We start from the raw sequence: 57,671 nt of genomic DNA on the forward strand, positions 1-57,671 counted from the left end.
CACCGGCGAGTGGCGCGCGGCCCTGGGCGCCTACGCCCTCTTCGGCGTCGTGGCCGCCGTCCCCTGGCTGCTGGTGCTGCGCCACGAGCCCGCGCGCGGCGACGCCTCCCAGGCACTGGGCTTCGGCCAGGTGCTGCGCACCGGCCTGGGCTGGCAGTCCGTCCTCTACTTCGGCACCCAGTCCTCGGTCGCCTACATCATGTTCGGCTGGTACGCGCAGATGCTGCGCGACCAGGGCATGGACGCCCAGACCGCGGGCCTGGCGCTGTCCTACCTCACCGTCCTGGGCATCCCCATGTCCCTGGTACTGCCCACGCTGCTGACCCGGACCAGCGACCAGCGCCCCTTCGTGCTGGCCTTCTCCGCCGCCTACCTCGTGGGTCTGGTCGGGCTGTGGTTCGCCCCGCTGTCGGGGGTGTGGGCCTGGACCACACTCGTGGGGATCGGCATGGGCAGCTTCGTCTTCGCGCTGACCGCCTTCGCGCTGCGCACCCGCACCGGGGCGGGGACGGCGGCGCTCTCGGCCGTCAGCCAGAGCCTGGGCTACCTCATGGGCGGGGCGGGGCCCTTCCTGTTCGGACTGCTGCGCGAGGTCAGCGGCGGCTGGCACGCGCCCCTGCTCCTGCTGGCGGTGCTGGTCGTGGTCAACCTGGCCACGGGCCTGTTCCTGGGCCGTCCCCGCTACCTGGAGGACGCCATCGCCGCCCGCGGCCTCACGAGGGCAGCCAGTCCAGACGGCCGATGAGGTAGACCGAGCCCACGAAGGCCACGACGTCGATGACCGTGTGCGCCACCACCAGGGGCATCACGCGTCCGTAACGCAGGTAGAACCAGCCGAAGACCAGCCCCATCACCAGGTTGCCGAAGAACATCCCGACGCCCTGGTAGAGGTGGTAGAAGGCGCGCAGCACCGAGCTGGCCAGCACCGCCTTCCACGGCGTCCACCCCAGCTGCCCCAGCCGGTGCAGCAGGTAGCCGACCACGATCACCTCCTCCAGGATCCCGTTCTTGGCCGCCTGGAGCACCAGGACGGGCACGTCCCACCAGTTCCCGGCCAGGGTGCTGGGCCTGATCGTGACCGTCAGCCCCAGCTGCCAGGAGACCACGTACAGCGCGAGGCCGCTCAGGCCGATCAGCGCGGCCAGCAGGGCGCCGGTGCCCAGGTCGAAGCCGGGGCGGCGCACGTCGAAGCCGATCGTGGCCGAGGAGTCGCCCGAGCGGCGCAGGAGGTAGGCCACCAGCAGCACCGGGACCAGGGCGTTGGCCAGCGCGAACAGCTGCCACGACAGGTCCAGCCAGGGGCGCTCCCGGTCCGCCCGGGGGCGCACCAGGCTGGCGGTCTGCTCGGCCAGTGACTGGGGCTCGGTGAGCACGCCGAGGAAGGAGATGGTCGCCGAGACCGCGGCGGCGCCCAGCGACAGGGCGAGCACGCACAGGATCTCCCAGCGCAGCAGGCCGCGCTCGACGGGGGCGGCGGGGGCGGGCGGCGCCCCCGCGGGCAGTTCGGCGTCCGGGGTGTGGGTCTTGTCGGTCACGCGTTGCAATGTACGCGCTGTCGGCGGGGGCCGGTGACCTGGGGGAGCGGGGCGGACCGAGGACGCGCCGGGGCGCGGCCCGGGGGCCCGCCCCGGCGCGTGCGGCCGCTGCGCGGGGGGCGGTCAGCCGTTGTCGTTGTTCTCCATGTCGCCCTCGCCGCCGTTGTCCTCGTTCCCGCCGTCGTCGTCCTCTCCGCCGTCCTGGTTGTTCTCCTGGCCGCCGTCGTCCTCGTCGCCCTGGTCGTCGCCCGGCGTGTCCACGGTCGGGGCGTCGGCCCCCTCGGGGTCCTCACAGGCCGCGACGCCGAACACGGCCACGGCGGCGATCGCCGAGCCCGCCAGCGCCCGGCGCAGGGCGGTCAGGGTCCGGCTGCTGATGTCCTCGAAGCTCATCGCTGACTCCCTCGGGTCGCGGCTCGTGCCGGGGGTCCGCCCGGGCCTGGGCGGCGGGCACGAGCCGGGTGTTATCCGTCCGTGACCCACACTAGGGCGTGTTCCGTGTCCGTGGCCAGGAAAGCGCGGAGAGTGACAGGCCGCGGTGTGGCGGGGCCGCGCCGTCCGGCGGACGGGGGGAGGGGCCCGAACGGGCGGGGAAGAGGGCCCTGTCCGGCTGCGGGTGCGGACCCCGGCCGAGGGGCCCGAACGCGCGGAGGAGGGGGAGGCCGACCCGCGCCGCCGTCCGGGCGAGCCCGCACGGCGGCGCGGGTCAACGGAGCGCGGGCTCAGTCGTCACCGTCATCGCCGTCGTCGTCCCCGTCATCACCGCCGCCGTCTCCGCCGTCCCCGCCGTCATCTCCACCGTCGTCTCCGTCGTCGCCCTGTTCGACGTCCACGTTGGGCATGAGGTCGTCGCAGGCCGCGGTGCCCAGGACCACGACGGTGGCCAGGGCGCCCACGGCGAGCACCCGGCGCAGTGCGGCCAGGGCGGTGAGGAGCGGTTCGAACGCCTTCAACATCTTCTAGCGAGGAACCCCGGCTGTTCATGGCCGGGAGGAATCGCTTCCCTCACCCGAACGGGCGGTTAGTCTGGGCGTTTTTGCTGGTCGATGTACTCCGCGATCACCGACAGCGGCGCGTCCCCACACGAGGCGGCGAAGTAGGACGGCGACCACAAGTGGTTGCCCCACAGGAACTGTCGCACGTGGTCGGGGAACTGCTTGCGCAGGTAGTGCGCCGAGGTGCCCTTGAGCCGGTTGACCAGTGTCGAGACAGGGAGTTTGGGCGGGTAGTGCACGAGCAGGTGGACGTGGTCATCCTCGCCGTTGAACTCGCGCAACTCAGCTCCCATGGTCTCGCACACCTGGTGCATGACCTGTTCGCAGTGGTTCAGCATCTGGTCGGTGAGGACACCACGCCGGTACTTGGTGACGAAGACAAGATGAGCTTGAAGGTCGGATACGACGCTTCTTCCACGCCTGACATTGGGATCTGGTTTCCACCTTGGTGACATGGATAAGACGGTAACCTGTGGGTGTGAAGATCGTTGTGCAGGTGAAGCTGCTCCCCGACTCCGCTCAGGAGGCGACGCTGTGGGAGACGCTGAAGTTGTGCAACCAGGCGGCCAACCGGGCCTCGCGGAGTGCGCACGAGTCCGGGGTGAAGGCGAAGACACCGTTGCAGCGGCTGGTCTACGACGACCTCAAAGCGATGGGGTTGTCCGCGCAACCGGCGATCCACTGCGCACGCAAGGTCGCCGGGGCCTATGCCACGCTGAAGGCCAACCTCAAGGCCGGAAACCACGGCTGTGAGGGGTCCAAGCGGCGTACCCGGGTGGAGAACACGCCGGTTCGGTTCCGAAAAGACGCCGCGCAGCCCTTCGACGACCGGTGCCTGTCCTGGCAGATAGACGCGCGCACGGTGTCGATCTGGACCGTGCACGGCCGGGTGAAGGGCATGGCGTTCGCGTGTTCACCGGACCAGGCCAAGGTGCTCACCGAGTTCCGCAAGGGCGAATCCGACCTGGTCAAGCGCGGCGACAACTGGTACCTGTACGCCACCTGCGAGGTTCCCGAGGCCGACGAGTACACCCCCGAAGGTTTCGTGGGTGTGGACCTCGGCATCGCGAACATCGCCACCACCAGCGACGGCACCGTTCACTCGGGCAAACAGGTCAACCAGGTCCGCCACCGCAACCGCCACCTCAGGCGCCGTCTCCAGAAGAAGGGAACCAAGTCCGCCAAGCGTGTCCTGCGCCGCCTCTCGGGCCGCGAGGCGCGGTTCGCGGCCGATACCAACCACCGCATCGCCAAGCAGATCGTGACCGAGGCTCAACGCACCTCACGGGGTGTCGCCCTGGAAGACCTGGGCGGCATCCGCAAGAGGGTACGGCTACGCAAGCCCCAGCGGGTCACGCTGCACTCCTGGTCCTTCGCTCAACTGGGCGCTTACATCGCCTACAAGGCGAAACGGGTCGGAGTGCCGGTGGTGTACGTGGACCCGGCCTACACCTCCCAGGGGTGTAGCGCGTGTGGCCACGTCGACAAGAGGAACCGGCCGAGCCAGGCCACTTTCCGATGCACGTCGTGCGGTTTCGCTGGGCACGCCGATGTGAACGCGGCCCGCAACATCTCCTCCAGGGGTGTGGCGGGCTGGGCAGTGAGTCACGCTGCCGACGACGCGGCCTGAAGCACACCTGCCAGGTGTGTGGAAGAGCTGCAAGCTCGGTCCTTCAAGGCCGAGAAGCTGACGCCAGACCTCCGGATCTGCGGGCGGGCCGCGGGGGCGCGGCCCCGTGCAGCGGCCAGCCTAGGACCTGGTCGCGCGGGTGGTCGGGGCGCCCCCGTCCCTGCGGGGGCCGGGCCCGCGCCCGGGGAGGCCGGCAACGGACACGGCGGACGCCGCGCACAGGACGAGCCGCCGGCCATGCGCGTGTGACACGGAGCGCGCATGGCCGACGGCTAGGGGGCGGAGGCCGCCCGCCCCGCCCCAGCCACGAAAGCGGGGAGGGACGGCCTCCTGGGAACGAAGACCAGTGTCAGTGAGCCGCTGAGAACTGGTCTTCCTCGGTGGAGCCGGTGAGAGCCGTGGTGCTGGCCTCGGGGGAGATGGTCGTGCTGATGGAGTCGAAGTAGCCGGTGCCGACCTCGCGCTGGTGGCGGGTGGCGGTGTAGCCCTGCGACTCGGCCGCGAACTCGGCCTCCTGGAGCTCGACGTACGAGGTCATCCCGTTCTGGGCGTAGCCCTTGGCCAGGTTGAACATCGAGTAGTTGAGCGAGTGGAAGCCCGCCAGGGTGATGAACTGGAACTTGTAGCCCATGTGGCCCAGCTCGCGCTGGAACTTGGCGATGGTCGCGTCGTCCAGGTGGCGCTTCCAGTTGAAGGACGGCGAGCAGTTGTAGGCCAGCATCTGGTCCGGGTACTCGGCCTTGATCCGCTCGGCGAAGTCGCGGGCCACCTCCAGGTCGGGGGTGGCGGTCTCCATCCACAGCAGGTCCGAGTGCGGGGCGTAGGCCAGGCCGCGCGCCACGCAGGCCTCGACGCCGTTGCGGAAGCGGTAGAAGCCCTCGGCGGTGCGCTCGCCCGTGATGAAGGGCTGGTCGCGCTCGTCGACGTCGCTGGTGATCAGGGTCGCGGCCTGGGCGTCGGTCCGCGCGATGACCAGGGACGGGACACCGGCGACGTCCGCGGCCAGGCGGGCGGCGTTGAGCGTCTTGACGTGCTGCCCGGTGGGGATGAGGACCTTGCCGCCCAGGTGGCCGCACTTCTTCTCGGAGGCCAGCTGGTCCTCCCAGTGCACGCCCGCCGCGCCGGAGGCGATCATGCCCCGCATCAGCTCGTAGGCGTTGAGGACGCCGCCGAACCCGGCCTCGGCGTCGGCCACGATCGGGGCGAGCCACTCGGGCGCGCTGTCGTCGCCCTCGGCCCAGGTGATCTGGTCGGCGCGCATCAGCGCGTTGTTGATGCGGCGGACCACGGCCGGGACCGAGTTGGCCGGGTACAGGCTCTGGTCGGGGTAGGTGTTGCCCGAGAGGTTGGCGTCGGCCGCGACCTGCCAGCCGGAGAGGTAGATGGCCTTCAGTCCGGCACGGACCTGCTGGACCGCCTGGTTGCCGGTGAGGGCGCCGAGGGTGTTGACGTAGTCCTCGGTGCGGAGCAGGTCCCACAGGCGCTCCGCGCCGCGGCGGGCCAGGGTGTGCTCCTCGGTGACCGAACCGCGGAGCTTGACCACGTCGTCGGCGGAGTAGGTGCGCTCGATACCGGCCCACCGGGGGTTGGTCTCCCAGTCGCGCTGGAGTGCGGCGCTGGCTTCCTGTCGTCGAGCGCTGGTGCCCATGTTCGATCCCGCCTTACGTGTAGTCCCCAAGTGTTCGCACCGGTCGAGAAGGCCGGGTCAGAGCCAGGGGGTGAGCCCTGAGCGGTAAGTTCCCCGCCGGTAACTAGATTCTTGGGCAACTTCCGAGGCTTTTCCATGGGAAATCTTGCGAAGATCGACGTTTCTTTCCGTACTATGAAGCCATGGCGTACTTTGGTGCTGAAGAAATACCGTCTTTGACAGGTGACCTGGATCTCGTCACCTTTGGTCAGCGGCTCCGCCACCTACGGCGGGCGCGCGGCCTCACCCTCTCCGACCTGGGCGAACGCGTCGGCCGGGCCCCCTCCCAGCTCTCCCTGCTGGAGAACGGCAAGCGCGAGCCCAAGCTCTCCCTCCTCACCTCCCTGGCCTCGGCACTGGGCGTCTCGGTGGAGGAGCTGCTGTCCAAGCAGCCCCCGAGCCGCCGCGCGCAGCTGGAGATCGCGGTCGAGGAGGCCCAGCGCGACACGCTCTACCAGGACCTGAACCTGCCGCACCTGAGGATCGGCAAGCGGGTCCCCAACGACGTGCTCGAACACATCGTGGGCCTGTACGGGGAGCTCCGGCGGCGCAGCGCCAAGCCGACGGCCACCCCCGAGGAGGCCCGCCGGGCCAACGCCGACCTGCGCCGCCAGATGCGCGAGCGCGGCAACTACTTCGAGCACATCGAGAAGGCGGCGGCCCAGACCCTCGACGCCGTCAACTACACCGCGGGGGCCCTGTCACAGGGGCAGATCCTCGCCATCGCCACCCACCACGGGTTCTCCCTCAAGTACGTGCAGGACCTGCCCCGCTCGGTGCGCTCCCTCACCGACCACGTCAACCGGCGCATCTACCTCAAGCGCGAGACCACGCTGGGCATGCACAGCCCGCGCACGATCCTGCTCCAGACCCTGGGCCACGTCGTGCTGGGCCACGGCAGGCCGCGCGACTTCGGCGACTTCCTGCGCCAGCGGGTGGAGGCCAACTACTTCGCCGCCGCGGTCCTCATCCCCGAGTCCACCGCCGTGCGCTACCTCCAGGAGGCCAAGCAGGCCCGCGACCTGTCGGTGGAGGACCTGCGCGACGTGTACTCGGTCTCCTACGAGATGGCCGCGCACCGGTTCACCAACCTGGCCCACCGCCACCTGGACCTGGTCTGCCACTTCATCCGCAACGACGAGACCGGCATCATCTACAAGGCCTACGAGAACGACGGCCTCGTCTTCCCCACCGACGACACCGGGGCCATCGAGGGCCAGCGCATGTGCCGCCAGTGGTCAGGGCGCCAGGTCTTCGCCTCGCCGGACCGCTACTCGATCTACTACCAGTACACGGACAAGCCCAACGGCACCCACTGGTGCGTGGCGCACGTGGACCCCAGCCGCGAGCGCAACTTCGCCATCACCCTGGGCGTGCCCTACAAGGAGTCGCGCTGGTTCCGCGGTCGCGAGACCACCAACCGCACCAAGTCCAACTGCCCCAGCGGCGAGTGCTGCGTGCACCCGCCCGCGGACCTGGCCGCGCGCTGGGAGGGCAACGTGTGGCCGTCGGCCCGCGCGCACTCCCACGTGCTCTCGGCGCTGCCCTCGGGGACCTTCCCTGGCGTGGACGAGCACGACGTCTACACCTTCCTGGAGAAGCACAGCGCCGACTGAGCGACGGGCCCGGCGGGGGACGCGGAGAGGGGGGTCGGCGCGCGCCGACCCCCCTTTTTTCCGCGCGTGCCGCCGCGCGGCGGACCGCCGGGGCCTCAGCGCACCGGCAGGCCCGTGACGGCGCGGCCGATGATGAGCTTCTGGATCTCGCTGGCCCCCTCGAAGATGGTGAAGATCGTGGCGTCGCGGTGCCAACGCTCCACAGGGTAATCACGCGTGTACCCGTTGCCACCGAGGATGCGCACCGCGTTCTGGGTGACGAACGTGGCGGTCTCGCTGGCGTAGAGCTTGCTCATCGAGCCCTGCGCGCTGTCGAAGTCCTTGTCGTTGCGCGCCATCCACGCCGCGCGCCACACCAGCAGGCGGGCCGCGTCGATGCGGGTGGCCATCTCGGCCAGGGTGAAGGCCACGCCCTGGTTCTCGCCGATCGGACGGCCGAACTGCTCGCGCTGGGTGGAGTAGTCGCGGGCGTACTCGTAGGCGGCGCGGGCGCAGCCCACCGCCATCGCGCCGACCGTCGGGCGGGAGGCCTCGAAGGTCTTCATGGCGGCCTGGCCCTTGGACCCCCTGCCCTCGCGGGCGCGGGCCAGGCGCTCGTCGAGCTTGTCCTTGCCGCCCAGCAGGCACGAGCCGGGCACGCGCACGTCGTCCAGGACCACCTCGGCGGTGTGCGAGGCGCGGATGCCGTGCTTGGCGAACTTCTGCCCCTGGCTGAGCCCGGGCGTGTTGGGCGGCACGATGAACGTGGCCTGCCCGCGCGAGCCGAGCTCGGGCTCCACCGAGGCGACCACGACGTGGATGTCGGCGATACCGCCGTTGGTCGCCCAGGTCTTGGTGCCGTTGAGCACCCACTCGTCCTTGACCTGGTCGTAGACGGCGCGGGTCCGGATGGCCGAGACGTCGCTGCCCGCGTCGGGCTCGGAGGAGCAGAACGCGGCGAGCCGGATGTCGTCGGGGGTGCCGAACATCTGCGGCGTCCACTCGAAGAGCTGTTCCTGGGTGCCGTTGGCGGCGACGGACACCGCGGCCAGGCCGGTGCCGGTGATGGCCAGGGCGATGCCCGGGTCGCCCCAGTACAGCTCCTCGAAGGCCACGGGGATGCCGACGCCGCTGGGCTCCAGCCACTGGTTGGCGAAGAAGTCGAGGGAGTACAGGCCGATCTTGGCGGCCTCCTGGATGATCGGCCAGGGGGTCTCCTCCCGTTCGTCCCACTCGGCGGCGGCGGGGCGGATGACGTCGGCGGCGAACCCGTGGGTCCAGTCCCGGACCTCGCGGACGTCCTCGCTCAGTTCCAGGCTGAAGCCGGGCGCGGTGGCCTCACTCATGCGCTCACATCCTTTGTCGGGGGCCCTCCGGGGGAGGGGGTCAGTATGTGTTACCAACGGTAACAGTTGACTTCGCCTGCCACAACGCCGTGCCCGAGCGTGGGGCGCCCCGGGCTCCTTTGGGCCCTGACGGCGTTCGGTGGCGGAGCGTCCCTTCCGGCCCGGGTGCCCTGCGGTGCGCTCCGGAGCGTGACCGGGCGGTCGAGCGTCCCGGAGGCCGGGGCCGAGGCGGGAGGCGGACCGCCGATCCCCACCTCCACGGCACACGCCGACCGGGAGGGGTGGCGGGGGCGGACCGGGACGCCTGGCCGGTCCGGACATCCGACCTCTAATCTGGCTCGCATGAACGCCACCGCGGGCAACGGCGCCCCCACCCTCACCATCCCCATCGGATACAACGGCCCCGACGGTTCGGGCAACGGCGGCTACACCGCCGGACTGCTCGCCGCGCGGCTCACCTCCGTCGGCGGACCGGCCGTGCGGGTCACCCTGCGCACCCCGCCGCCCCTGGGCCGCCCGCTGACGGTGGAGAGCGGCCCCGAGGGCGCCCTGCACCTGACCGACCCCGGCGCCGGGGAGGACGCCCGCCTGGTGGCCGAGGCGGTGACCGCCGACCTCCCCCGTGACTCCGCCATTCCCGGCGGCCCCGTCACCGTGCCCGAGGCCCGCGAGGCCGAGGAGCGCTACGCGGGCCTGACCGACCACCCCTTCCCGCGCTGCTACAGCTGCGGCCCCGAACGCGCCGAGGGCGAGGGCCTGCGCCTGTTCGCCGGTTCCGTGCGCCCGGGCACCGGCCCCGACGGGGTCGGCAACACCGTCGCCTGCGCCTGGACCCCGCACCCGTCCCTGGACGAGGGCTCCGACGCGGTCGGCCCCGCCCAGGTGTGGGCCGCACTGGACTGCCCCGGCGGCTGGTCCAGCGCCATCTCCGGCCGCCCCGCCCTCCTGGGCCGCATCACCGTCCGCGTGGACGAGCTGCCCAGGATCGGTGAGGCCCACGTGGTGATGGGGTACCTGGAGGCGGTCGACGGCCGCAAGATCACCACCGCCAGCGCCCTCCACGACGGCGAGGGCCGCCTCCTGGCCCTGGCGAGGGCCACCTGGATCGCGCTCCGGGCCTGATCCGGGGCTCCGCGAGCCGCTACGGTGAACCCTTGTGGCACTCGAACGCGCGCGGCCGGCCGCGCTGACCGACAGCAGTGACGCCTCCGGCGCGCCCGCGCCGCAGGCCTCGGCCCCGCGCGGAGGGCGGGGCGCGCGCGGACGCGACCCCGAGCGGCGCCGCGCCATCCTGGACGCGGCCGACCGGGTGATCCAGCGCGACGGCCCGGACGCGTCGATGGTGGTCATCGCGGCCGAGGCCGGGATCAGCAAACCGATCCTGTACCGGCACTTCGGTGACAAGGGCGGCCTGTACCGGGCACTCGCCCGGCGCCACGTGGACCCGCTCATCGAGCGCATCCGCGAGGAGCTGCACCAGCACACCGAGTTCGAGGTCCGGGCCCGCGCCACGGTCGGCGCCTACCTGTCGATGATCTCCCAGAACCTCAACCTCTACCGGTTCCTGATGGACCGGGCCACCTCCGAGGACTCCCGGACCCGCGGCGACCTGGGCATGATGGTCCGCCGCCTGGGCGAGGAGCTCGCCGACCAGCTCGTCGCCGAACGGCGCGTCGGCGACCGCCCGCGCTCCCAGATCGTCGCGCACGCCGTCGTGGGCATGGTGCAGGCGGCGGGGGAGTGGTGGCTGGAGCACCCCGAGGTCGGCGAGGAGGAGATCATCGACGACCTCACCGCCGCGGTGGTCGGCGCCATCCGCGCCGGCGAGACCTAGACGGTTTTTTCGTTCCCTCCCTTGACCTGGAGTGCGCTCCAGGTCCCATGCTTTCTGTTCATGAGGGACTACTACACGCCGGGCCAGGTCGCGCAGCGCTTCGACCTCACCCTGGACACCCTGCGCTACTACGAGAAGGCGGGGCTGCTGCGCCGGGTCGAGCGCTCTCCCAGCGGGCACCGCCGCTACCGGGCCGACGACGTCGAACTGCTCGACATGATCCGGTGCCTGCGCGAGACCGACATGCCCATCGTCCGGCTGCGCGAGTTCGCCGAGCTCATCCGCGAGGGCGAGCACACCGTTCCCGACCGCCTGGACCTGCTCCAGGGCCACCAGGAGCGGCTGGACGAGCGCATGGAGGAGATGCGCCGGTGCCAGACGGTGATCCAGCACAAGATCGACTACTACCGCGGCGTGCTCGCCGCCCGCGCCCCCGAACCCCTCAAGGAGACCTCCTGATGCGCTACACCACCATCGGCGACCGCCGCGTCAGCGCCCTGTGCCTGGGCGCGATGAAGTTCGGCAGCGAGACCGACGACGCCACCTCCGCCGCGCTGCTCGACCGCTTCGTGGCGGCCGGGGGCACCTTCGTGGACACCGCGGACTGCTACCAGTACTGGGTGGAGGGCTTCGAGGGGCACGAGAGCGAGACCTTCCTGGGCCGCTGGCGGCGCGAGCGCGGCGTCACCGACGAGGTGGTCATCGCCACCAAGCTCGGCGCGCAGCCCACCGTGCCCGGCACCGGCGCGGAGACCAAGGAGGGGCTGTCGGCGCGGGCCGTGGCGACGGCCGCCGAGCGCAGCCGCGAGCGCCTGGGCATGGACCGCCTGGACGTGCTCTACGCCCACAACGAGGACCCCAGAACCCCGCTCCCGGAGACCCTGGAGGCCTTCGCCGCCCTGGTCGGCGAGGGCGCCGTCTCCCACCTGGGGCTGAGCAACCACCGCGCCTGGAAGCTGGAGAGGGCCCGCGCCGTCACCGAGGCCCGGGGGTGGCCGCGCCCCCGCGTGCTCCAGTACCGGTACAGCTACCTCCAGCCCCGCCTCGACCTGCCGCTGCGGTCCGCGGGCCACATGCACGCCACGCCCGAACTCCTGGACTTCGTCCGCGCCGAGGCCGCAGAGGGCCGCGAGTACACGCTGGTCGCCTACACCTCGCTGCTGTGGGGCGCCTACACCCGTCCGGAGAAGGCCGCCGAGCTGGACCGGGCCTACGACCACCCGGGGACCCCCGCCCGCCTGGCCGTCCTGGACGAGGTCGCCCGCGAGACCGGAGCCACCCGCAACCAGGTCGTGCTCGCCTGGCTCATGGGCAGTGACCCGAAGGTGGTGCCGCTGGTGGGGGTGAGCTCCCTGGAACAGCTGGACGAGGCGATCGAGGCCACCGACCTGGTGCTCAGCGACGAGCAGTGGAGGCGCATGGCCGAGGCGGGGTAGCCGGTGGCCGACGGAGAGGGCCGGGCCGCCGCGTCGTCCGCAGGGTGAGGGCCCGACCCGGCGGGCGGGAGGGCGGCCGGTCACACTGGAACCGGGGGCACACACGGTGCCCACAGGCGAGGCGCAGCGCCCCCGGATCAAGGTCAGGCCGTCTCCGCCGGGCGGCGCCAGCCAGCCCCTCACCCTGTGGACGACCCGGCCCCGCCTGCTGGCTGCCGTCTGTCGCCTGCCCGGAAGGACGGGCATGGCCGGGGCCGGTCACCAATCCCAGACAAACCACGTGTAACACCTCATAAGTATTCATGCGCGGTTTTCGCCATCCTTTGACCGGATACCTTCCCTAGTGGCGGCGGAGCGGCCGCGCCGCCTCGGTCCGCGAACCCGTGGGAGGGGCGACTTGCCCGACAGCACGTACCACCAGATCCACTTCGCCTGGGCCGAACCCACCCTCCTCGGCCGGTTCGGACCCGGACCGGCCGCCTCCTCCCTCCCCGAGGCCGAGCAGCCCGTCCTGCGCTCCTGGCGCGACCGCCTCGTCCCCGCGCTCACCGCCGACTACCGCTCCGCGCTGCCCGACACCGACCCGGGGGAGTACCCCGAGACCCTCTGGGCGCGCGCCTACCCCGACGGGCAGGCCGCGCTGGTCTACCGCTGGCCCGGCGACGCCCGGTCCGCGCACGCCTGGGCGATCGTGGGGCCCGCGCACGGCCTGACCCTGCCGCGGCTGCTCTCCCTGCACGAGAACCCCCACACCCGCCCGGCCCCGCGCCGCCCGCCGGAGCCGGGCTGGGCGACCATGGACACCCTGCCCACGCCCGAGCCCTGGGAGCGCACCGCCGCACCCGGGGCCGTGCGCACCCGGGACCGGCGCGCCGCCGAGACCACCGTCGGGGACGAACCCCTCCTGGTGGGCGCGGTGGCCGCCGCCCTGTACCGGCCCGAAGCACCGATCCACATCGCCCTGGCTCCCGAGCGGGCCGACCTGTGGCAGGCGGTGCAGCTGCGCTTCCTGTGGGGCATGCACCGGATGCTGCACGACGTGCTCACCCCGCCCCGCGCCATCCCCGCGGCCGGGTGGAGCTGGTCGTTCTCCACCTACGACCCGGTGCTGGGCACCCCGGACGGCCAGCACCTGGCCTTCGGCCCGCCGGTCGCCGACGCGCCCGGGCCCTTCCTGCGTCCCCCGGCCCCCGACTACCGCGCGGTCGCGGAGGGTCTCGTGTCGGTCCTGCGGGAGGAGGGCGGGGACGCGCTCGCCCGCCACCTGGCCGAACGCGGCGTCGCCGAGGCCCCGACCTTCGCCGACCGGCGCGCGCTGCTGCGCGACTGGCTCGACCCGCGGCCCCGGCGGTTCGACGACGTCCCCGTCCCCGAACGGCTGCCGGACGGGGACGCCGTGTACGGCGGTGCGCCCCTGCCCGACCTGCCCGAGGTCGAGGCCCCGGGGGAGGAGGAGACCGGTCCGTGGCCGCTCCCCGTATCCCGCGTCCCGGTGGGCCGCCCCGGCCTGGAGACGGACGCGGTTCCGGGTGTACCCGGCGGCCAGCGCTCCCTGAAGGGGATCACCGAGGAGGACGTGGAGCCCTCCTCCGCCGGGGCGGTCACCGGACGGCGCGGGGACGACCGAGCGGACCCCGCCGCGCACGGGGCCGAGGGAACCCGCGGAGGCGACGAGGCCCACCGGGAGCACGGGACGCGCGAGGGCGGTGAGCCGCACAGGGACAAGGAGGCCCACGGACAGAGCGGGAAGCGCGGGGGCGGTGAGACGGACGGGGACAACGAGGCGCTCTGGCCCGAACCCGCGTCCGAACGCCTGTCCGAGGAACCGGGGACCGACGGCCCCGGCGACGCCCCGCCGCGCCCGCACCCGCGCATCGCACCCGCCCGGGGGCAGGCGGCCGCGGCCCCGGAGGGCGTCTCCGCGCGGTCCGGCGTCTTCGGGGCGCCCGAACCCCACCGCAGGCCGCGTCTGGTCCCGGACACCGGCGGCGAACCGGTCTCCGACCGGGCCTTCGAGCCCCGTGAGCCCGCATCCGGGGCCGAGGAGGCGGAGCGGAGCGGGTCGTGGTCCGCCGGTGCGCCGATGCCGGACGGACCGGAGGAGCAAACGTCCCGGGAGGGCGGATCGCGGACCCTCCGGAGCGGCCGGGAGACCCTCCGGTTCCTCGGCCGCGGCAGACGCGCCGTTCCGGAACCGGACGAGTCCGCGATCCGGGGCGGACCGCCAGGGGACGAGGCCGCGCCCGCCCGCGGAGCGCAGGAAGGCGGGGCTGGATCCGCGCCCGGATCCCCGGACAAGGCGTTCTCGGACGCGTCCGACCCACGGACCGGAGCCCTGCGCGAGGAGACCGCGGAGCCGTCACCGGCCCCGGCCCAGGACACCTTCGGAACGGGCGGGACGGTAAGCCTGGCCCGCGAGTCCGCACCGCCCCCCGAATCCCTCCACCAGCCCCCCGCTCCCACGGACGAGTGGACCATCGCCGCCTCCCCCAGAACACGGGGGCCGTCGCCGGACCGCGGGACCGCGGATCCCGACCCGGCCCCGGGGCCCGGCCTCACGGACGGCCCCGAGGACCGCGCACCCGCCGACGCGCCGCCCCTGCCCGTGGTCCCCGACCAGGAGACCGACCCCCCGCAGTCGGCGCCGCTGGACTACGCGGCCGAGACCGAACCCGACCTGGAACACTTCCCCGACGACGAGGTCCCCGAGGACAACTGGCCCACCCAGTACGCCGACCTCCCCCTGGCCCGGCTGGAGCGCTGGCACTCCCGGCACGGACCCGAGGGCGCCCGCATCGACATCGTCGACGCCCGCGCCGCCGTCCGGGCCGAACGCGCCGAACTCCAGCGCGTCCGCGAGGAGCGCGATTACTACCACGCGGAGGTCCAGGACCTGCGCCGCGAGGTCGCCCGCCTGGACCGGCCCTGGCTGGACCGGGCGGACGAGGAGGAGGACGCCCCCGAGGCGCCCCGCCCCCGCCGCTGGCCCTCCCGCGCCTTGGCCCTGATCCTCCTGGCGGCCTTCCTGGCCACCGGCCTGGAGGCGGGAGCCCGGTTCGGCCTGGGCGCCCTGGACCTGTTCGGGCTGCTGGGCGCCGCGATCACCGGCGCCTCCTGGTGGCCCCTCTGACCGGCGGCACCGGAACCCGCCCCACCGGCCGGGCCCCCGCCTGCCCGCCACCGTGCGCGATTCCGTCCCGGCGTACCCGCCGCCGGGTGCGGACCGCCCGGTCTCACCCCTGGGCGGCCCCGGCCAGGCGTCCCAGCACCCGAGGCAGCTCCCCGGTGTGGGCCACCGCCAGCCGCCGCGTGGCCCGGGTGACCGCCACGTACAGGTCGTTGCCGCCGCGCGGCTGCGCCAGCACCGCCCCCGGTTCCACGACCACCACCGCGTCGAACTCCAGCCCCTTGGACTCGGTCGCGGTCAGCACCACCACCGCCTCCTCCAGGGGGTCGCGCACCCGCCCCGGGGCCGCCGTCCCCGGCCGCGCGGCCCCCGGCAGCGCCGCCGCCACCTCGTCCGCGTGCCGGTCCGCGGTGACCACCGCGACCCGGCCCTCACCGATCGCGGTCGCCTCCTCGGCCACCAGCGCGGGCAGCTCCGCCAGCGACGCCAGCCGCACCGCGCGCGGCGGGTCGCCCTCCTCGCGCACCGACTCCGGCACCTCCTCGCCCGGAGCGACCATCCGCAGCACGTCGGCGGCCACCGCCATGATCGGCTCCGGCGTCCGGTAGTTCACCCGCAGCCGCTCCACGTGCACCTTGCCGGGCGCGTAGGGTTCCAGCGCCTCCAGCCACGAACGCGCCCCCGCCGCGCTGCCGGTCTGCGCCACGTCCCCCACCACGGTCAACGACCGGGTCGGCACGCGCCGCATCACCGTGCGCCAGGCCATCGGCGACAGCTCCTGGGCCTCGTCCACGATCACGTGTCCGTACGTCCACTCCCGGTCCGCGCCCGCCCGGTCCGCGGTGGTGCGCGCGGCCCCGGCGTCCCGGTGGCGCGCCGCCAGCGCCGCCGCGTCCATCATCCTGTCCTCGAACAGGCCGGTGAACTCCAGCACCCCCTGCGCGTACCGCTCCTCCTCGGCCCGCTCGGCGTCCTCGCGGCGCTCCAGCGCCCGCGCGGCGCCCCCGTCCTCCCCGAGCAGCTCCGCGGCCTCGTCCAGCAGCGGCACGTCCTCCACGGTCCACGGCTCCCCGACGGAGCGCGCCAGGAGCGCGCACGCGTCCCCGCCGAACCCGGCCCGCGCACCCACCCGCTCCAGCGCGGCCGGGTCGGCGAACAGCTCCCGCAGCAGCCGCTGCGGGGTCAGGTGCGGCCACAGGGCCTCCAGAGCCTCCCGCACCGGATCCTCCGACCACAGCCGTGCGCCCGCGAACTCCAGGTCCTCCTCGTCCGCGGGCCGTCCGAGCAGGCGCGACTCGGCCCGGGCCAGCTCCGTGAGCAGGGAACCGACCACGTACTTGCGCGCGGTGTTGTGCGGCAGGCGCAGTCCCCGCGCGGTCCGCAGCACCCGTTCGCACAGCGCCCCCGGCACGGTGAGCGCACCCGCGTCGGTCTCCACGACCAGGTCCGCGCCGCCGAAAGCCTCCAGCGGCGTGCGCTGGCGGTCGGCCACGGCCGCGTGCACCAGGTCGGCCATCGCCAGGCAGCCCTTCACCGCCGCCGCGGCGTGCGCGTCGCGGCGGGAGGCCGCCACCCCCGGGAACAGCTCCCCGACCGTGCGCATCACCGCGTCGGTCTCCCCCAGGGAGGGCAGTACGTCGCCCACGTAGCGCAGGAACGCCGGGTTGGGACCCACCACCAGCACCCCGCGCCGCTCCAGCACGGCGCGGTGGGTGTAGAGCAGGTAGGCGGCGCGGTGCAGCGCCGCCACGGTCTTGCCGGTGCCGGGCCCGCCCTGGACCACCAGCACCCCGGCCAGCCGGGCGCGGATGACGCGGTCCTGCTCGGCCTGGATGGTGGCCACGATGTCGCCCATCCGCCCGGTCCGGCCCCGGCGCAGCGACGCCAGGAGCGCGGCCTCCCCGACCAGCTGGCGGCGGTCGGCGTCGGTCAGCCCGTCGGGGTCGAACACCTCGTCGTCGAGTCCGAGCACCCTGCGGCGGCGCACCCGCAGGTGGCGGCGGCGGGTGACCCCGTGCGGGTCCCCGGGGGTGGCCGCGTAGAAGGGGCGTGCGGCCGGCGCCCGCCAGTCCACCAGGATGGTCTCGTAGTCGGCGTCGCGCAGCCCGATCCGGCCCACGTACCGTGTCTCGGGTCCGCCGCCCCCGTGGGAGAGGTCGACGCGGCCGAAGCACAGACCCTCCTCGACCGCCCCCAGCTGGGCGCGGCGGCGCGCCTGCTCGTAGGAGCGGGTCTCGCGCTCCACGAGAGCCGCGTACCCCCCGCGTTCCTGGAGGTGGGCGGAGGCGAGCTGTTCGGAGGTGTGGGCGCGCAGGGCGTCCAGGCGCTCGTACATCGTGCTGATCCTGGCCTGTTCCACGGTCAGGGCCGACGAGGCGCCCTCGTCGGCGCCGGTTTGACAGAACTCCATCGGCTTGCTATGCTCCGTATATTGGGACTTTTGTGAGTGAGGTCCAAAAGCGACAGCGGGTTACGCACACTAGCACAGCGCCGCGCGTCCGCGCGAGAGCGCTTTCGTGCTCTCCCCTCGACGCTCCGCCGCACGCCCCACCCTCTGCTCCGGGCGAGTTCCCCGCACGTCGCGGCCGGAAAACCTCCGCGTCGGTCTCCCCAGCGCACACCGCACCCGCTACACTCGTGCCCATGCGACAGACGAACACCCAGGCTCAGTGGTGGCGCCGCCCCTAGGCGGTGCTCCGAGTTCGCATACCCATGCAGCGACCGCCCCGGACCGGCGGTCGTTTCGTGTTCCACGGCCCCGGACGGTGCGGCCCATCCGACCGCGCAGCCAAAAGGACCGGCCGTGAACCCCAGCGACGCACAGACCAGCACGTACCTCACCGAGGGCGGCGTCACCGTCCACCGCAGCGCCACCCCCTGCGATCCCGAGATCCTCACCGAGCTCGTCCGCTCGGTCGAGCTGCGCCGCGGCGGAGTGCTCTCCTCCGGCATGGAGTACCCGGGCCGGTACGACCGCTGGCACCTGGGCTACGTCGACCCGTGCCTGGAGATCACCACGCGCGGGCGCCGCGTCACCGCCACCGCCCTCAACGCCCGCGGCCGCGTCCTGCTGCCCGTCCTGGCCGGGGCCCTGTACTCCGTCGGCCTCCCCGACCCCGACAGCACCCTGGCCGACCTCCAACACGGCAGCGTCGCCGTCACCGTCCCCGAACCCGACCCGGGGGAGTTCTTCACCGAGGAGGAGCGCAGCCGCCGCCCCAGCGTCTTCACCGCGCTGCGCGCCGTCATGGCCGCCCTGCGCAGCCCCGAGGACGCCAACCTGGGCCTGTACGGCGCCTTCGGCTACGACCTGGCCTTCCAGTTCGAGCCCATCGAGCAGCACATCGCCCGCGACCCCGGCGACCGCGACCTGGTCCTGCACCTGCCCGACGCCGTCATCGTCCGCGACCGCAAGCGCGAGACCTGCGTGCGCTACACCTACGACTTCACCGTCCCCGCCGACGGCGACCGCGCCGAGGCCACCACGCGCGGCCTGCCGCGCGAGACCGAACCCACCCCGCCCGTGGTCGCCGCCGAGGTGCCCGAGGGCCCCGAACCCGGCTCCTACGCCCGCGTCGTGGCCGAGGCCAAGGAGAAGTTCCGGCGCGGCGACCTGTTCGAGGTCGTCCCGGGGCACCGCACCTACGCCCGCTGCTCCTCGCCCGCCCGCTTCTACGAGCTGCTGCGCGAGCGCAACCCCGCCCCCTACGAGTTCTTCTTCAACCTCGGCGAGGGCGAGTACCTGGTCGGCGCCTCCCCGGAGATGTTCGTCCGCGTCACCGGCGAGCCCGGCACCGGACAGCGCGTGGAGACCTGCCCCATCTCGGGCACCATCCGCCGCGGCGAGGACGCCCTGGGCGACGCCGAGAACATCCAGGAACTGCTCTCCTCGGTCAAGGAGAAGTCCGAGCTCACCATGTGCACGGACGTGGACCGCAACGACAAGTCGCGCGTGTGCGAGCCGGGCAGCGTCCGCGTGATCGGCCGCCGCCAGATCGAGATGTACTCGCGCCTGATCCACACCGTCGACCACATCGAGGGCACCCTGCGCCGCGACTTCGACGCCCTGGACGCCTTCCTCACCCACATGTGGGCGGTCACCGTCACCGGCGCGCCCAAGACCTGGGCGATGCGGTTCATCGAGCAGCACGAGACCAGCCCCCGACGCTGGTACGGCGGCGCCGTCGGCGTGCTCAACTTCGACGGCTCCATGAACACCGGCCTGACCCTGCGCACCGCGCACATCCGCGACGGCGTGGCCGCCGTGCGCGCGGGCGCCACCCTGCTCTACGACTCCGACCCCGAGGCCGAGGAGCGCGAGACCTTCCTCAAGGCGCGCGCCCTGCTGGAGACCCTCGCCCTGGGCGAGCGGGAGGACTCCCCGGCGCAGGAGGACAGTGGGACCGAGGCCGGGTCAGCCGAACTCCCGGGGGAGGGCATGCGGGTGCTCCTGGTCGACCACGAGGACTCCTTCGTCAACACCCTCGCCGACTACGTGCGCCGCCACGGGGCCGAGGTGACCACGGTCCGCTACGGGTTCGACCCCTCCCTGCTCGACCGGCTCGCCCCCGACCTGGTCGTGCTCTCGCCCGGCCCCGGCCTGCCCGAGGACTTCGGGATGTCGGCCCTGCTGGACGCGCTCGCCGCCCGCAGCCTGCCGGTGTTCGGGGTGTGCCTGGGGCTCCAGGGGATGGTGGAGCACGCCGGGGGAGAACTGCGCACCCTGGACGCGCCGGTGCACGGCAAGCCCGGCCGCGTGCGGGTCCACGGCGGGCGGCTCCTCACCGGCCTGGGAGGGGCGGACGCCTTCCCGGCCGCCCGCTACCACTCCACCTACACCCTCCCCGAGCTGGTCAAGCACTTCGAGGTCACCGCCGTCCTGGAGGGCGGGGCGGATGAGGAACCCGTCGTCATGGCCGTGGAGGACCCGGCCGCGCGGTGGTACGCGGTCCAGTTCCACCCCGAGTCGATCCTCACCGCGACGGTCGGCGAGGGCATCGTGGCGCGGGCCCTGCGCCTGGCCCGCGGCTGAGGGCCGCGGCGGCGCCCCGGGGAGCGTCCCCGGGGCCGCGGACCCCCGCGCGCAGGGCGTGCGCGGAGGGTCACGCGGGCGTTCCGGGGAGTGCGGCGATATCCGGTGCGGGGGCGCTCACCTGCACCAAGACGCCTTTCCCAAATCACATCCAACCGAAAAGTTTGATCAACCCGTTACGGGACAGTGGTTGTGTATGGGTATTCTACTGACAATCCTCGGAATCATTCTCATCGTCGCCGGTGTTCTCGGGGTGCTGCGCGGGCAGCTCCTGTGGGGCATCATCGCCATCGTCGTCGGGCTCTTCGTGGCCCCCGGCTACTTCTACGGCTTCTAGCGAGTTGTCCCTCCTCTCCACGACAGGACCGCACGACCAGGAAGCACGCACAGCACCGATCGCGGGCCGGGTGCCTGACCGGGAGAACCCGGCGGGCACCCGGCCCGCGCCCTGCCCCCGGCCGACCCCCGCCGACCCCGTGTACCCTCGGGGAGGGCTGGTCAGCCCCCGCCCCCGTCACGCCCTCCGCACCCCGCGCCGCCCGTCGGCCGCGGTGCTCAGGCGTGCGCACGGGGAGCCGGGAACACGAACGGGAGGCATGCTGTGAAGAGGGTCGAGCCGCAGGTCCGTCTGGTGGCGCGTCCGCAGGTGGACTACGACGCCATCGCCGACTACCTCAAGGAGGTCGGCGGGGAGGCGTGGCTGGAGCGGTTCGACCGCGGTGAGCTCGACGCCCACCTCAACGACCCCCAGAACCTCGCCGAGTTCGCCGGGCGGCTGTGCTACCGCTCCTGGGAGCCGGGCCTGAACCCCAACGTGACCCGGGTGCGCACCGACCAGGACGCCTACCTCGGCAACATCCTGGCCAGCATGCACGGCTCCGTCCTGGAGCACATCAGCTTCAGCTTCGTCCTGCACAACGTCTCGCGGGTGCTCACCCACGAGCTGATCCGGCACCGTCCGGGCGTGGCCGTCTCCCAGGAGTCCCTGCGCTTCGTGCGCCTGTCCGACCTGCCGTTCTGGTTCCCCGACTGGGCCGAGGACGACCCTGAGCTGATGGAGCGCGCCACCGCGATGCTCCGCCAGATGGAGGAGTTCCAGCTCTGGATGGCCGACCACTTCGGCCTGGACGACGAGGGCGTCAAGTTCGCGGAGAAGAAGCACAAGACCTCCTTCATGCGCCGCTTCGCCCCCGAGGGCGTGGCCACCGGCCTGGTGTGGACCGCCAACGTGCGCACCCTGCGCCACACCCTGGAGGCGCGCACCGCCCCCGGCGCGGAGGAGGAGATCCGCCTGCTGTTCGACCTCATCGGTCGGACCCTCCAGGAGGAGGCCCCTGCGCTCTTCGGCGACTACGAGGTCCGGGACGGCGCCTGGGTACCCAGGTACCGCAAGGTCTGAGCGCCCATCGGACACGGCGGCCCGCCCCTCGGGGCGGGCTTTTTTGTGCGCGCAGGAAACCGGGACTTCCTCCCTCCTGGCGGGTGCGCGGCCCGTTGCGCCCGGTGCGGGGCGGGGGAGCGTCCGGGCCGCCGGCTCCACGCGCGAGTCGCCGTCACAGGAGCTTCCCCAGCCCTTTACGCCCCCTACACGCCCCGGAAAACCCGCCCGTTTCGGGCCCCTTCCTCACGGAGAGCGCACCTTTCCGGCGATAAAGCCACCTAAGGTGCGAGCGGCGCATACCTCAGTGAAGGCATGGAAAGTATTCTTTTCTGTATTTTTCTTTCCCCGGTGCTTTCCCTCCGATTCGGCTCCGGGTAGCGGTTGCCCGGAATCCTCCGCTGAGTCACACCGGCTCTGGTCTTTGTGGTGCCGAAGGGGCAGGATGTCCGGGTCGGCTTCGCCGTATCGGTGATATGTGCGGGCCGATCCTTCGGAAAAAGTGCGGAACGAAAATGGAGGCAATCGGAATGAGGGCTCTCGTGTCCGCCGCGGCGGCACTCGCGTTCGCGGTGGGCGGATCCGTGGCGGGCGCCGCTCCGGCCCACGCCGCGACCGGTGAGGTCGTGGTCTTCACGACCGAGTTCGAGGAGCTGCGCCGCTACCCCCAACCCCCGGCGGGCACCTGCCAGCGGCTCCCCGAGACCGCGCACGTGCTGGTCAACCTCACCGACGCGGACGTGCGCATGCACGCCGGCACGACCTGCTTCGGGCCGTCGGTCCTGGTCTCGCCGAACCACGGCTGGCACGCTCCGCCCAGCGGGCTGTTCAGCTTCTCAGTGGCCTGACCCCGACCGGTCCCGCGACCTCCGCCCGGCGGTCGCGGGACCGCGCGGCGCTCCGGTGGAGGTGCGCCCGCAGGGGAGAAAACGCCACGAAAATACGCATTTCCTTCTTGCTCTACGGGTGGAAACATGTCCGTTTCCGAGTTTTCGGACGCAGGAACCCGTTCTCCGTTTTGACGCTTTCGGTGCGATGTCCGAGTGTGGTGGGGGAAGCGTGTGGCCGCTGCGTTCCGGGATCGGGCAGCGCACCGCCGTGGAAGCAGAAGGGAAAGGTGCCCGTACGTTATGCTGCACACCCTCATCGTCGGTCTGGGCAGATCGGGAGAAGGGCTGCACCTGCCGTCGCTGGCCAAAGCGCGGGCACAGGCCCCCGCCCTGTTCGCCGCGGGGCCGGTGGTGGGATTCGACCCGTTCCGGGGCCCCGTCGAGGGGGTCCTCACCGCCGACTCCCTGGAGGAGGCGGCCCGCTGCGCGCCGCCCTCGCGCACCGTGGTCCACCTGTGCACGCCGCCGCACCTGCGCTCCGGTCCGCTGGAGCACCTGGCCCGCCTCGGCTACCGCATGGTCGTCGTGGAGAAGCCGCTGGCCCTGGACCTGGTGGACCTGGCCGCCGTCGCCCGGCTGCGGCGGCGCTGGGGCCTGGACCTGACCGTCACCACCCAGTGGCTGGACAGCGCGCTCACGCGGCGACTGCGCGCCGCGGTGCGGGGCCGCGTCTTCGGCGACCTGCGCGCCGTCACGGTCGTGCAGAACAAGCCCCGCTTCACCCGCACCGCGCAGACGCCGGGCCACCCCACCGCCTTCGACGTGGAGGTCCCGCACGCGCTGGCCGTGGTGATCAGCCTGGCCGGGGGAGCGGACGTCACCGCGGCCTCCCTGGAGGACATGGTCACCGAGCAGTCCCGGCTGCCCGGACTGGGCCGCGCCCGCCTCGACCTGGCGCACCACGGCGGGGTGCGCAGCCGGATCGACTCCGACCTGACCTCCCCCGTCCGCGAGCGCCGCATCACGCTGGAGTTCGACCGCGCCGTGCTCACCGGCCACTACCCGTGCAGCGCGGCCGACCACACCGCCCAGCTGTCGGTGGACGCCACCGGGCACCGGGCCTCCCACTCGGTCTTCGCCGACGACGCCCTCCCCGCCTTCCTCCGCGCCGCCTACGCCCGCTACGCCCGCTCCTTCCGCGGCCCCGGCACGCTCCCGGTCCAGGTCGAGGCGGTCCGGCTGCTCACCGAGGCCAAGGGGCTGTGCGCGGCCCACGGCCGCAGGCAGGAGGTGGGCAGTGCCGTCGGCGCCTGAACACACCGCTCCGCCGCTCGCCGGGATCGGCGACGAGGCGGCGCCCGACCTCGACGGACAGCTCGCCGCCCTCGACGAACTCGGCTGGAACCGCCTGGAACTGCGCACCGTGGACGGGACCGCCCTGGCCGCCCTGGACGAGCGGGCCTTCGACCGCGCCGCCGGACGGATCCGCGAGGCCGGGACCGACGTGGTCGCCGTCGCCTCCCGCATCGCCGACTGGTCCAGGCCCGCCACCGGGGACTTCGCCCCCGACCTGGCCGAACTGGACGTCCTGGCCCGGCGCTGCGCGGTGCTGGGCACCCGGCTGGTCCGGGTCATGTCCTACCCCCGCGACGGGCTCCCCGAGGCCGAGTGGGGGCGGCGCGTCCGCGTCCGCCTGCGCGAACTGGCCCGCCGTGCCGAGGACGCGGGCCTGGTGCTCGTGCACGAGAACTGCGCGGGCTGGGCGGGGGACCGCGCCGACCGCGCCCTGGAACTGCTGGCCGAGGTGGACAGCCCGGCCCTGCGGCTGCTGTTCGACACCGGCAACGGCGTCGCCCACGGCTACCGCGCCCCGGAGATGCTGCGCGAGCTCCTCGACCACGTGGCGCACGTGCACGTCAAGGACGCCGTCACCGCGCCCGACGGCGGGGTCGACTACGTCCCGCCCGGCCGGGGGGAGGCCGGAACCGTCGAGTGCCTGCGGCTGCTGGCCGCGCACGGCTACACCGGAACGCTGTCCATCGAGCCCCACCTGCACCTGCGCCCGCACCTGCGGGTCTCGGGCGCCGACCCCGGCCGCGGCGACCGGCCCGCCTTCGTCGCCTACGGGCGCGCCCTGGAGGACCTCGTGGCCCGCACCTGGCACACCGGAGGCGGCCCCGCCAGGGGCACGGGCCACCATGGCGGGGACGCGGACCCTCACGCCGCGACCGGGGCCGCCCGTACCGCCGACGGCCTCCACCGCACCGAGGGGGTCCGGTGACCGCCGCGCTCACCCCCGACGACCACGACCTGCTGCTGCGGCTGCTCGAACTGCCCACCGCGGGCCCGCTGGAGACCGGCCCCGACGGGCCCCCGCCGCTCCTGCGCGAGGCCCAGCTCCTCTACGCCCGCGCCGCCGCCGGAGCCGGGTTCGACGTCGTGCACCACGCCCCGGTCCGGCCCGCCGACATGGACCGACCGGACGTCCCGGCCCCGGTCCGCGAGGCCCTGGCCCGCCCCGGCTTCCTCGACTGTCAACCCAGCCTCGTGCTGCGGCTGGGCCCCGACCTGCCCGCCGAGCGCACCGTGATGTTCAACGTGCACTTGGACACGGTCGCCGGGCGGCAGCCGGTCGGCTTCGACGGCGAACGCTTCCACGGGCGCGGCGCCATCGACGCCAAGGGCCCGGCGGTGGCGCTGCTGGCGGGGGTGCGCGCCGCCCGCGAGCGCGACCCGGCCGTCGGCCGCGACGTCGCGGTGCTCGTCCAGGCCGTGGCCGGGGAGGAGGGCGGCGCCATGGGCACCCTCGGCACCCGGCCGCTGGTCGAACGCGGCCACACCGGCCGCCTCAACATCTTCTGCGAACCCACCGGGATGCGGTTCCTGACGCGCAGCACCGCGGCGATGACCGCCCGGATCTCGGTCCGCGGGGACGACGCGATCGACGACCGCCCGCACACCGGGCACAACGCCTCCGTCCTCCTGGGCCACCTGGCCCGGCACCTGGGCCGCGCCCTGGACGCGCACGCCCGCTCCGGCGCGGTGTGCCTGGCCGGACTGCACACCGGCACCCTGCACAACAGGGTCTACGGCAGCGGGTCGCTGCTGCTCAACCTCGCCTACGGCGACGCCGCCGCGGGGCGCGCCCTGGAACGCGCCCTGACCGACGCGCTCGACGCGGGACTGGACGCCTTCACCAAGGAGTTCGCCGACACCGCGCTGTTCGCCCGCACCGCGGCCGACGCCCGCGCCCTCACCCGTCTGGAGTGGACCAAGCGCGGCCTGCCCGCGCTGGACGACCACGACCCCTGGGGGCCCGCCCTGCTGCGCCGCGCCGGAATCGCCCCGTGGCCCGAGGACGAACCGGCCTTCACCTGCGACGCGATCTGGATGTCCGGGGTCGCCGGAGCCAGCACCGCCGTGCTGGGCCCCGGCGACCTGGCCGCCAACAACGCGCACGCCGACGGCGAGTTCGCGCGCGCCGACGAACTCGACGGGTTCGCCGACGCGGTGGCCCGCCTCCTGGCCGCCTTCACCGGCCAGACCCCGCGTCGGGCCCCGAACCCCGACGCCCCGCACGAGACCCAAGAGCCCCGCACCACCGACGAGGAAGGCGACGAGGACATGCGCGCACACCACACCCCCGCCCGGGAGGCCAGGTGACCACCGCGGCCCCCACCCAGGCCCCGCCGGAACGCGAGGCCGTGCGGGTACGCCACGACGACCTGGTCGCGTTCGCCGCCGGGGTGTTCACCGACCGCGGCCTGCCCCCCGACCGGGCGGCCGAGGCGGCGCGCGCTCTGTGCCACGGCGACCTCGCCGGGCCGCGTTCGCACGGTCTGGCCAACCTGACCCGCCTCTACCTGCCGCTCCTCGACGAGGGCAGGGCCGACCCCGCCGCGGAGCCGCGCGTCCTCGCCGACCTCGGCGCCGCCGTGCTCTGGGACTCCCGGCGGGCCCTGGGCCTGTGGGCGGCGAGCGAGGCCATGGACCTGGCCGCCGAGCGCGCCGCGCGCCACGGCATCGGGCTGGTGTCCGTGCGCGGCGCCACCCACCTGGGCTGCGCCGGGTACCACGCGCTGCGCGCGGCCGAACGCGGCATGGTGGGCCTGGTGGCCAGCAACTGCGGACGCCAGCGCATCGCCCGCCCGCCCGGCGGCGCGGTCGCGATGCTGGGCACCAACCCGCTCAGCGTCGCCGCCCCGGCCGGGGAGCACCCGCCGTTCCTGCTCGACATGAGCACCACGGCCGCGCCCACCGGCCGGATCCGCCAGGCCGCCCGCGAGGGCCTCACCCTGCCCGAGGGCCTGCTGTGCGACGACACCGGCGCGCCCGTCACCGACCCCGCCGCCTTCGACGCCGGGCGCGCGCACCTGATGTGGCTGGGCGGCGAAGCGGGACGCTACAAGGGCTTCGGCCTCGGACTCATGGTCGAGGTGCTCTCCGCACTGGTCCCGGGGGCCGGGACGGGCCCCCACCCCGACGCCCTGGACGGGGACGGCGGCCCGAGCGGACGCGACGACGACATCGGCTTCTTCGTGGCCGCGATCGCGCCCGGCGCCCTGCGGCAGGGCGCCGACGACGACGCGCGGGAGCTGTTCGGCGCGCTGCTGGCCTGTCCGCCCACCGACCCGGACGCGCCGGTGCGCTACCCCGGCTGGCACGAGTACCACCGGGCGCGGGAACTGCGCCTGGCGGGCGTGCCGCTGGAGGCGGAGCTGTACGCCGAGCTGGCGGAGCTGGCCGACCGGACCGGCCTGCCCTTCGAGGCGATGCGGGAGGAGACGCGATGAGCGCCCCGCTGCGCACCGGGCTGGTCGGCCTGGGCGTGATCTCCCGCTTCTACCTGGAGGCCCTGCGCACCGCGCCCGGCCTGGACCTGGTGGCGGTGTGCGACCGCGACCCCCGCGTGCTCGCCGCCCACCCGGTCGGGGCGCGGGGCTACACCGACCACGTCCGGATGCTCGACGAGACCGGACTGGACGCGCTGGTGGTCACCGCGCCCAACGACGCCCACGCCCCCGTCTGCGCCGACGCGCTGCGGCGCGGGGTGGCCGTGTGCGTGGAGAAGCCGCTCGCGCTGGACGCCGCCCAGGGGGAGGCGCTGGCCGGGCTCGCCCGAGACCGGGACACGGTGCTGTTCACCGCCTTCCACCGCCGGTACAACTCCGCGCTCGCGCGGCTGCGCCGGGACCTGGCCGGACGGCAGGTGGAGGAGTTGACCGTGCGCTACCTGGAGCGGATCGAGGAGCACGCCGGCACCGACACCTGGTACCTGGACCCGGCCCGCTGCGGCGGCGGGTGCGTGGCCGACAACGGACCCAACGCCTTCGACCTGGTGGAGTGGCTGCTCGGCCCGGCCGAGGCCGAGTCGGCGCACGTCACGCGGGACGCCGCGGGCACCGACCGCCGGGCCGAGGTCGTGCTGCGCGCCGCGGGGGCGCGCGCACGCGTCCTCCTCGACTGGTCCCATCCCGGCGAGCGCAAGGACGTCGAGGCGCGCACCGCCGACGGGGCGGTGCTCACGGCGGACATGCTGGAGGGCCATCCCGGGTTCAAGGACTCCCTGTGGCACGAGTACGTGGGCGTGCTCGCCGAGTTCGAGCGGCGGGTGCGCGGCGGCGTGGTCGAGGACCCGGGCGGACCGTCCGCGCTGCGGCTGGTCGGGGACGCCTACCGCTTGGCGGAGGCCGCGGAGCCGACGAGGGAGGAGGCGCGATGAACCCCCGTGAGGACGGTCCCAAACGGGACGTCACCGCGACGCTGGTCAAGGTCCTGGTGCACCGCAGGAGCGAGCGGGGTATGCGGCTCGAACCCCACGCCAGCCGGTGCGTGCGCGCGGGGGAGGTGCACGAGCTGGTCGCCACCGACCACACCGAGACCGTTGCGGGGGCCCGGATCGACCGGGTGGGCTTCCTCGGGTTCGCCGAGATCACCGGCGCCGGGGTGGTGGACCGGGGCGACGAGGTGTGGATCGGCCCGCGCCGGGTGGGGACGGTGCTCGGCTTCGACGCCTGCCACATGCCCAACCACTACAACGTGCTCATCCACGCCGACCCGCTGCCGACCGGGCGGGACCTGGGGTTGGCCTCGGGTGAGGGTTTGGTGTTCCGCCAGGGGGCGCCGGTCGGCGACGGCCCGCCCGCCGAAACGGTTTCCGAAGAATCTGGCATTTGCTGAAAATGTCCGATATAAAAAATCAATTGCACTCATGGATTCTTCTGAGCCCCTTTTGTGGGGCACGCTCACAGGCTAATCTTCTGGGTGTGGGGAGGGTCCGGTCGGACTCGGTCGGAGGGTCCTTTCCTGTGCTCGGAGAGAGCATCGTACGTCTGTTTTTCCATAGGGATCGAGAGGGAAAATAAATGACGACCGCAACCAAGGCCAACAGCCGCCTCGAAGAGCGCTTCCGCCTCTGGGACGCCAACGGCAACGGGGCCGTCGAGCGCTCGGACTTCGAGTCCGAGGCGAACGACATCGTCTCGCGCCTTGGAGCCGAGGGCACCGCCCAGGGCAACGAGCTCAAGAGCGCCTACCTGGCCATGTTCGACCACCTGGCCTCCGCCGCCGGCACCCAGCGCATGAGCCGGGAGCAGTTCGTGCAGGCCGCCGAGCAGGAGATCATCAGCAAGGGCGACGCCGGCTTCGCCTCGGTCGTCCAGCCGACCATCCAGGCCATCGTCAACGTGCTCGACGTCGACGGTGACGGTGAGATCAGCCCGACCGAGATGCAGAAGTGGTTCGCCGCCATCGGTCTCCAGGGCGCCGACGCCGACCGGGCCTTCGCCGACCTCGACGCCGACGGCAGCGGCAAGCTGTCCACCTCCGAGCTGGTCGACGCGGTCCGCGACTACCACCTCGGCCGCAACGACATCCCCCTCCTCGGGAACTGAACCCCCTCGTCCCGGCCGCGGCCGACCGCCGCGGCCGGGACCATTTCCCGCCCCTCTCCCCTCTGCGGTGCGAGAACACGGGAAAGCGAAGTGCACCGGCCCTCCCGTTCCGTCTTTCCCGAGGCGCGCGGGAAGGGCTTTATTCGGCGTGGAAAACGTTCGGATTCCGGTTTCGGGTGCCCTTTTCGAATGCAGGTATGAAGTCGTGCTTCTGTTGTCCCACGGAAGAAGTGAGGGAAAGCCCGTGACGACCGCCACCAAGACCACCAGCCGCCTTGAGGAGCGTTTCCGCCTCTGGGACGTCGACGGCAACGGGGTGATCGAGCGCTCGGACCTCGCGGCCGAGGCCGACGGCATCATCTCGCGGCTCGGCGCCGAGGGCACCCCCCGGGGCGACGCGCTCAAGGCCGCCTACCTGGGCATGTTCGACCGCCTGGCGGCGGCCGCGGGCACCGACCGGATGGACCGCGACCAGTTCATGGAGGTCGCCGGGCGCGAGATGGTCGGCAGCGAGGACGGCTTCGCCGAGGTCGCCCGGCCCACGCTCCAGGCCACCATGGACGTGCTCGACACCGACGGCGACGGCGAGATCAGCCGGAGCGAGATGCGCCGGTGGCTCGACGCCGTCGGCGTCAGCGCGCGGGACTCCGACCGCGTCTTCGACGAACTCGACACCGACGGCAGCGGCACGCTCTCCGCCTCCGAGCTGGTCGACGCGGTCCGCGACTACCACCTCGGCCGCAACGACATCCCCCTCCTCGGCGGCTGAGCCCCCGACCAGGCCGAGGCCCGCCGCCCCGGCCGCCGACCGCCCCCTCCCGCAGCGTAGAAACGTGGAGAAGTTGAAGAGAACGCTCGAACCCCCCGAGGCGGCGCCCCCCGGCAGAACACGCCTCCCCGTCCCCTTCTTCGACCAGTCCCGGAGCTTCGCGGAACTGTGGCCGCGCATCCGGGACAACTGCCTGCGGGTCATGGACCGGGGCAAGTTCTCGCACGGGGCCATGGTCGCCGAGTTCGAGGACGCCCTGGCCCGCTGGACCGGCGCCCGGCACGTGGTCGGCGTCAACTCCGGAACCGACGCCCTCGTCATCCTGCTGCGCGCCGCCGGGCTGCGCCCCGGCGACGAGGTGATCGTCCCCGCCTACTCCTTCGTCGCCACCGCCAGCTCCGTCGTCCTCGCCGGAGGCGTCCCGGTCTTCGCCGACATCGAGGAGCACGGGTACGGCATCGACCCGGCCTCGGTGGACGCGGTGGCCACCTCCCGCACCCGGATGGTCATGCCGGTCCACCTGTTCGACCGCCTGGCCGACATGGAGGGCGTGCGCGAGGTCGCCCGGCGCCGCGGCCTGACCGTGCTGGAGGACAGCGCCGAGGCCATCGGCATGCGGCTGCGCGGCGTGCACGCCGGGCTGCTGGGCACCGGCGGCGTGCTGTCCTTCTTCCCCTCCAAGACCCTCGGCGCCATCGGCGACGCGGGCGCGCTGCTCACCGACGACGACGCCGTCGCCGAGACCGCGCGGGCGCTGCGCCACCACGGCCGCTCCGGACGCACCCTGGACGACTTCCCCGGCATCGCCAACCCGACGGTCGTCGCGGGCTGCAACAGCAAGATGGACGACCTCCAGGCCGCCGTGCTGCTGGCCAAGCTCTCCCGCCTCGACGCCGACATCGCCCGCCGCGCCGAGCTGTCCGCGCGCTACGACGCCCGCCTGCGCGACCTGCCCGGGATACGCGCCGTGCCCGGCGCCGTTCCGCCCCACCCCGGCGGCAACCGGGTCGTCTACGTCCACCTGGTCGAGGCCGACGACCGCGACGCCCTGGTCGCCCACCTGGCCGAGGCCGGGATCGGCACCGAGACCTACTACCCGATCCCGCTGCACCTGCAGCCCTGCTTCACCCACCTGGGACACGCGCCCGGCGACTTCCCGCGCGCCGAGGTGGCCTGCGAGGGGGCGGTGGCCCTACCGCTCTACCCCGACCTGACCGACGCCCAGGCGGACCGGGTCTGCGAGGAGATCGAGGACTTCTGCCTTCGGAGGCACGGATGACCACGGCGACCGGGCACCGCATCCCCTTCTTCGCCCCCGACCTGTTCGACGCCGACCGCGACGCCCTGCTGGAGGCCGTCCACGCCACCGGCACCGGCGGCGCGCAGAAGTTCATCCTCGGCGAGCGCACCGCCCGCCTCGAACGCCAACTGCGCGACCGCCTCGCCGCCGCCGACGTCGTCGCCTGCTCCAGCGGCACCTCCGCGCTCACCCTGGTCCTGGCCGCCATGGAGATCGGCCCCGGCGACGAGGTGGTGGTACCGGCCTTCGGCTGCGCGCCGCTGGCCAGCACCGTCGTCGAACGCGGCGCGCGCCCGGTCTTCGCCGACATCGACCCGGTCTCCCTGACCCTGGACCCGGACGCCGCCGAGACCGCCCTCACCGCGCGCACCCGCGCGGTCATGCCCGCGCACCTGTTCTCGATGATGGCCGCCATGCCACGGTTCCGGGACCTGGCCGACCAGTACGGGCTGCGCCTGGTCGAGGACTCCGCGCTGGCCCAGGGCGGAACCCTCGGCGGCCGCCCCGCCGGGCTGTGGGGCGACGCGGGGGTCTACTCCTTCGTCCAGGTCAAGACCTTCGGCATGCCCGGCGAGGGCGGCGTGGTGGTCACCTCGGACGCCGAACTCGCCGTGCGCGTGCGGATGCTGCGCAACCACGGCCAGGACGGCACGCACCGCTTCCTGCACCACCGGATCGGCCTCAACAGCCGATTCGACGAGGTGATGGCCGAGTTCCAGCTGCACCGGCTGGGCGGGCTGGAGGACCGGCTCGCCCGCCGGGCCGAGATCTCCACCTACTACTCCAGCCGGTTCGCACGACTGGCCGGAGCCGGGATCACTGCGCCGCCCACGGGCGGCGACGGGCGCTGCCACTACGTCTACACGCTCCTGGTCGAGCAGCGCGACGACCTGCGCGTCCACCTGTCCGCGCACGGGATCGACACCCACGTGTACTACCCGCGCGCCCTGCCCGCCCAGCCCGCGTTCGCCCCGTACGCCCGGGCCGGGGCCCGCTGGCCCAACGCGGAGTCGGCGGCCCGGCGCAACATCTCCCTGCCGCTGTACCCGCACCTGGACGACGCCCAGGTGGAGCACATCGCCGACACCGTGTGCGCGTTCGCCGACCATTCTGGAAGAGCAAGATGACCGACCACACCGCCGCGCCCCCCGCCGGACCGGCGCCCGCAGCCGCGCCGCCCCGGGGCACCCCGGCCGCCTACGCCCGGCTGGCCAAGCTCGACATCTACGACTACTACATCGGCCTGCCCCTGGTACTGGCCATGCTCGCGCCCGCGCTGCGCTGGGAGCCGGGCACGCTGGGGCTGCTCCTGCTCATCCTGCTCGCCGAGGTGGCCGTGGTGGCCGCCATGGTCGCCTTCGACGACGTCACCGGTTACCGCGACGGCAGCGACGCGGCCAACTACGGCTCGGACGCGGCCCGCCGCCGGCTGGCCCGCAAACCCCTCGTCGCCGGGACGCTCACCGAACCGCAGGCCCTGCGCTTCGCCTGGGCGGCGACCGCGGCGAGCGCCCTGCTCTGGGGTCTGGTCGTCCTGGTCGCCCCGCACCGGCCCGCCTGGGCGGTGGCCCTGGCCGTCCTGTGCGTGGTCGCCTCGGTCCAGTACTCCTGGGGCCTCAAGATCAGCTACCGGGGCTTCCAGGAGATCTTCCTCATCGGTCTGGGCGTGGGCTGGGTCCTGGTGCCCTACGGTCTGCTCACCGGGGAGCTGAACGGCTTCGTCGTGGTGCAGGCCCTGCTGTTCGGCTTCGGCCCGATGCTCTTCGGCCTGTACTCCAACACCAACGACGCCGCGGGCGACCGCGCCGCCGGGCGGATCACCGTGGCCGCTCTGGTGCCCAGGCGCCTCAACACCGCCTTCATCATCGCGGCGACCGCGGCCGAGAGCCTGCTCATCAGCGGCTCCACCCTGGCCGGGATCTCCCCGTGGTGGTTCCCGCTCGTCCTGGCCCCCGTCTTCCTGATGCGGGTGGCCCAGCTGTTCATCGGGTTCGTCCGGGGCGACATCCTGCGCGCTCGCCGCCTCGCCATCCACACCCACCGGGTCACCGTGGTCCTGCTCATCGGCGCCCACCTGCTGGCCCCCGTGCTCCTGGGAGGCGCCGTATGAGCCAGGGGCTCGACGTCGCCGTGGTCGGAGCGGGCCCCGCCGGACTGGCCACCGCGCACGCGCTGGCCCGCGCGGGCCGCTCGGTCCGCGTCCTGGAGGCCGACGAGGCCGTGGGCGGACGCATGCGCACCCTGCGCGAGCACGGCTGCCTCATCGACACCGGCGCGGAGATGCTGCCCCCGGCCAAGGCCTACCCGGCCACCTGGCGGCTGATCCGCGAGGTCGGTCTGGACGCCGACCGCGGCGCGGTGCCCCGCATCCGCGGTGCCCTGGCGTCCTGGCGCGAGGGCCGGGCCCGACCGCACGTGGGCCGCCCCCTGGGCCTGCTCACCGGCGCCGGGCTGTCCCCCCGCGCGCGGGCCGACCTGCTGCGCCTCCAGATCCAGCTGGCCCGCCTCGGCCCGGACCCCGAACACCCCGAGCGCTCCCCGCTGGGCGCGCGCACCCTCGCCGAACTGCTCCGCCCCTACCATCCGGAGCTGCGCTACCGGCTGCTCGGCGCCCTGGCCGCCGGGTTCTTCGGCTGGGACCCCGAGCACACGGCCGCCGCCCCCTTCGCCGCGCACCTGGTCTCCGCGGGCAGCAGCGCCCGCTGGCGCACCTACCGCGACGGCATGGACACCCTCGCGCGGATCCTGGCCGACCGGCTCGACGTGGTCACCGGCCACCCGGTGACCGCTGTGTCCGCGGGCCCCGACGGGGTCAGGCTGGAGTCCCCGGCTGGCACGGTCACCGCCCGCGCGGCCGTGCTGGCCGTGCCCGCCCCGGTCGCGGCCGGGATCCACCCCGGCGCGTCCGGCGTCGAGCGCGCCTACCTGGAGGCCTGCGAGTACGCGCCCATGCTCCGCGTCTCCCTGGTCCTGGACCGCCCGATGGAACCGGCCGGGGCGCGCGGCGGCTTCGCCACCCTGGTGCCCGCCCTGGAGGACCCGCTGCTCAACGTGGTCACCGCCGACCACAACAAGCACCCGGGCCGGGTGCCGCCCGGACGGGGCCTGGTCTCCCTGGTGGCCTCCCCGCGCGGCGCCGCCGAACTCCTCGACGCCTCCGACGCGGTGGTGGCGGAGCGGCTCACCGACCGCGCCGAACCCCTGCTGCCCGGCCTGTCCCGACGCGTCGAGGCCGTCCGCGTGCACCGCTTCCGCCACGGCCTGCCCGCCGCGGGGCCGCGCGCCCTGCGCGAGCGCTCCGCCTTCGCCGTCCGCCCGCCCGCGGCCGTGGACTACGCCGGGGACTGGATCTCACTGCGCCCGTGCAGCGAGGGCGCGGTCTCCTCCGCGACCACGGCCGCCGCGCGGGTCCTGGCCTTCCTCGCCTCGACGGCCCCGACCCCCGTTCCCACCCCCAGTGAGGACCGACGACGATGACGCTGTTCACCAAACCCCTGCACCTGGGCACCCTCTTCGACGACCTGGTCGCGCGCGGCTCCACGACCGCCGTGCACCTGAGCAGGCCGCTGGACATCGCCCCCGGCCTGGGCACCGAGCTGGACGTGCCCCGGGTGGCCGAACTGGTGCGCGAGGCGGCCGGATGGCTCGCCGCGGCCGGTGTGCGGCCCGGCGACCGCGTCGCGATCGCCAAGCGCAACCACTGGGACTACGTACTGCTCAACTGCGCCGCCGCCCGGCTGGGCGCGGTGCCCGCCTCGCTGTCGGCGCACCTGGAACCGGACGCGCTGGAGGTCCTGCTCAAACGGCTGGACCCGGCGCTGCTGGTCACCGACACCGCCCTGCTCGCGGCGTCCCGGGAGGCGGGAGCCGACCCCGCCGTGCACGCGACCCGCACCCTGGTCGTCGACGGCCCGGCGGGGGCCACGGGTCCGGGCGGGAACGGAACGCCGGTCGGGGACGGGGTTCCCCTCGGGGGAGGGGGCCCGGCCGGGAGCGTCCTGCACCTGGACGACGTGCGCGGCACCGACGCCCCGCCGCCGCGCAGGCCGCACCTGGACGCGCCCCTGGCGATCATGCACACCTCCGGCACCACGGGCGTGCCCAAACTGGTCCCGCACTCCACCCGCACGATCATGCGCCGCCTGGCCGGGTTCGAGGCGCACCGCTGGCCCGTGCTGAGCAGCCGCCGCGACGACACGGTGACGGGCGCGTACTCCTTCGCGCACGGGCGCGCGCTCGCCTGGACCGCCAGCGTGCTGTGGCTGTCCCCGGCCGCGCTGTCCGTCGTCACCGGCGCCTCCTGGGCCGAGGCCGGGCCGCTGCTGGAGCGGCACCGGCCCACCACCCTGGAGGCCGCGCCCGCGGTCTTCGCGCGCTGGCAGAACCAGGCGGAGCGGCAGGACGCCCCGTTCGACCGGGTGCGTCTCTACGTCAGCACCTTCGACGCCGTGCACCCGCCGACCGTGCGCGCCTTCCTGGGCGCCACCGGCCACCGGCGCCCGGTGTGGATGCAGGGCTGGGGCCAGAGCGAGACCGGGCCGCTGACCTTCCGGTTCCTCACCCGGCGGGCACTGGTCGCGGCGAACGAGCGCCACCCGACCACCCGCCACCTGGGCCGCCCCATCCCCACCCGCACCAAGCTGCGCACGGTCGATCCGCGCACCATGCGCCCCGTCCCGGCCGGTACACCCGGTCTGGTCTTCTGCCGCACCGAGGCCCTGTGCCTGGGCTACGTCGGCGAGGAGGGCCGGTGGCGGTCCAAGCTGGTGGGCGCGTGGTGGAACACCGGCGACATCGGCGTCCTCAGCCGCACCGGCGCACTGCGGTTGGTGGACCGCGAGGTGGACGCCCTGCGCGAGGGCGGCTGCCTGGAGGTGGAGGACGTCGTGGACGACCGCCTGCCCGAGGTGCTGGAGTGCGTCGTCCTGAGCGTTCCGGACGGGCCCCCGGTGCCGGTGGTGGCCACCGAGAGCGGGGGTCTGGACACCGTGGCCTGGCGCGGCGCCGTCGCCGACCTGCCCGAACTCGCCGACCCGGTGGTGCTGACCTGGGACGAGCTGCCGCGCACCGGCACCGGCAAGGTCCGCCGCTCCGTGCTGCGCGACCAGTTGGGCCTGCGCCCCGACACCTGCGGAACGGGGAAGTGGACGTGACCGCCGCACCGGTGGGCGCGACCGTGCTCCCGCTGGCCGGGGCCGCCGCGCGGGCGGTGGGCGACTCGGTCGCGCTGCGGATCGCTGCGGCGCGCCTGGAGGCGCTCGGCTGCGCGGTCTCCCGGGTCGTGGGGCCCCTGCCCCCGCAGGCACCGGCCGGGTGGGTCGGTCTGGTGGCCGTCCCCGGTGAGTGGGGTCCGGGCGGGAGCGGTTCCGGCGCGGGCCTGGGCGAAGACGGATCCGGCGGAGAGGGAACCCGGGTGCTGCCGGTACCGGTCGGCTGCGCCATCGGCTGGTCCGGGCCGGTCGCGGCGCCCCTGGCGGGGGAGCGCGACGTCCAGGCCGCCTGCGGGCTGGCGCACCTGCACGGCCGGGCCCGCGGGGCACCCCGGTTCCTGGCGGTGGACTACGCGTCGGTGTGCGCGGGGGTGCTGGCCGCGCAGGCGGTGGCGGCCTGCGCGCTGGCCCTGGCGCGCGGCGGTCCGGCGCTGTCGGCGTCGGTCTCCGCGGCCCAGGCCGCCCTGCTCGCGGCGGGTCCCTACGTCGCCGCGGCCACGGCCCCGGACCAGAGGGCTTCGGCGGGCCCGACTCTTTCCAGTGGGACAGGAGTGACGCCCGGTGCCGGAACCGCCCCGCCGTTCCGCTCCGTTGACGGAGCGCGCTTCGAGATCGAGACCCTGGACGCCGAGGTCTGGCTGCGGTTCTGGACCGACCTGGGAGCCGCCCCGTCCGCGATCGCCGCCGGGTGGCCGCCCTTCCAGCGGCGCTTCGCCACCGCGGTGTGCCCGCTGCCGCCCGAACTTCCCGCCGCGATCGCGGTCGTGGACCTCGCCCGGGTCCGCCTGGCCGCCCGCGACACGGGCATGAGCCTGGCCCTCGTCCGCGACGCCCGGGAGGCAGAGGAGCCCGACCCGGCCTCGGAGTGGCGGCTGCGCGCGCGGGACGCCACCGGCGCCCCGGCCGCCCCGCTGGCACCGCTCGGCCCTGACGCCGCCGCGCCCCTGGCCGGGCTGCGGGTGGTGGAGGCCACCAACCGCGTGCAGGGCCCGCTCGCCGGGCTGCTGCTCGCCATGCTCGGCGCCGAGGTCGTGCGGATCGAGCCCCCGGGCGGCGACCCCATGCGCGGGGTGGCGCCGATGGCGGGTGACCGCTCCGCCCGGTTCCTGGCCCTGAACCGGGGCAAGGGCGCGGTCGAGGCCGACCTCAAGACCGAAGCCGGGCGCCGGACCGCCCGCGACCTGGCCGCCACCGCCGACGTCCTGCTCTACAACTGGCCGCCCGGCCGTGCCGAGGGGTTCGGCCTGGGCCCCGACGACCTCGCCGACCCCGCCCCAGGCCTGGTCCACGTGCACGCAGACGGGTGGGGCGGTCGGGCCCCCGAACCCGGCGCGCTGGCCACCGACTACCTGGTCCAGGCGCACGGCGGGGTGGCCGACCTCCTGACCGGACCCGGGCAGGAGCCCGCGCCGTCCCTGCTCACCCTCACCGACGTGCTCGGCGGAATCCTCGCTGCCGAAGGGGCCGTGGCCGCGCTGCTGCTGCGCGCCCGCACCGGCGCCGGGGTTCGCGCCCGGACCGCCCTGTCGGACGCGGCCCGGCTGCTGCGCCGCGCCGGACGCGGCACCGCGCCCACCGAAAGGAGCGGCTCGGCGCCCGGTGGTCGGAGCGGCCCCGTCCTCGTGGAGGACCTGGCGGCGATGGCCGACGAACCGGCGTTCGCGGCGGCCTTCGACACGGTCGGCGGCGCGTCCTGCGTCCGGGCCCCGTGGAGTTTCGCACCCGCCGCCGACGCCCCGAGCGCCGAGACGCGGCTACGTGACGCTGCCGCACGCCGGGGCGCGCCCGTCCGGAACGATCCTGCTTCCGGTGTCACCGTCGGCGCCCGCTGTGGCGCCAGCGGTGGCACCAACAGCAGGATCACCGGCCAAGAGATCCCACACGCCACACCGTCAACGTCTCCGTGCGGCGCCGTGGCCACTCACACGCCTGCGGAGAACCGATGACCTGGACCTCGTCCAACGGCCTGGAACTGCGCGACCTGGTCCCGGCCGCCCTGCGCGCGCGGTGGACCGCGCGCGGCTGGTGCCCGGGCCGGGACCTGTACTCCCTCTTCCGCGAGCACGCGCTCGCCCACCCCGGACGCGACGCCGTCATCGACGACCGCGGCACGCTCGACTACGCCGGGCTGGACGCCGCCGTGCGCCGCGCCGCCGCCGCGCTGGCCGCCGGGGGGACGGGGGAGCGCGACGTCGTCGGCGTCCTGCTGCCCAACGGGCGTGAGGCCGTCGTGGCCGAACTCGCCGTCGCCGCCGTCGGCGCGGTCGCGCTGCCCGTCCCCGACGGCCGCTCCCCGGCCGACGTGCGCAGTCTGCTGGACCGCTCCCGTGCCGCGGACCTCGTCACCACCCCGGAGCGGGCCGAACGGATCCGCCGCGCCGACCCGCCGCCGACCCTGCGCCGGACGTGGGCGTTCGGCCCGGCCCGCCCCGGGACGCTCAGCCTGGACCGGCCCGACGCCGGGACGGTCCGGGGCTGGCGTCCCGCCCGGCCCGACCCCGAGTCCCCGGCCCGCGTCCTGGTCTCCTCCGGCTCGGAGGGCGAACCCGGCATGGTCGCCTACAGCCACAACGCCATGGCGGGCGGCCGGGCCAACTACGTGGCGGCGCTGCACAGCGGACCCGGCCCCATGCGCAACCTGGTCCTGGTGTCGCTGGCCTCCTCCTTCGGCTCCTGCGGGGTGCCGGTGACCCTGGCCGGGCTCGGCGCGACCCTGGTGGTCCTGCCCCGCTTCGACCCGGCCGCCGCGCTGTGCGCGATCGAGCGGCATCGCCCCACCCACCTGATCGGCGTGCCCACCATGCTGCGGCGGATCGCCGCGCTGCCCGAGCGGGCCGACACCTCGTCCCTGCGCGCGGTGGTGGCCAGCGGCGCCCCGCTGCACCGGGAGGTCCGCGACTCCTGCGCCGCCCGCTTCGGGAGGCCCGTGATCAACGTCTACGGTTCCACCGACGGGGTCAACTGCCACACCGCCCGCCGCCCCGAGGCGTGGGAACCGGGCCTGGCCGGGCATCCCGCCCCCGACGTGGCCGAGGTGAGCATCCGCGACCCGCGGGGACGCCCGGTTCCGCGGGGGGAGACCGGCGAGATCTGGGCCCTGGGTCCGATGACACCGCTGTGCCACGTCGCCGCGCCCGAACTGGACGCCGAGCGGCGGGCCCCGGGCGGGTGGGTGCGCACCGGTGACCTGGGCCGTCTGGACCCCGACGGCGCGCTGCGGGTGGTGGACCGCCTGCGCCGGACGGTGATCCGGGGCGGCGTCAACATCTTCCCGGCCGAGGTGGAGCGCGAACTCGGAGCCCACCCCGCCCTCGCGGAGGCCCACTGCGTGCCCGTGCCCGACCCCGACCTGGGCGAGCGCATGTGCGCCTGCGTGTCCCCCGCCGAGGGGGCCGCCGCGCCCTCCCCGAGCGAGCTCATCGCCTTCCTGCGCGACGAACGCGGCCTGGACGTCCGCTCGCTGCCCGAACACGTGGTCGTGCTGCCCGAACTGCCGCTCGGCCCGACCGGGAAGGTGTGCACGGCCACCCTCGCCCGCGTCGCCGCCGAGACCGTCGGCGCGCACCGCCCGCCGAGCCGGGCGGCGGCGGACGGCGGTTCGGCCCCGCCGGGCCCCGTAGCCCGACCAGCCGGACCGGCCCCGACGACCCGACCGACCTGCCCAGCCCCGACGACCCGACCGACGCCGAGGGAGACACCCGTGACCGACGCCGCCGAGGACCAGCGCTACGTCTTCGACAACCACAGCGAGCACGCCTTCGACCAGCACCGCTTCCTGGCCGCCGCCTACGACCCCATGACCACCGAACGCCTGGAACAGACCGGTGTCGGGCCGGGGTGGAACTGCCTGGAGGTGGGTGCCGGGGGCGGCAGCGTCGCGCTCTGGCTGGCCGACCGGGTCGCCCCGGGCGGAAGCGTGCTGGCCACCGACATCAAGCCCGAGCGCGTCCCCGCCGCAGAGGGCCTGGAGGTCGTCCGCCACGACGTGGTCCGCGACCCGCTGCCCGAGGCCGCCTTCGACCTCATCCACTCCCGGCTGGTGCTGCTGCACATCCCGGAGCGGATCGCGGTCCTGGACCGCCTGGTGCGCGCGCTCAAGCCCGGCGGCGTGCTCCAGCTCGACGAGTTCGACATCACCTACGGCCCGGCGCTCCTCATGCCCGACGCCGAGTCCCAGAAGCTCTACGAGGAGTTCCAGGAGGCCAAGACCAGGCTGATGATCCGCGCCGGAGCCGACCCGGCCTGGGGGCGCAACGCCGCCGAGGCGATGCGGGGCGCGGGTCTGGTGGACATCGACCCCCAGCCCCGGCTGGAGCTGTGGAACGCCGACTCCCCCGGCGTGCACCTGATCGCTCACCACACCCGCCACCTGCGTGACGCCTTCGTGGACGAGGGGATGACCGACGAGCGGCTCGCCGAGGTGCGCGCGCTCCTGGCGGACCCGTCCTTCCGGGCCAGCTCCTGCGCGATCTACTCGGTCCAGGGCCGCCGCCCCCTCCGATAACCGCCGGTCGGCCGGTCGCGCCTGGGATGAGCCGCCGCGCCCGGTGCCCGGTCCTCACCCCCCAGCGGGACCGGGGGCGGGGCCGGAGGCGGGGAACCCCGGCGGGCGTCCGCCACCGGCGCGTCCCAAGAGTCGGATGCCGGGCACGGTGGGGCCGGGCGGGGCGCGCCCGGTCTGTCGGCGGTGTCGGCTAGGTTGCCCGCGTACACGCACAGCAGTGTTCGAGGAGGGCGACCATGGCATCGAGACCACCGCGTACCGACCGGGGGAGCAGGACCGTCCGCGCCTCCGCGGCGGCGGTCTACGCGGCGATGACCGAGCCGGACGCCCTCGCGGCCTGGCTGCCGCCGGAGGGCATGACCGGCCGGATCGACCGCTTCGAGCCGTGGCCGGGGGGCGGCTTCCGCATGGTGCTGACCTACCTCGACCCGGGGGCGGGGCACGGCAAGACCTCGGCGACGGAGGACGTCACCGAGGTCGCCTTCGCCGAGCTGGTGCCCGGGGAGCGGGTCGTGCAGCGGATCGACTTCGAGTCCCCGGACCCCGACTTCGCCGGGACGATGACGATGACCTGGACCCTCACCGCGGACCCGGAGGGAACCCTGGTCACCGTCGAGGCCGCCGACGTGCCCCGGGGCATCGACCACGCCGTCCACGAGGAGGCCCTGGCCTCGTCCCTGGCCAACCTCGCGGCCCACGTGGAGCGCTGACCCGGCGACCCGGTCCCGGACGGAGACGCCCGCCCGGGACCGGACCGCCCTGCCAGGCATCGGCGTGCTGTACCACCGGGCCACCCGTCCGACGGCCTCGCCCGCCGCCTCCGGTCCCTCCTCGGCGCGGACCCGCTCGACCGCGTACAGGCGAACCAGTTCGTGCAGGCGGTAGTGGTCCTCGCGCGGGCGCTCCACGAGGTTCGCGCGGGTCAGGCGGTCCAGGAGCCTTCGGGCCTCCGCCTGCGGGGCGCCGGTGAGCGCGGCGGCGGCCCCGCAGGAGAACTCCGGCCCCGGGTGCAGGCCCAGACGCCGGAAGAAGCGGGCGGTGTCGTCGTCCAGGGCCCGATAGGAAGCCGTCATCACGGCGCGCAGATCACTCAACTCGTCCTCCTCGGAGAGGGCGTCCAGACGTGAATCCTCGGCAGCCAGTTCGCTCAGCGCCGCGTCCGGCCGGTCGAGCAGCCGCTCGGCCGATCCACGGGAAACCGGGGAGGTCGGTACCGCTCCTGCCAGGAGACGACGGCGCCGGGTTCCCCAGATGCTGCGGAACCCGGCACCGAAGGCGGTCAGCCCTGTCTTTGGCGGTGGAGTTCGACGGCGGCGAGAACGACCTCGGGGGAGATGCGGACCGCGTTTTCCCCGGGCAGGGGATTCTCCACCTTCGCCCAGTCCTCCGGTGCCAGAGCGGGGCCCTGGACGACGAACTCTCCGGTGTCGCTGAGGTAGACGGAGGGGCAGCCCTTGCCCCCGGAGGCGGGGTCCTTGGCGAGCAGTTCCAGTTCCATGGATCTCCGTTCAGGCTTTGCGAGGGGCCTTCAGGGGACGCCGAAACTAGCACGCAGGCCTTGCGCCACAGGGGTTCTGGCCGTTTCCGGTCCGTGTGGTCCTGACCCCTTCTCCGTGCCTGCTCCACTTCCTTCACTGGTGTCTCGTCCGACACGAGCGTGTACAGCTCTGCGGGGTTCATGGTTGTTCTCCGCTCCTTCGCAGCGGTGTGGCGGGCGGGGCGCCGCGACCGGTTGTCGGTAGCGGCACCGCTGAGAGTCAGGAGTTCCGTTGGAACCCGCGGAAGGGGAGGTGCCCGGTGCTGCCGTGACGGCGGCGACCGAGCGGATCAGCTCCTCGGGGGTGTCGGCGCAGACCAGCCGCATGCGGCCGGTGTGCGCGGCCCAGTACTGGCGGGTGTGCTGGTCGAAGACCGTCCAGCCGTGGTGGAGCAGCGCCGCGAGCCTGCTTCCGGGGCTTCGTGACGCACGGCTTCTCCCCGACCTCGTTTCAGTGCAGGTCGCCTGGTGCGCGTAGAGGACCGCGCAGATTCCCCGCCCCTCCACCCTCCGGAACCCGGTCCCTTCCCGACCGTAGTCGCACGGCTACCGTAAAAACGTTTTTCGTGTTAGCTTCCGGTGCAATGGGAGCGCTCCCCACCCCCCACTCCTTCCGGACACCGCCGTCCGGAGTTCGCACAGAGGAGCAGCAGTGCCCATCAACCCCCCGCTTCCCCCCGGCGCGCCCCGGACCGCTCCGCCGTCCTCCCCGCCCTCCCGCAGACAGCTCTCGCGCCTGTCGCGCCTGCGGCGGCTCCTGTACTCCGCCCTGGCCGTCGTCCTCTGCGCGAGCGGCCTCTCCGCCGCCGCCGTCACCCCCGCCCGGGCCGCCGACATCGACACCGGCGCCTACTACGTCCTGCGCAACCAGCACAGCGGCCTGGTCGCCGACGTCGAGAGCGCCGGAACCCAGGACGGCGCGCGGATCATCCAGTGGGAACGCACCGACCGCCCCTGGCAGCAGTTCCGCTTCGTCCCCTCCGGCGACGGCTACTACCGCCTCGTCAACCGCCACAGCGGTAAGGCCGTCGACGTCTGGGAGCACTCCACCGCCAACGGCGCCGAGATCCGCCAGTTCACCGATCTCGGCAACGCCAACCAGCAGTGGCGCCCCGTGGACACCGGCGGCGGCGTCCAGCTGATCAACCGCCTCAGCGGCAAGGCCCTGGAGGTCTGGGAGTGGAGCACCACCCCGGGCGACCGCCTGTCGCAGTACGACTCCCTCGGCGGAGCCAACCAGGTCTGGGACCTGGTCCGCGTGGACGACACCGGCGGTGGGGGAGACGGCGACTGCGGCAGCGGCTCCCACCACGCCGAAGCGGTGCGGAACGGCTCCACCTGGACCGCCCGCAACGGCGGCAGCACCGTCTACACCGGCGGCGACATGCTCGCCGCCATGCGCGCGGCCGTCGGCAGCCTCGACTCCGGCCGCACCTCCCAGCAGCGCGTGGTGGTGCGCGGATCCGGTTCCATGCCCGCCAACACCTCGCTCGACCTGCCCAGCCACACCTCACTGGAGGTCTGCGGCACCATCCACGTGTCCGGGTCGGTGGGCGCCGACCACGCCGCCGTCCGGATCCGCAACGCCCAGAACGTCTCCGTCCCCCACCTGTCCGTGACCGGCTCGCCGTACTTCGGCGTCTTCGTGCGCGGCTCGCAGAACGTCCACTTCGGCCAGATCGACCTGCGCCTGTCCAGCGGCCTGGGCATGCGTATCGACAGCCGGGGCAGCGACGCCAACCGCACCACGCGCGACATCAGCATCGACGACGTGTACGTGTCGGGCACCGACAACCACGGCGTGGAGACCTACAGCGTGGACGGCCTGGACATCGGCACCGTCACGGCCCGCGACACCGGCTACTCGGGCCTGCTGCTCAACAACACCGTCAACGCCACGGTGGACCGGGTGGACGCCGAGGGCGCCGGGACCGGAACCGGCTACGCGGCCTTCCGCATGGCCAACCGCAACGGGCGGATCGGCAGCGACTACCCGACCAACATCCGGGTCGGCGAGGTCCGGGCCCGCGGCGGCGGCCGGGGGGTCTTCTGCGTCTCCGAGAGCGGCGGCGCGGTCATCGACCGCGTGGACATCGCCCAGACCGGCAACAACGCGGTGCTGGTCGAGAACTGCCACAACGTCACCTTCTCCGGGGGCACGATCGCCGGTCCGGGCAGCGTCCGGATCGCGGCCCGCTCGGAGTTCGCCAACACCTCGAACGTCACGTTCCAGAACCTGACGCTGGCCAACACCTCACTGGTCGAGAACCCGTGCTCGGTGAACCTGACCGTCCGCAACGTCACCTTCCAGAGCAGCAGCGACCAGACCTGCTGACCACACCTCGACCACACGCTGACCACGGCCGGAACGCGCCCTGACCACGCGTGACGCCGGGGCCCGACCCCCTGGGGCCCCGGCGTCGCCCGCCCCGGAGCGCCCGGCCCCGCCCGGCACTCAGCCGCGCGCGGCGGCCAGGCGCTCCGCCAGCCAGGCGGGGACGTACTCCCCCGAACGCGGGTAGTACGCCTGGTCCAGGGCGTAGTCGAAGTCCAGCGGGGCCATGTCGAAGGCGGGCTCGGAGTCGTGGTCGGCCTCCACCCGGCTTCCGTCCAGGTCCACGGTGTACCGGAGGCCGAACCAGGCGCCCCGGTCCGGCCGGTACATGCCCGCCCGCAGGTTCCGCACCAGGTCGGGGAGCCGGTAGTGCCCGCGCCCCTCGCGCACGGTCCCGTCCTCCAGGACCACCCTCACCCGCAGCCGTTCGTAGCCGACCAGGAACCGGGCGTCCAGCACGGCCTCCCGCCAGCCCTCCGGCCTCGGCAGGAACCCCGCGATCCTCTCCAGCAGCTCACGCTGCCCCTCCTCGTCCAGGACGGCCACCGGTCGGCTCGGCCGTTCGGACGGCGTCGGGGCGGGCGGGCGCACGAGGGTCTCGTCCTCCACCAGCTCCGCCCACGCGGGCCGCCACTCCGGAGCCCGCAGGGCGCCCTCCCCGTTCAGCCGGTACGCCGTCTCCGGCAGGTAGCCGACGAGGTGTTCGTGAGCCTCCTCCGGCCAGCGGTCGTAGCGTCGCCGGGCGTCGTACCCCTCCTCCGACACGGCCAGTCGCAGGTACAGCCACCGGCCGCGTCCCCGGACGTCCTCGGCCGCGCGCAGGGCGTCGAGGCCGTCCATCAGGTCCGTGTCGTAGTCCTTGAACTCCTCGCCGGACGCGTCGAGGACCCTCCGTTCCCCCGCGAAGGTGTACTCCACGACGGCCTCGCCGCCCTCGGCCAGACCCAGCGCGCGTACCCGTTCCAGGACACGGAGAAGCTCGCCGGTCTCGGGGACCGGGGGCCGGTCCCGTTCCGGCTCCCGGCGGAGCGCGTCCCACAGCAGCAGCGACCGCGTCCTCTCACTGATGACCGGGCGCGCGGGGCGTTCGGGCCCGGCCTCGCCGAGGGGGAGGAAGGGGAGGCGCGACCCCGGGGTCAGCCCGAGCCGCTCGGCCGCCGCCAGCGCGGCCCCGGCGTCCCACCCGGGGGCCTCGTATTCGTCGTCCTCGTCCGTGTACTGGGTGTCGAGGACGCTCAGCACCGCCGCGAGCGAGTCCGCGTCCACCGTGCCCTCCCGCGCGCGCCTCATGAGGGCGGCGCCCGGCTCCGGGAGCAGCGCCTCCCCGTGCTCGTCCTCGGGAGCGAACCCCTCGAAGAGCAGCCCGACGACCGCGTCCACGGCCGCCTCCACCGACGCGTACCGGTCCAGGCGCAGCCCGTCGCCCTCCCAGTCGTCGGGGTAGGGGCCGCGCGCCCACGCCCGCCCGTCCCACCAGTAGGCGAACCCGACGTTCGTGCGCGCCTCGTGGGCCGCGATCCACTCCCAGGGCAGCCAGTCGGGCGCCTCGGCGAACAGGTCGACGGGGCGCTTGCCGTTGTCCGTGCTGTCGCTGGTGTCGCGGTCGTAGCCGACGATCACGGCCCGGCCGTCACCGCCGCACCAGGCCAGGTACCAGTCGCTGCTGCCGCCGTCGTGGTAGCGCAGTACCCCGTCCTCCAGGGAGAGGATCCCGAGGTCGTCCTCCAACCCCGCCATCAGCGCGGCCAGCGCCCCGGCGCGGGCCCACAGCACCTCCGGGCGGGGCAGGTCCTCGGGGCGTCCGGGGCTGTGACTCATGGGGCGGCCTCTCCTGTCGGGAACACTGGTGCCGGGGGCAGGGGTTCCCGTTCTAGCGGACGCTCCCGACAGACCCTCCTCCCGGGCCGCGGAACGCGGCGGCCGGTCCGCCGGTACGGCGTCTCCGCCCACGAACCCCCACCAGGGCGAGGGGTCGGCCGAGCGAAGCCTTCGACGGCGCCGCTCCGCTCAGAGCGGTGACCCGCCCGTCCCATGTCTCCTGGCTGTCTCCTGGCGTCCGGGCCGTCTGCTCACGTCCTCCGCCCCGCGCCTTCCGGCCTCCGGGCCGCCCGCCCGGGAGAGGTCCGGCCCCGCCCGTGCCCGCCGTGCCCGGTCGCGGGTCACCGGCTCAGACGCAGACCGACTCCAGCGCGCCGGACAGGGCGGCCGAGGCCAACCGGTCGAGTCCGCGCGCGGCCGCGGTCTCGTCCGTGCTCCGCGCGAGCCGCGCCGCGCAGCCGGGGGCGGTGCGCTCCTCCTCGGCCGCGGCCAGCTCCTCCACCAGCGCGGGGGTGATCCGGTCCAGTTCGGCACGCACCCCGGCCAGGTCCGGCGCGTGCTCGGGCCGCCGGTCGGCCTGTGCGTACCACTGGGCGTGCAGGCCGCGCTGGACCACCTTGTTGGCCTCCATCTGGTCGCGCGTGACCGCGACGGCGGACGCCGGGTCCGCGCCGAGTTCATAGGCCCGCCGCTCGACGGCGGCCAGGACCCGCGCCTCGCGCTCGGGGGACTCGACGGGGTCGCCGGTGTGCCACTTGGCCGCGGCCACCAGCGGAGCGGTGTCGAGCCGGTCGGCGGCCAGGAGCACGACCGCCTCCAGGCCGTTCGGCGGGGCGGACGCGGCGGCGGTGGGGGAGACCAGGAGCAGGGCCGCGACGGCGGCGGCGAGGGTGGCTGCGGTGCGCATGGACGAGGACCTCGGGGCGACGGCGGGAGCGGCGGGACCCCCGTATCCTAGCCCTGCGTGTCGAAGCGCGTGCGAAGGGTGGTGGCAGGGGATGCGCGTTCCCTTTCCCGACGCGCCGTGGCCGTCTATCCTTCGGGCAGCGGTAACCGCCGCGATCACGGGTCGCGGCGGCTCCCGCGTCGCAGGACCGCCGTCGCCGCCGTGGTCCCTGAACCCCCGCGACCGCCGCCCCCCGTGACCGTCCAGCCCCCCGCGGCCGCACAACCTCCACGACCGTCGCCCCCGTGACCGCCCGCCACCCGGCGGACCGACCTGAGGACCGAACCCGTGCAGATCCTCGAACCCGTCACCCCCGACACCGTCATCCGGCGCTTCCGCGCCACCCACCCGTTGGAGGACGAGGTCTCCCGTGCCACCAACACGTACGCCGAGAGCGCCCTGACCCTGGCCACCCGCCAGCTCGGCGGGACGTGGCACCGGGTCGCCCTGGACCGCGAGGACGTCCTGTCCGTGCTCCTGCCCTGGCACACGGGCGAGTACGGGGAGCGCGAACTCGTCCCCCCGGCCGGGGCGACCGTCGCCGAGACCCTGGGCACGCTCACCGACTGGGGCCGGGAGTACCCCGCCAGCAACCCGGTGTGCTGGGGCAAGCTGGACTGGCACACCGGCGCGGCCCGCGCGCCGCTGTTCCTGAGTTCGCGCGCCCTCGACCACCCCTTCTACGAGCGGCTCGAACGCACGGACGCGGTGACCCACCTGGACGGCCTGCACCGCATGCTCGCCTGGGCGCTGGCGGACCGGCTCCCCTCGCGGCCCCTCCTCGAGGCCTATCTGGCCGGGCCCCTGCCCGACCTCCGCGACCCGGACGCCCCCTCCGCGGCCCGTCCCTCCGCGACGGCCCCAGCCGAGGCCACCGCCGACACCAAGGAGGCTTGACCCCGAGGGGTCGAGCCTCCCGACGCCGTCAACGCGCGGCCGCCCGGGGCAAAGGGAGCGCCAACACTCGCCCCGGACTCGGTAGCGGCTTGGGTGAGCCGTTAGTCCGCGCAGCTCACGGCGGGTAGGGGGTGGGCGGACAGCGTTGGGGCACCCGCCCCTCGACCACGCGAACCACTAGGGGGACATCGTGGCACGCGATCGCACACCCGCAGACCTGATCGGGCACCACGTCCTCGATCGGGAGGGCCACAACGTCGGCAAGATCAACCAGGTCTACCTCGACGACAACACCGACCAGCCGAGCTGGGTGTCCGTGCACACCGGCCTGTTCGGCAGGCACGAGACCCTCGTCCCGCTCCAGGGCTCCCAGCCCGTGGAGGAGGACATCCGGGTCCCCTACGACAAGTCCGTCGTCAAGGACGCCCCGCACATTGACGCCGACCGGCACATCTCTCCCGAGGAGGAGCAGACGGTCCGCCAGTACTACGCGCAGCACGGCGGCCCCCCGATGCGGGGTGAGGAGACCGCGATGGGCCGCGGCCCCGGGCCGCAGACCACCGGCCGGGAGGACGTGGCCGGGGGCGCCGCCGGAGGAGCGGCGGGGGGCGTGGCCGGCGACGCCGGCATGCGCGACCGCGACCCCGCGAGGGCGGACGAGCGCGACGACATCTCGATGACGCGTTCGGAGGAGCGCGTGGACATCGGCGTGGAGCGGCGTGAGGCCGGGCACGCCCGCATGCACAAGTACGTCGAGACCGAGCAGTTCGACGAGACGGTCCCGCTGCACCACGACGAGCTCCAGGTCGAGCGCCGCCCGGTGGACGACCCCTCCGCGGTGCGCGAGCCCCGGGAGATGGGCGAGGACGAGGAGACCTTCACGCTCTACGAGGAGCGCCCGGTCGTCTCCAAGGAGCAGGTCCCCGTCGAGGAGATCCACGTCCGCAAGCGCGACGTGACCCGCGACGAGCACGTCCAGGGCCAGCGCCGCCGCGAGCGGGTCGAGCTGGAGGACGACGAGGGGGAGCCGCCCGCCAACGCCTGACCCGGCCGCACGGCCGGGCCCGGCCAGGGCCGGAGTCGTCCCCGGACACGCGGTCCGGGGACGACGCGTGCGCACCGCTGTCGCGCGCCCACACGGAGGGGGAGGTACATGACTGAGCCGGGGGACGTCAGCGAGGAGACCACCGAGGACGGGGGCGAGGAGAGGGAGCAGGAGACGGTGTCCCCGCCGCGCGGGCGCGAGGCCGGACCCGGGCGCGGGCACACCATCGTGGTGGGCGCGGGCGTCGCCGGGCTGGCCGCCGCCGACCGGCTCGCCGAGGAGGGTGAGCGCGTCACCGTCGTGGAGGCCCGCGACCGCCTGGGCGGGCGCGTCCACTCCCTGCGCGAGTGGGACGGCACGTCGGCCACCCTGGACGTGGGCGCCTCCTGGATACGCGGCGAGGAGAACAACCCCTTCGCGCGCCTGGTCCGCGAGATCGGCGTCCGCACGACCGTGTTCAACCGCTCCACCGAGACCGCCTACGACCCCAAGGGCCGCAGGCTGCTCTTCGACCGCCACCGCCGCAACATGGAGGACGTCAACCTCCTGCACGAGCACATGTACTGGGACAACGTCGGGGCCACACCGCAGGAGTCGATGGAGGAGGGCATCAAGCAGGCCCTCTACGACGCCAACCTGGTGCGGGCCAGGGCCCGCGACGCCAACGAGATCGTGCACCGCCTCGTGGAGGGCGACCACGGCGCCGACGCCGACGAGGTCGCCTTCACCGCGGTGGCGGCCCTGCACGAGTTCAGCGGTGACGACGTCGTCTTCCCGGACGGCATGGCCCAGGTCACCGACCACCTGGCCCGGGGGCTGGACGTGCGCCTGGAGCACGTGGTGCGGTCGGTCTTCCACGACGGGGACGGCGCGGGCGTCCGCGTGGACACGCCCGAGGGGGAGGAGACCCTGACCGCCGACCGGGTCCTGGTGACACTGCCCCTGGGTGTGCTCAAGGCAGGAGGGGTCGACTTCGACCCGGCGCTGCCCGAGGACAAGACCGGAGCCGTCCGACGCCTGGGCAGCGGCCGCCTGGAGAAGCTGTTCCTGCGCTTCGAGGAGGTCTTCTGGGGCGACGCCGAGGTCCTGGTGCACCTGGGGACCGAGGAGGGAACCTGGTTCCACTGGTACGCGGGACAGCGGGTCATGGGGGCGCCGATCCTGGTCTGCCGCAACGGCGGCAACGCGGCCCGGTTCCTGGAGGCGAAGGACGAGGCCGACGTGGTCGGGCACGCGCTGGACTCGCTGCGCGGCCTGTTCCGCAAGGTGCCCGAACCCGTCGGCCACCACCTCACCCACTGGATGGACGACCCGTTCGCCCGGGGCAGCTTCTCCTTCACCGCCGTGGGGTCGGGGGACGAGGACAGGGTGGCGTTGGGCGAGCCGGTCGGCGAACGGCTGTTCTTCGGGGGAGAGGCGACCGAGACCGAGCACACGGCCACCGTGCACGGCGCCCTGCTCTCGGGCCGCAGGGAGGCCGAGCGCATCCTGGAGCTGTGAGCCCGCCACCGCGCGACCCGGGTGGACCGGTGGGGCCGGGACCGGAGCAGCGGACCGGGAACCCCGCCGGGCCGCCCCGCGTTGGACGGTGGTGAGGGGCCGCGTCCGGGAAGGCCGCAAAGCGTACACGGTACGATCGGGGTGCGGCCGTCCTCCGACCAGGGCCGGTGGACCCACGATGGCGGGAAACGACCCTCCCGCCCGTTATCGTTGGCGCCATGGGGCGATCCGCGCAAGAAGGCAGACACACGGCGGGGGGCGATGTGGTCAGCCCGGCGGTCAGTGACCGCGTCTGGACGGTTCCCAACCTACTGAGCATGCTCCGGCTGTTGGGCGTGCCCCTGTTCCTGTGGCTCGTGCTGGTGCCCCAAGCCGACTGGTGGGCCCTGCTCGTGCTGGCCCTGGCGGGCCTGAGCGACTGGCTCGACGGCAAGATCGCCCGCGCCTGGAACCAGACCTCGCGCCTGGGAACCGTGCTCGACCCCCTCGCGGACCGGCTCTACATCTTCGCGGCCCTGCTCGGCCTGGTCATCCGCGGCATCGTGCCCTGGTGGCTCATGGGCATCCTCGTGCTGCGCGACGTCCTCATCCTGGGCGCCCTGCCGCTCCTGCGCCACTTCGGCTACGGACCCCTGCCGGTCAACTTCGCGGGCAAGGCCGCCACGCTGTGCCTGCTGTACTCGTTCCCGCTGCTGTTCCTCGCTGGTTACGCCACGATCGCCGCAGATGTGGCGAGGATTATAGGTTGGGCCTTCGCGCTCTGGGGAACTGCTCTGTACTGGTGGGCCGGACTGCTCTACGCCGTACAGGGACTGCGCCTGATGGCCCAGACCCGCCGCGACGAAGGCGCTGATCGCACCGGCGGCCCCAGGGCCGTGGGCGACAGCGACCCCGTGCGCGGTCACGCCCAGGACCGACCCGGTCCAGCCGCACCGGCGACCGCTGACGGCGATCCCGGCGCGGCCGCCGAGGGCGCGGACCGACCGATCCGCCCGGACCAGGGACGGACCGGCCCCTGATCCGCACGCGGACCGGCTCACCACGAGTCCTGTCGGATCGAGAGGGAGTGTCGTCTCCGCATGAGAACATGTCCCGCCGCCCGCAACGGCGTGCGCTCCGAACACCATCCCCCCGCGGCGCGCACCGGCGGCCCAGCGGTACGGAGGTACCGGCGATGAGCCAGGCCGCAGACACCACCCCGGAGGCCACCGTGCCTCCGATGAAGGCCGTCGTGATGGCGGGCGGCGAGGGAACCCGCCTGCGCCCCATGACGGCCAACCAGCCCAAACCGCTTCTGCCGGTGGTCAACAAACCCATCATGGAGCACGTGCTGCGCCTGCTGCGCAAGCACGGCTTCACCGAGACCGTGGTCACCGTGCAGTTCCTGGCGACCCTCATCCGCAACTACTTCGGCGACGGCGAGGAGCTGGGCATGAAGCTCAGCTACGTCGCCGAGGAGGTGCCGCTCGGCACGGCGGGCAGCGTCAAGAACGCCGAGGAGCACCTGCGCGGCGAGCCCTTCATCGTCATCTCCGGTGACGCCCTCACCGACATCGACCTGACCGACATGGTCCGCTTCCACCGCGAGAGCGGCGCCAAGGTCACCATCGGCCTCAAGCGGGTGGAGAACCCGCTGGAGTTCGGCATCATCATCGTCGACGAGCAGGGGCGCGTCCAGCGCTTCCTGGAGAAGCCCACCTGGGGCCAGGTCTTCTCCGACACCGTCAACACCGGCATCTACATCATGGAGCCGGAGGTCCTCGAACGCGTCGCCGAGGGCGAGGTCGTCGACTGGTCCGGCGACGTCTTCCCCCAGCTGCTGGAGGAGGGCGAGCCCCTCTACGGCTACATCGCCGACGGCTACTGGGAGGACGTGGGCACCCACGAGAGCTACCTCAGCGCCCAGGCCGACGTGCTCTCGGGCAAGGTGGACGTGGACATCGACGGCTTCGAGGTCTCCCCGGGGGTGTGGGTCGGCGAGGGTGCCGAGGTCCACCCCGAGGCCGTCCTCAAGGGCCCGCTCTACATCGGCGACTACGCCAAGGTCGAGGCGGGCGCCGAGCTGCGCGAGTTCACCGTGGTCGGCAGCAACACCGTCGTGCGCTCGGAGGCCTTCGCCCACCGCACGGTCCTGCACGACAACGTGTTCATCGGCCGCGGCGCCAACCTGCGCGGCGCCGTCATCGGCAAGAACACCGACGTCATGGCGGCCGCCCGGATCGAGGAGGGCGCGGTCGTGGGCGAGGACTGCGTCGTCGAGTCCGAGGCCTACCTGCACAACGACGTCAAGGTCTACCCGTTCAAGACCATCGAGGCCGGTGCGGTGGTCAGCACCAACGTCATCTGGGAGTCGCGCGGGCAGCGCTCGCTGTTCGGCCCCCGGGGCGTGTCCGGCCTGATCAACGTCGAGATCACCCCGGAACTGGCGGTGCGCCTGGCCAACGCCTACGCCACCACCCTGAAGAAGGGCGCGATCGTCACCACCTCGCGTGACGTCTCGCGCGCCGCCCGTACGCTCAAGCGCGCGATCATCAGCGCGCTCACCGCGGCCGCCATCGAGGTGCGCGACCTGGAGGTGGTGCCGCTGCCCGTGGCCCGCTTCCACACCTCCCAGAGCGGCGTCAGCGGCGGCATCACGGTGCGCACCACCCCGGGGGACCCCGAGTCGGTCGACATCCTTTTCCTGGACGGCGACGGCGCCGACCTGTCGCCCGGCGCCCAGCGCAAGCTCGACCGGGTCTTCTCCCGCGCCGAGTACCGCCGGGCCTTCCCCGGCGAGATCGGCGAGCTGACCTTCCCGTCGCGCAACGTGGAGAGCTACTCCCACGAGCTGCTGCGCAAGGTGGACACCTCCGGCGTCGCCGAGGCCGAACTCAAGGTCGTGGTGGACTGCGCCGGGGGCAGCGGCTCGCTCATCCTGCCCTCCCTGCTGGGCCGGATCGGCGTGGACGTGCTCACCGTCAACAACCGGCTGGACGAGTCCTCGCCCACCGACACCGTCGCCAAGCAGAACCGCGACCTGGGGCGGCTGGGCGAGCTGGTCTCGGGATCGGGAGCCGACTTCGGCGTGCGCTTCGACCCCGTGGCCGAACGGCTGTCCATCGTGGACGAGAACGGCGCCCTGGTGCACAGCGACCGGGCCCTGCTGGTCGTCCTGGAGCTGGTCTGCGCCGAGTACGGGACCGGGACGGTGGCCCTGCCCGTCACCACCACCCGCGTCGCCGAGACCGTGGCCGCCTCGCACGGGGTCAAGGTCCACTGGACGGCCACGGCCACCGACGAGCTGACCAAGGCGGTCCAGGCCCAGGACGACGTCATCTTCGCGGGCGACGGCCGCGGCGGGTTCATCGTGCCGCGGTTCAGCCCCACCACCGACGCCATCGCCGCCTTCGTGCGGCTGCTGGCGCTGGTGGCCAGGACCCGCCGATCGCTGAGCCAGATCGACCGCACGATCCCCCAGGCGCACCTGCTGCGCCGTTCGGTGCCCACCCCGTGGGCGGTCAAGGGGAGCGTGATGCGCGCCGTCGTGGAGGCGGCTGGCGGCCGCGAACTCGACACCACCGACGGCGTCCGGGTGATCGAGCCGGACGGGAGCTGGGCCCTGGTCCTCCCCGACACCGCGGAGGCCGTCACCCATCTTTGGGCCGAAGGTCCCAACTCCGACACCGCACACCGTCTGCTGGACGAGTGGGCGGCCGTCGTGGAACGGGCCGAGGGCTGAGGCGGGCCGCGCGGGCGCGGACGGGTCGCCCGTCCGCGCCCGCGCGGCGCGTACCCGCGTCGTCACGCCCGGTGCGCGGGCGCGGCCCCTACCGTGTGTGACCCCGCGGGTTAAAATGGGCATACAGGCAGGTCGTGGCGGTCCGGTGAAGTCGGCGCGAATCCAGGGGGATCCGTGGAGAACCAAACCCGCCGACACGGCATCAGCACCAGGACAGGCGTGTTGCCCCGACCCGGCCCGCCGCCGTCGCCGGACACCCTCCGCGACGGCGGGCACACCGCTCGGCGATCCGTTCCCGACGGGTCGTCCACAGTGGGCGGGGGAGGAGCAAAACCCTTCCTGGACAGGGATATGGTTTAAAGTCGAGTGTTCCCCGAAGCGCCGCGTCGCCTATCGGACCGGGTATCCCGGCAACGGCGGACACCCTCGCCGGTGGTGACAAGGAGTGCGACACGGGGGATGAGACCTAGCGACCGACCGCGTGAGGCGCACCGCTGCCGCGACAGCGGGCCGTCTCACCGCGTACCGGACGGCGTGCGGGCCGCGTGCCCGCCCGACGCCCGGTACGTGCCACCGATCAGCCCAATCAAGCACCGCCCCGTGCGGTAGGAGGCCGAGCCGACCTATGTCGAGCGTTTACTGCACGCAGTGCGGTCACGCCGTTGCGGATGATGCCCGTTTCTGCTCCCACTGCGGAACTCCGATCCGCAGAGCCGAACAGCAGGGCCCCCGACCCGGCACTGGCAGGGACTCCGGCGGAGACGTCACGTCCACCATCTCCCTCTCGGGCATACAGGCCCTGGAAGAGGAGGAGTCCGGCGACGAGCTGGGCGGCGACGACCCCGCCAACCCCGACGCTCTGCCGCCGGGCACGGCTCTGCTGGTGGTCAGGCGCGGCCCCAACGCCGGGAGCCGTTTCCTGCTGGACAGTGACGTGACCACCGCCGGCCGCCACCCCAACAGCGACATCTTCCTGGACGACGTCACCGTCTCCCGGCGCCACGTGGAGTTCTTCCGCCGCGGCGACGGGTTCGGAGTCCGCGACGTGGGCAGCCTCAACGGCACCTACGTCAACCGCGAGCCGGTCGACGAGGCCCAGCTCGGCGGAGGCGACGAGATCCAGATCGGCAAGTTCCGGATGGTCCTGCTGACCAAACCGCGCCGCTGACCGGCGCGGGGACGACCGCGGGAGCGGCGGGTGGGCCGATGAGGTTTGCGGCCCCCCGCCGCCGGAGAACTTTGTAACGAAGGGTGCCGATTTCGCCCTCGGGTCCTGATCCACAGCGGGAGCAGGGACGAGCGCCCATCCGGCATCACGACTCGTGGGACGGAGACGCTGTGAAGCACATGGAGGTCGTCGGCGTCCGTGTTGAGATGCCCTCGAACCAGCCGATTGTCCTGCTCAAGGAATCCGAAGGCGACCGCTACCTGCCTATCTGGATCGGCGGCGTGGAGGCCACCGCGATCGCGCTGGCCCAACAGGGCGTCGCGCCGGCCAGACCGCTCACCCACGACCTGTTCCGGGACGTCCTCGACGCCCTGGACACCGGGCTCAAGACGGTGAACATCACCGGCCTCAGCGACGGCATCTTCTACGCCCAGCTGGTCTTCAGCAACGGTGTGGAGGTGAGCGCGCGCCCCTCCGACTCGATCGCCCTGGCGTTACGGACGGGCACGCCCATCTACGCGCACGAGGACGTGATCGACGAGGCCGGGATGCCCATCCCGGACGAGCAGGAGGACCAGGTCGAGGCGTTCCGGGAGTTCCTGGACAACATCTCGCCCGAGGACTTCGGCAGGCGCACGGAGTAGTCCGGTGACGCACGTGCACTCCCCCGGGGCCCGCGCCCAGGCGCGGGTCCCGTGCCGCTGCGGTGGCGCGGGCCGGGGAGGACACGCCCCGACCTGCGGCTTCACCCGTGGAGCCGGTGATAGATTGGGTAACGGAAGTGGTCGTAATGATCAGGGCCGAAACCCCCGGGTGCGCGTCGGGCGCCAACGGGGAGGCCCCGGCACACCGGCGCCGCGCGCACTTGGCGACGCGCCGCGTGGTGTCGTTGACGCTGCCGGTCGGCCGTCCTACCTTCAGTGCAGTGGAACCCACGGCGCACCCGTTCCCTGAGTGGACATCCCCTGTCGAGACCGCCGTGGGACGAGAAGCCGGAGGTCGGCGTGGCGGTAGCGAGCGGCAAGCGGGATCCCCATGACAGGCGGTCCGCGCTGCGGCTAGCGGGGCAGCAGGGCCTACTGTGCGAAGAAGACTTGGTGGCGCTGCCTATGGACGTCGGGTATCGGGGCCCCGCGGCGTGTACGGCCGCCGGGATCAGCTACCGCCAGCTCGACTACTGGGCCAGGACCGGCCTGGTGGAGCCGAGCGTGCTCACCGGAGCCCACAACGCCCCCCTGTACAGCCTCCCCGACATCCTGCTGCTCAAGGTCGCCAAACGGCTCCTGGACACCGGGATATCCCTCCAGCAGATCCGCACCGCGGTCGACCACCTGCGCGGCCGTCCCGCCCCCGACCTGGCCCGCATCACCCTCATGAGCGACGGCGTCAGCGTCTACGAGTGCACCTCCCCGGAGGAGGTCGTGGACCTCATGCAGCGCGGGCAGGGCATGTTCGGACTGGCGCTGGGCAACGTCTGGCGCGAGGTGGAGGAGGCCCTGGGCGTGGTGCCCGCGGAGGAGCGGGCCGACCTGCCCGCCGCCGCGCCCCAGCCCGTGGACGAGCTGGCCAGGCGCCGCCGGGAGCGCCGTACCGGCTGAGACCG

The 57,671-nt window shown here is 73.7% G+C and carries 47 protein-coding genes (1 of these 47 only partly in view); 37 read left to right on the plus strand and 10 right to left on the minus strand.

Features of this window, described 5'->3' with window-relative positions:
- Positions 1-745, plus strand: the 3' portion of a protein-coding gene (locus tag UIS43_RS00835; protein ID WP_370012179.1) for a CynX/NimT family MFS transporter. 542 nt of this gene lie to the left of the window's left edge; only the last 745 of its 1,287 coding nucleotides appear in the window; the start codon falls outside the window, past its left edge; the stop codon is at positions 743-745.
- Here UIS43_RS00835 and UIS43_RS00840 read toward each other — a convergent pair.
- The 4 genes from UIS43_RS00840 to tnpA all read right to left on the minus strand — a co-directional run bounded on the left by UIS43_RS00840 (position 714) and on the right by tnpA (position 2,985).
- A complete protein-coding gene (locus UIS43_RS00840) occupies positions 714-1,535 on the minus strand; it encodes a CPBP family intramembrane glutamic endopeptidase (protein ID WP_013152463.1) in 822 nt (273 codons plus the stop codon). The genes UIS43_RS00835 and UIS43_RS00840 overlap by 32 nt on opposite strands.
- A gap of 123 nt (positions 1,536-1,658) precedes the next feature.
- Positions 1,659-1,928: a hypothetical protein gene (locus UIS43_RS00845; RefSeq protein WP_013152464.1), complete on the minus strand. Its 270-nt coding sequence runs from the start codon at positions 1,926-1,928 to the stop codon at positions 1,659-1,661.
- Between the two features lie 329 nt (positions 1,929-2,257).
- Positions 2,258-2,491, minus strand: coding sequence for a DNA primase (locus UIS43_RS00850; protein WP_370012181.1), 234 nt, complete (start codon positions 2,489-2,491; stop codon positions 2,258-2,260).
- Between the two features lie 65 nt (positions 2,492-2,556).
- Positions 2,557-2,985 (minus strand): IS200/IS605 family transposase, encoded by a 429-nt coding sequence (tnpA, locus tag UIS43_RS00855; protein WP_013152466.1) that lies wholly within the window; start codon positions 2,983-2,985, stop codon positions 2,557-2,559.
- A 23-nt stretch (positions 2,986-3,008) separates the two neighbouring features.
- On the opposite strand from tnpA, the gene UIS43_RS00860 reads away from it, so the two are divergent.
- Positions 3,009-4,160, plus strand: coding sequence for an RNA-guided endonuclease TnpB family protein (locus UIS43_RS00860; RefSeq protein WP_041552510.1), 1,152 nt, complete (start codon positions 3,009-3,011; stop codon positions 4,158-4,160).
- A gap of 349 nt (positions 4,161-4,509) precedes the next feature.
- Here the strand turns inward: UIS43_RS00860 and aceA are convergent, their stop codons facing one another.
- A complete protein-coding gene (gene aceA / locus UIS43_RS00865; protein ID WP_013152468.1) occupies positions 4,510-5,808 on the minus strand; it encodes an isocitrate lyase in 1,299 nt (432 codons plus the stop codon).
- Positions 5,809-6,023: 215 nt separating this feature from the next.
- Here aceA and UIS43_RS00870 point away from each other — a divergent pair, with 215 nt between their 5' ends.
- Positions 6,024-7,463, plus strand: a complete 1,440-nt coding sequence (locus UIS43_RS00870) for a helix-turn-helix domain-containing protein (protein ID WP_071621817.1) — start codon at positions 6,024-6,026, stop codon at positions 7,461-7,463.
- Positions 7,464-7,558: 95 nt separating this feature from the next.
- Here the strand turns inward: UIS43_RS00870 and UIS43_RS00875 are convergent, their stop codons facing one another.
- Positions 7,559-8,788 (minus strand): acyl-CoA dehydrogenase family protein, encoded by a 1,230-nt coding sequence (locus UIS43_RS00875; RefSeq protein ID WP_071621818.1) that lies wholly within the window; start codon positions 8,786-8,788, stop codon positions 7,559-7,561.
- 342 nt (positions 8,789-9,130) lie between these two features.
- Between UIS43_RS00875 and UIS43_RS00880 the strand changes: the two genes are divergently transcribed.
- The 5 genes from UIS43_RS00880 (at position 9,131) to UIS43_RS00900 (ending at position 15,188) form a co-directional block, all read left to right on the plus strand.
- Positions 9,131-9,910 (plus strand): hypothetical protein, encoded by a 780-nt coding sequence (locus UIS43_RS00880; RefSeq protein WP_358171062.1) that lies wholly within the window; start codon positions 9,131-9,133, stop codon positions 9,908-9,910.
- Positions 9,911-9,944: 34 nt separating this feature from the next.
- Positions 9,945-10,622: a TetR/AcrR family transcriptional regulator gene (locus tag UIS43_RS00885; protein ID WP_013152473.1), complete on the plus strand. Its 678-nt coding sequence runs from the start codon at positions 9,945-9,947 to the stop codon at positions 10,620-10,622.
- A 60-nt stretch (positions 10,623-10,682) separates the two neighbouring features.
- Positions 10,683-11,081, plus strand: coding sequence for a MerR family transcriptional regulator (locus UIS43_RS00890; RefSeq protein WP_013152474.1), 399 nt, complete (start codon positions 10,683-10,685; stop codon positions 11,079-11,081).
- Complete coding sequence (locus UIS43_RS00895) at positions 11,081-12,058, plus strand: aldo/keto reductase (RefSeq protein ID WP_013152475.1); 978 nt, start codon at positions 11,081-11,083, stop codon at positions 12,056-12,058. Before UIS43_RS00890 ends, UIS43_RS00895 begins: the two co-directional genes overlap by 1 nt.
- A 397-nt stretch (positions 12,059-12,455) precedes the next feature.
- On the plus strand, positions 12,456-15,188 hold the full coding sequence (locus UIS43_RS00900; RefSeq protein ID WP_370012184.1) for a hypothetical protein: 2,733 nt from the start codon (positions 12,456-12,458) through the stop codon (positions 15,186-15,188).
- Between the two features lie 103 nt (positions 15,189-15,291).
- Here UIS43_RS00900 and UIS43_RS00905 read toward each other — a convergent pair whose 3' ends face one another.
- Complete coding sequence (locus UIS43_RS00905) at positions 15,292-17,595, minus strand: ATP-binding domain-containing protein (protein ID WP_013152477.1); 2,304 nt, start codon at positions 17,593-17,595, stop codon at positions 15,292-15,294.
- A gap of 393 nt (positions 17,596-17,988) precedes the next feature.
- Between UIS43_RS00905 and UIS43_RS00910 the strand changes: the two genes are divergently transcribed.
- The 20 genes from UIS43_RS00910 (at position 17,989) to UIS43_RS01005 (ending at position 41,811) form a co-directional block, all read left to right on the plus strand.
- A complete protein-coding gene (locus UIS43_RS00910; RefSeq protein WP_013152478.1) occupies positions 17,989-20,217 on the plus strand; it encodes an anthranilate synthase component I in 2,229 nt (742 codons plus the stop codon).
- A gap of 196 nt (positions 20,218-20,413) precedes the next feature.
- Positions 20,414-20,554 carry a GPGG-motif small membrane protein gene (locus UIS43_RS00915; RefSeq protein WP_013152479.1) on the plus strand — a complete coding sequence of 47 codons (141 nt, stop codon included), beginning with the start codon at positions 20,414-20,416 and terminating at the stop codon, positions 20,552-20,554.
- Between the two features lie 264 nt (positions 20,555-20,818).
- A complete protein-coding gene (gene thyX / locus UIS43_RS00920) occupies positions 20,819-21,616 on the plus strand; it encodes an FAD-dependent thymidylate synthase (protein WP_013152480.1) in 798 nt (265 codons plus the stop codon).
- Positions 21,617-22,125: 509 nt separating this feature from the next.
- Positions 22,126-22,443 carry a hypothetical protein gene (locus tag UIS43_RS00925; RefSeq protein ID WP_358171055.1) on the plus strand — a complete coding sequence of 106 codons (318 nt, stop codon included), beginning with the start codon at positions 22,126-22,128 and terminating at the stop codon, positions 22,441-22,443.
- A gap of 282 nt (positions 22,444-22,725) precedes the next feature.
- Positions 22,726-23,739, plus strand: coding sequence for an oxidoreductase (locus UIS43_RS00930; RefSeq protein WP_013152482.1), 1,014 nt, complete (start codon positions 22,726-22,728; stop codon positions 23,737-23,739).
- On the plus strand, positions 23,723-24,706 hold the full coding sequence (locus tag UIS43_RS00935; protein ID WP_370012185.1) for a sugar phosphate isomerase/epimerase family protein: 984 nt from the start codon (positions 23,723-23,725) through the stop codon (positions 24,704-24,706). Before UIS43_RS00930 ends, UIS43_RS00935 begins: the two co-directional genes overlap by 17 nt.
- The gene (locus UIS43_RS00940; RefSeq protein ID WP_370012187.1) at positions 24,703-26,088 is read left to right on the plus strand and encodes a M20/M25/M40 family metallo-hydrolase; all 1,386 of its coding nucleotides are present in this window, start codon (positions 24,703-24,705) and stop codon (positions 26,086-26,088) included. The genes UIS43_RS00935 and UIS43_RS00940 overlap by 4 nt, the downstream gene beginning before the upstream one ends.
- Entirely contained in the window at positions 26,085-27,218 is a 1,134-nt protein-coding gene (locus UIS43_RS00945; RefSeq protein ID WP_071621825.1) for an Ldh family oxidoreductase, read from the plus strand. Before UIS43_RS00940 ends, UIS43_RS00945 begins: the two co-directional genes overlap by 4 nt.
- Positions 27,215-28,147 carry a Gfo/Idh/MocA family protein gene (locus tag UIS43_RS00950; protein WP_370012188.1) on the plus strand — a complete coding sequence of 311 codons (933 nt, stop codon included), beginning with the start codon at positions 27,215-27,217 and terminating at the stop codon, positions 28,145-28,147. Before UIS43_RS00945 ends, UIS43_RS00950 begins: the two co-directional genes overlap by 4 nt.
- Positions 28,144-28,605: a hypothetical protein gene (locus tag UIS43_RS00955; protein WP_013152487.1), complete on the plus strand. Its 462-nt coding sequence runs from the start codon at positions 28,144-28,146 to the stop codon at positions 28,603-28,605. The genes UIS43_RS00950 and UIS43_RS00955 overlap by 4 nt, the downstream gene beginning before the upstream one ends.
- Positions 28,606-28,790: 185 nt before the next feature.
- The gene (locus UIS43_RS00960) at positions 28,791-29,318 is read left to right on the plus strand and encodes an EF-hand domain-containing protein (RefSeq protein ID WP_013152488.1); all 528 of its coding nucleotides are present in this window, start codon (positions 28,791-28,793) and stop codon (positions 29,316-29,318) included.
- A gap of 244 nt (positions 29,319-29,562) precedes the next feature.
- Positions 29,563-30,087 carry an EF-hand domain-containing protein gene (locus tag UIS43_RS00965; RefSeq protein WP_013152489.1) on the plus strand — a complete coding sequence of 175 codons (525 nt, stop codon included), beginning with the start codon at positions 29,563-29,565 and terminating at the stop codon, positions 30,085-30,087.
- A gap of 73 nt (positions 30,088-30,160) precedes the next feature.
- Positions 30,161-31,366, plus strand: a complete 1,206-nt coding sequence (locus UIS43_RS00970) for a DegT/DnrJ/EryC1/StrS family aminotransferase (RefSeq protein WP_370013214.1) — start codon at positions 30,161-30,163, stop codon at positions 31,364-31,366.
- Positions 31,363-32,514, plus strand: a complete 1,152-nt coding sequence (locus tag UIS43_RS00975) for a DegT/DnrJ/EryC1/StrS family aminotransferase (RefSeq protein WP_370012190.1) — start codon at positions 31,363-31,365, stop codon at positions 32,512-32,514. The genes UIS43_RS00970 and UIS43_RS00975 overlap by 4 nt, the downstream gene beginning before the upstream one ends.
- Complete coding sequence (locus UIS43_RS00980) at positions 32,511-33,497, plus strand: UbiA family prenyltransferase (protein ID WP_071621827.1); 987 nt, start codon at positions 32,511-32,513, stop codon at positions 33,495-33,497. Before UIS43_RS00975 ends, UIS43_RS00980 begins: the two co-directional genes overlap by 4 nt.
- Positions 33,494-34,864 (plus strand): NAD(P)/FAD-dependent oxidoreductase, encoded by a 1,371-nt coding sequence (locus UIS43_RS00985; protein ID WP_071621828.1) that lies wholly within the window; start codon positions 33,494-33,496, stop codon positions 34,862-34,864. Before UIS43_RS00980 ends, UIS43_RS00985 begins: the two co-directional genes overlap by 4 nt.
- Entirely contained in the window at positions 34,861-36,540 is a 1,680-nt protein-coding gene (locus UIS43_RS00990) for a class I adenylate-forming enzyme family protein (RefSeq protein WP_013152494.1), read from the plus strand. The genes UIS43_RS00985 and UIS43_RS00990 overlap by 4 nt, the downstream gene beginning before the upstream one ends.
- The gene (locus UIS43_RS00995; protein WP_370012192.1) at positions 36,537-38,543 is read left to right on the plus strand and encodes a CoA transferase; all 2,007 of its coding nucleotides are present in this window, start codon (positions 36,537-36,539) and stop codon (positions 38,541-38,543) included. The genes UIS43_RS00990 and UIS43_RS00995 overlap by 4 nt, the downstream gene beginning before the upstream one ends.
- Entirely contained in the window at positions 38,540-41,101 is a 2,562-nt protein-coding gene (locus tag UIS43_RS01000) for an AMP-binding protein (RefSeq protein ID WP_370012194.1), read from the plus strand. The genes UIS43_RS00995 and UIS43_RS01000 overlap by 4 nt, the downstream gene beginning before the upstream one ends.
- Before the next feature lie 236 nt (positions 41,102-41,337).
- The gene (locus UIS43_RS01005; RefSeq protein WP_013152497.1) at positions 41,338-41,811 is read left to right on the plus strand and encodes an SRPBCC domain-containing protein; all 474 of its coding nucleotides are present in this window, start codon (positions 41,338-41,340) and stop codon (positions 41,809-41,811) included.
- A gap of 569 nt (positions 41,812-42,380) precedes the next feature.
- Here UIS43_RS01005 and UIS43_RS01010 read toward each other — a convergent pair.
- Positions 42,381-42,599 (minus strand): hypothetical protein, encoded by a 219-nt coding sequence (locus tag UIS43_RS01010; protein WP_013152498.1) that lies wholly within the window; start codon positions 42,597-42,599, stop codon positions 42,381-42,383.
- 691 nt (positions 42,600-43,290) lie between these two features.
- Between UIS43_RS01010 and UIS43_RS01015 the strand changes: the two genes are divergently transcribed.
- The gene (locus UIS43_RS01015) at positions 43,291-44,973 is read left to right on the plus strand and encodes an RICIN domain-containing protein (RefSeq protein ID WP_071621831.1); all 1,683 of its coding nucleotides are present in this window, start codon (positions 43,291-43,293) and stop codon (positions 44,971-44,973) included.
- Between the two features lie 120 nt (positions 44,974-45,093).
- Here UIS43_RS01015 and UIS43_RS01020 read toward each other — a convergent pair whose 3' ends face one another.
- Positions 45,094-46,791, minus strand: a complete 1,698-nt coding sequence (locus UIS43_RS01020; RefSeq protein WP_370012197.1) for a hypothetical protein — start codon at positions 46,789-46,791, stop codon at positions 45,094-45,096.
- Positions 46,792-47,140: 349 nt separating this feature from the next.
- Positions 47,141-47,698 (minus strand): chorismate mutase, encoded by a 558-nt coding sequence (locus UIS43_RS01025; protein WP_013152502.1) that lies wholly within the window; start codon positions 47,696-47,698, stop codon positions 47,141-47,143.
- Positions 47,699-48,025: 327 nt separating this feature from the next.
- On the opposite strand from UIS43_RS01025, the gene UIS43_RS01030 reads away from it, so the two are divergent.
- The 8 genes from UIS43_RS01030 to UIS43_RS01065 all read left to right on the plus strand — a co-directional run bounded on the left by UIS43_RS01030 (position 48,026) and on the right by UIS43_RS01065 (position 57,666).
- Positions 48,026-48,634, plus strand: a complete 609-nt coding sequence (locus UIS43_RS01030; protein ID WP_071621834.1) for a DUF6309 family protein — start codon at positions 48,026-48,028, stop codon at positions 48,632-48,634.
- Between the two features lie 190 nt (positions 48,635-48,824).
- Positions 48,825-49,679 carry a PRC and DUF2382 domain-containing protein gene (locus UIS43_RS01035; protein ID WP_370012199.1) on the plus strand — a complete coding sequence of 285 codons (855 nt, stop codon included), beginning with the start codon at positions 48,825-48,827 and terminating at the stop codon, positions 49,677-49,679.
- A gap of 108 nt (positions 49,680-49,787) precedes the next feature.
- Positions 49,788-51,179: an NAD(P)/FAD-dependent oxidoreductase gene (locus UIS43_RS01040; RefSeq protein ID WP_071621836.1), complete on the plus strand. Its 1,392-nt coding sequence runs from the start codon at positions 49,788-49,790 to the stop codon at positions 51,177-51,179.
- A 263-nt stretch (positions 51,180-51,442) separates the two neighbouring features.
- A complete protein-coding gene (locus tag UIS43_RS01045) occupies positions 51,443-52,198 on the plus strand; it encodes a CDP-alcohol phosphatidyltransferase family protein (RefSeq protein WP_013152506.1) in 756 nt (251 codons plus the stop codon).
- A gap of 200 nt (positions 52,199-52,398) precedes the next feature.
- On the plus strand, positions 52,399-54,900 hold the full coding sequence (locus UIS43_RS01050; protein ID WP_013152507.1) for a mannose-1-phosphate guanyltransferase: 2,502 nt from the start codon (positions 52,399-52,401) through the stop codon (positions 54,898-54,900).
- Between the two features lie 625 nt (positions 54,901-55,525).
- Complete coding sequence (locus UIS43_RS01055) at positions 55,526-56,068, plus strand: FHA domain-containing protein (protein WP_013152508.1); 543 nt, start codon at positions 55,526-55,528, stop codon at positions 56,066-56,068.
- A 170-nt stretch (positions 56,069-56,238) separates the two neighbouring features.
- Complete coding sequence (locus UIS43_RS01060; protein WP_013152509.1) at positions 56,239-56,712, plus strand: bifunctional nuclease family protein; 474 nt, start codon at positions 56,239-56,241, stop codon at positions 56,710-56,712.
- A gap of 465 nt (positions 56,713-57,177) precedes the next feature.
- The gene (locus tag UIS43_RS01065) at positions 57,178-57,666 is read left to right on the plus strand and encodes a MerR family transcriptional regulator (RefSeq protein ID WP_019609133.1); all 489 of its coding nucleotides are present in this window, start codon (positions 57,178-57,180) and stop codon (positions 57,664-57,666) included.
- The last annotated feature ends 5 nt before the right edge of the window (positions 57,667-57,671 follow it).

The organism is Nocardiopsis sp. LDBS0036, from assembly GCF_041228755.1.
In the GTDB taxonomy this organism is placed as follows: domain Bacteria; phylum Actinomycetota; class Actinomycetes; order Streptosporangiales; family Streptosporangiaceae; genus Nocardiopsis; species Nocardiopsis dassonvillei.

What these genes read in the sequence shown, in the direction of transcription:
- UIS43_RS00895 (WP_013152475.1), top strand. Translation starts at nt 11,081, where the DNA reads ATGCGCTACACCACCATCGGCGACCGCCGCGTCAGCGCCCTGTGCCTG.
- UIS43_RS00975 (WP_370012190.1), top strand. Translation starts at nt 31,363, where the DNA reads ATGACCACGGCGACCGGGCACCGCATCCCCTTCTTCGCCCCCGACCTG.
- UIS43_RS01020 (WP_370012197.1), bottom strand. Translation starts at nt 46,791, where the DNA reads ATGAGTCACAGCCCCGGACGCCCCGAGGACCTGCCCCGCCCGGAGGTG.
- UIS43_RS01065 (WP_019609133.1), top strand. Translation starts at nt 57,178, where the DNA reads ATGGACGTCGGGTATCGGGGCCCCGCGGCGTGTACGGCCGCCGGGATC.
- UIS43_RS00875 (WP_071621818.1), bottom strand. Translation starts at nt 8,788, where the DNA reads ATGAGTGAGGCCACCGCGCCCGGCTTCAGCCTGGAACTGAGCGAGGAC.
- UIS43_RS00905 (WP_013152477.1), bottom strand. Translation starts at nt 17,595, where the DNA reads ATGGAGTTCTGTCAAACCGGCGCCGACGAGGGCGCCTCGTCGGCCCTG.
- UIS43_RS01040 (WP_071621836.1), top strand. Translation starts at nt 49,788, where the DNA reads ATGACTGAGCCGGGGGACGTCAGCGAGGAGACCACCGAGGACGGGGGC.
- UIS43_RS01000 (WP_370012194.1), top strand. Translation starts at nt 38,540, where the DNA reads ATGACCTGGACCTCGTCCAACGGCCTGGAACTGCGCGACCTGGTCCCG.
- UIS43_RS00990 (WP_013152494.1), top strand. Translation starts at nt 34,861, where the DNA reads ATGACGCTGTTCACCAAACCCCTGCACCTGGGCACCCTCTTCGACGAC.
- UIS43_RS00955 (WP_013152487.1), top strand. Translation starts at nt 28,144, where the DNA reads ATGAACCCCCGTGAGGACGGTCCCAAACGGGACGTCACCGCGACGCTG.
- UIS43_RS00890 (WP_013152474.1), top strand. Translation starts at nt 10,683, where the DNA reads ATGAGGGACTACTACACGCCGGGCCAGGTCGCGCAGCGCTTCGACCTC.
- UIS43_RS00980 (WP_071621827.1), top strand. Translation starts at nt 32,511, where the DNA reads ATGACCGACCACACCGCCGCGCCCCCCGCCGGACCGGCGCCCGCAGCC.
- UIS43_RS00850 (WP_370012181.1), bottom strand. Translation starts at nt 2,491, where the DNA reads ATGTTGAAGGCGTTCGAACCGCTCCTCACCGCCCTGGCCGCACTGCGC.
- UIS43_RS00880 (WP_358171062.1), top strand. Translation starts at nt 9,131, where the DNA reads ATGAACGCCACCGCGGGCAACGGCGCCCCCACCCTCACCATCCCCATC.
- UIS43_RS00915 (WP_013152479.1), top strand. Translation starts at nt 20,414, where the DNA reads ATGGGTATTCTACTGACAATCCTCGGAATCATTCTCATCGTCGCCGGT.
- UIS43_RS01025 (WP_013152502.1), bottom strand. Translation starts at nt 47,698, where the DNA reads ATGCGCACCGCAGCCACCCTCGCCGCCGCCGTCGCGGCCCTGCTCCTG.
- UIS43_RS01055 (WP_013152508.1), top strand. Translation starts at nt 55,526, where the DNA reads ATGTCGAGCGTTTACTGCACGCAGTGCGGTCACGCCGTTGCGGATGAT.
- UIS43_RS00930 (WP_013152482.1), top strand. Translation starts at nt 22,726, where the DNA reads ATGCTGCACACCCTCATCGTCGGTCTGGGCAGATCGGGAGAAGGGCTG.
- UIS43_RS00845 (WP_013152464.1), bottom strand. Translation starts at nt 1,928, where the DNA reads ATGAGCTTCGAGGACATCAGCAGCCGGACCCTGACCGCCCTGCGCCGG.
- aceA (WP_013152468.1), bottom strand. Translation starts at nt 5,808, where the DNA reads ATGGGCACCAGCGCTCGACGACAGGAAGCCAGCGCCGCACTCCAGCGC.
- UIS43_RS00985 (WP_071621828.1), top strand. Translation starts at nt 33,494, where the DNA reads ATGAGCCAGGGGCTCGACGTCGCCGTGGTCGGAGCGGGCCCCGCCGGA.
- UIS43_RS00950 (WP_370012188.1), top strand. Translation starts at nt 27,215, where the DNA reads ATGAGCGCCCCGCTGCGCACCGGGCTGGTCGGCCTGGGCGTGATCTCC.
- UIS43_RS00960 (WP_013152488.1), top strand. Translation starts at nt 28,791, where the DNA reads ATGACGACCGCAACCAAGGCCAACAGCCGCCTCGAAGAGCGCTTCCGC.
- UIS43_RS01050 (WP_013152507.1), top strand. Translation starts at nt 52,399, where the DNA reads ATGAAGGCCGTCGTGATGGCGGGCGGCGAGGGAACCCGCCTGCGCCCC.
- UIS43_RS01010 (WP_013152498.1), bottom strand. Translation starts at nt 42,599, where the DNA reads ATGGAACTGGAACTGCTCGCCAAGGACCCCGCCTCCGGGGGCAAGGGC.
- UIS43_RS00925 (WP_358171055.1), top strand. Translation starts at nt 22,126, where the DNA reads ATGAGGGCTCTCGTGTCCGCCGCGGCGGCACTCGCGTTCGCGGTGGGC.
- UIS43_RS01005 (WP_013152497.1), top strand. Translation starts at nt 41,338, where the DNA reads ATGGCATCGAGACCACCGCGTACCGACCGGGGGAGCAGGACCGTCCGC.
- tnpA (WP_013152466.1), bottom strand. Translation starts at nt 2,985, where the DNA reads ATGTCACCAAGGTGGAAACCAGATCCCAATGTCAGGCGTGGAAGAAGC.